The 56,323-nt window shown below is 72.9% G+C and carries 52 protein-coding genes and 2 pseudogenes (1 of these 54 cut by a window edge); 29 read left to right on the plus strand and 25 right to left on the minus strand.

What is annotated here, in order from left to right:
- Positions 1-392, minus strand: a 392-nt coding sequence (locus ACIQZO_RS34530; protein ID WP_403634162.1) for a transposase family protein, incomplete at its 3' end; no start/stop codon positions are given.
- A gap of 605 nt (positions 393-997) precedes the next feature.
- Here ACIQZO_RS34530 and panD point away from each other — a divergent pair.
- Genes panD through ACIQZO_RS34545 form a run of 3 tightly spaced genes read left to right on the plus strand, consistent with a single transcriptional unit; the run spans position 998 to position 2,430 of the window.
- Complete coding sequence (panD, locus tag ACIQZO_RS34535) at positions 998-1,417, plus strand: aspartate 1-decarboxylase (protein ID WP_403634165.1); 420 nt, start codon at positions 998-1,000, stop codon at positions 1,415-1,417.
- 15 nt (positions 1,418-1,432) lie between these two features.
- Positions 1,433-1,774, plus strand: coding sequence for a GNAT family N-acetyltransferase (locus ACIQZO_RS34540; protein ID WP_403634168.1), 342 nt, complete (start codon positions 1,433-1,435; stop codon positions 1,772-1,774).
- Entirely contained in the window at positions 1,768-2,430 is a 663-nt protein-coding gene (locus ACIQZO_RS34545; RefSeq protein WP_403634449.1) for an aspartate/glutamate racemase family protein, read from the plus strand. Before ACIQZO_RS34540 ends, ACIQZO_RS34545 begins: the two co-directional genes overlap by 7 nt.
- 255 nt (positions 2,431-2,685) lie before the next feature.
- On the opposite strand, the gene gndA is transcribed toward ACIQZO_RS34545, so the two are convergent.
- Complete coding sequence (gene gndA / locus ACIQZO_RS34550; RefSeq protein ID WP_403634170.1) at positions 2,686-4,128, minus strand: NADP-dependent phosphogluconate dehydrogenase; 1,443 nt, start codon at positions 4,126-4,128, stop codon at positions 2,686-2,688.
- A gap of 196 nt (positions 4,129-4,324) precedes the next feature.
- On the opposite strand from gndA, the gene ACIQZO_RS34555 reads away from it, so the two are divergent.
- A complete protein-coding gene (locus ACIQZO_RS34555) occupies positions 4,325-5,614 on the plus strand; it encodes a transglycosylase family protein (RefSeq protein WP_403634172.1) in 1,290 nt (429 codons plus the stop codon).
- A 99-nt stretch (positions 5,615-5,713) separates the two neighbouring features.
- Here the strand turns inward: ACIQZO_RS34555 and ACIQZO_RS34560 are convergent.
- A pseudogene (locus ACIQZO_RS34560) lies at positions 5,714-6,451 on the minus strand (DMT family transporter); the annotation flags it as partial.
- A 289-nt stretch (positions 6,452-6,740) separates the two neighbouring features.
- Here ACIQZO_RS34560 and ACIQZO_RS34565 point away from each other — a divergent pair.
- On the plus strand, positions 6,741-8,240 hold the full coding sequence (locus tag ACIQZO_RS34565; RefSeq protein ID WP_403634174.1) for an SDR family NAD(P)-dependent oxidoreductase: 1,500 nt from the start codon (positions 6,741-6,743) through the stop codon (positions 8,238-8,240).
- 18 nt (positions 8,241-8,258) lie between these two features.
- On the opposite strand, the gene ACIQZO_RS34570 is transcribed toward ACIQZO_RS34565, so the two are convergent.
- Positions 8,259-8,762, minus strand: a complete 504-nt coding sequence (locus ACIQZO_RS34570) for a metal-dependent phosphohydrolase (protein WP_403634176.1) — start codon at positions 8,760-8,762, stop codon at positions 8,259-8,261.
- Between the two features lie 328 nt (positions 8,763-9,090).
- On the opposite strand from ACIQZO_RS34570, the gene ACIQZO_RS34575 reads away from it, so the two are divergent.
- Positions 9,091-9,264, plus strand: coding sequence for a hypothetical protein (locus ACIQZO_RS34575; RefSeq protein ID WP_189969287.1), 174 nt, complete (start codon positions 9,091-9,093; stop codon positions 9,262-9,264).
- 180 nt (positions 9,265-9,444) lie between these two features.
- A complete protein-coding gene (locus tag ACIQZO_RS34580) occupies positions 9,445-10,428 on the plus strand; it encodes a reductase (protein WP_403634179.1) in 984 nt (327 codons plus the stop codon).
- Here ACIQZO_RS34580 and ACIQZO_RS34585 read toward each other — a convergent pair.
- From ACIQZO_RS34585 to ACIQZO_RS34595, 3 genes are read right to left on the minus strand one after another with little or no spacing between them, the layout of a single operon-like run.
- Complete coding sequence (locus ACIQZO_RS34585) at positions 10,414-11,853, minus strand: lipase maturation factor family protein (RefSeq protein ID WP_403634181.1); 1,440 nt, start codon at positions 11,851-11,853, stop codon at positions 10,414-10,416. The two genes, ACIQZO_RS34580 and ACIQZO_RS34585, sit on opposite strands and share 15 nt — an antisense overlap.
- A gap of 20 nt (positions 11,854-11,873) precedes the next feature.
- The gene (locus ACIQZO_RS34590) at positions 11,874-12,407 is read right to left on the minus strand and encodes a DUF1990 family protein (RefSeq protein WP_403634183.1); all 534 of its coding nucleotides are present in this window, start codon (positions 12,405-12,407) and stop codon (positions 11,874-11,876) included.
- Positions 12,404-13,312, minus strand: a complete 909-nt coding sequence (locus tag ACIQZO_RS34595) for a YndJ family protein (protein WP_403634186.1) — start codon at positions 13,310-13,312, stop codon at positions 12,404-12,406. The genes ACIQZO_RS34590 and ACIQZO_RS34595 overlap by 4 nt, the downstream gene beginning before the upstream one ends.
- A 163-nt stretch (positions 13,313-13,475) precedes the next feature.
- Between ACIQZO_RS34595 and ACIQZO_RS34600 the strand changes: the two genes are divergently transcribed.
- The 6 genes from ACIQZO_RS34600 (at position 13,476) to ACIQZO_RS34625 (ending at position 20,326) form a co-directional block, all read left to right on the plus strand.
- The gene (locus tag ACIQZO_RS34600) at positions 13,476-14,771 is read left to right on the plus strand and encodes a DUF6777 domain-containing protein (protein WP_403634187.1); all 1,296 of its coding nucleotides are present in this window, start codon (positions 13,476-13,478) and stop codon (positions 14,769-14,771) included.
- A 7-nt stretch (positions 14,772-14,778) separates the two neighbouring features.
- Positions 14,779-16,842, plus strand: a complete 2,064-nt coding sequence (locus ACIQZO_RS34605) for a SpoIIE family protein phosphatase (protein WP_403634190.1) — start codon at positions 14,779-14,781, stop codon at positions 16,840-16,842.
- A 127-nt stretch (positions 16,843-16,969) separates the two neighbouring features.
- Complete coding sequence (locus ACIQZO_RS34610; protein ID WP_403634192.1) at positions 16,970-17,629, plus strand: hypothetical protein; 660 nt, start codon at positions 16,970-16,972, stop codon at positions 17,627-17,629.
- A 122-nt stretch (positions 17,630-17,751) separates the two neighbouring features.
- Positions 17,752-19,032 carry a hypothetical protein gene (locus ACIQZO_RS34615; RefSeq protein WP_403634194.1) on the plus strand — a complete coding sequence of 427 codons (1,281 nt, stop codon included), beginning with the start codon at positions 17,752-17,754 and terminating at the stop codon, positions 19,030-19,032.
- Positions 19,033-19,052: 20 nt separating this feature from the next.
- Positions 19,053-19,913 (plus strand): Fpg/Nei family DNA glycosylase, encoded by an 861-nt coding sequence (locus ACIQZO_RS34620; RefSeq protein WP_403634196.1) that lies wholly within the window; start codon positions 19,053-19,055, stop codon positions 19,911-19,913.
- Positions 19,914-19,939: 26 nt separating this feature from the next.
- Positions 19,940-20,326, plus strand: coding sequence for a hypothetical protein (locus ACIQZO_RS34625; RefSeq protein ID WP_403634198.1), 387 nt, complete (start codon positions 19,940-19,942; stop codon positions 20,324-20,326).
- Positions 20,327-20,350: 24 nt separating this feature from the next.
- On the opposite strand, the gene ACIQZO_RS34630 is transcribed toward ACIQZO_RS34625, so the two are convergent.
- Positions 20,351-20,815 (minus strand): hypothetical protein, encoded by a 465-nt coding sequence (locus ACIQZO_RS34630; RefSeq protein ID WP_393847887.1) that lies wholly within the window; start codon positions 20,813-20,815, stop codon positions 20,351-20,353.
- 228 nt (positions 20,816-21,043) lie between these two features.
- A complete protein-coding gene (locus ACIQZO_RS34635; protein ID WP_403634201.1) occupies positions 21,044-21,583 on the minus strand; it encodes a sigma-70 family RNA polymerase sigma factor in 540 nt (179 codons plus the stop codon).
- A 320-nt stretch (positions 21,584-21,903) separates the two neighbouring features.
- Here ACIQZO_RS34635 and ACIQZO_RS34640 point away from each other — a divergent pair, with 320 nt between their 5' ends.
- Entirely contained in the window at positions 21,904-23,103 is a 1,200-nt protein-coding gene (locus ACIQZO_RS34640; protein WP_403634204.1) for a CapA family protein, read from the plus strand.
- Positions 23,104-23,127: 24 nt separating this feature from the next.
- Here ACIQZO_RS34640 and ACIQZO_RS34645 read toward each other — a convergent pair whose 3' ends face one another.
- Positions 23,128-23,589, minus strand: a complete 462-nt coding sequence (locus ACIQZO_RS34645) for a universal stress protein (protein ID WP_403634207.1) — start codon at positions 23,587-23,589, stop codon at positions 23,128-23,130.
- A gap of 60 nt (positions 23,590-23,649) precedes the next feature.
- On the opposite strand from ACIQZO_RS34645, the gene lysX reads away from it, so the two are divergent.
- Together lysX and ACIQZO_RS34655 are read left to right on the plus strand one after the other, a co-directional pair.
- Positions 23,650-26,961, plus strand: coding sequence for a bifunctional lysylphosphatidylglycerol synthetase/lysine--tRNA ligase LysX (gene lysX / locus ACIQZO_RS34650; protein WP_403634209.1), 3,312 nt, complete (start codon positions 23,650-23,652; stop codon positions 26,959-26,961).
- Between the two features lie 132 nt (positions 26,962-27,093).
- Positions 27,094-27,996: a polysaccharide deacetylase family protein gene (locus ACIQZO_RS34655; protein WP_403634212.1), complete on the plus strand. Its 903-nt coding sequence runs from the start codon at positions 27,094-27,096 to the stop codon at positions 27,994-27,996.
- Positions 27,997-28,026: 30 nt separating this feature from the next.
- Here ACIQZO_RS34655 and ACIQZO_RS34660 read toward each other — a convergent pair whose 3' ends face one another.
- Positions 28,027-28,689 carry a class F sortase gene (locus ACIQZO_RS34660; RefSeq protein WP_403634214.1) on the minus strand — a complete coding sequence of 221 codons (663 nt, stop codon included), beginning with the start codon at positions 28,687-28,689 and terminating at the stop codon, positions 28,027-28,029.
- Positions 28,690-29,054: 365 nt separating this feature from the next.
- Between ACIQZO_RS34660 and ACIQZO_RS34665 the strand changes: the two genes are divergently transcribed.
- A complete protein-coding gene (locus ACIQZO_RS34665; RefSeq protein WP_403634216.1) occupies positions 29,055-29,573 on the plus strand; it encodes a hypothetical protein in 519 nt (172 codons plus the stop codon).
- 236 nt (positions 29,574-29,809) lie between these two features.
- Here ACIQZO_RS34665 and ACIQZO_RS34670 read toward each other — a convergent pair whose 3' ends face one another.
- The 3 genes from ACIQZO_RS34670 to ACIQZO_RS34680 all read right to left on the minus strand — a co-directional run bounded on the left by ACIQZO_RS34670 (position 29,810) and on the right by ACIQZO_RS34680 (position 31,529).
- Positions 29,810-30,385, minus strand: coding sequence for a hypothetical protein (locus ACIQZO_RS34670; RefSeq protein ID WP_403634219.1), 576 nt, complete (start codon positions 30,383-30,385; stop codon positions 29,810-29,812).
- A 183-nt stretch (positions 30,386-30,568) separates the two neighbouring features.
- Entirely contained in the window at positions 30,569-31,339 is a 771-nt protein-coding gene (locus tag ACIQZO_RS34675) for a hypothetical protein (RefSeq protein ID WP_403634221.1), read from the minus strand.
- 40 nt (positions 31,340-31,379) lie between these two features.
- On the minus strand, positions 31,380-31,529 hold the full coding sequence (locus ACIQZO_RS34680; RefSeq protein WP_403634223.1) for a hypothetical protein: 150 nt from the start codon (positions 31,527-31,529) through the stop codon (positions 31,380-31,382).
- Between the two features lie 859 nt (positions 31,530-32,388).
- Here ACIQZO_RS34680 and ACIQZO_RS34685 point away from each other — a divergent pair.
- Positions 32,389-33,219 carry an SAM-dependent methyltransferase gene (locus tag ACIQZO_RS34685; RefSeq protein WP_403634225.1) on the plus strand — a complete coding sequence of 277 codons (831 nt, stop codon included), beginning with the start codon at positions 32,389-32,391 and terminating at the stop codon, positions 33,217-33,219.
- A complete protein-coding gene (locus ACIQZO_RS34690; RefSeq protein ID WP_403634227.1) occupies positions 33,216-35,453 on the plus strand; it encodes a putative bifunctional diguanylate cyclase/phosphodiesterase in 2,238 nt (745 codons plus the stop codon). Before ACIQZO_RS34685 ends, ACIQZO_RS34690 begins: the two co-directional genes overlap by 4 nt.
- A gap of 50 nt (positions 35,454-35,503) precedes the next feature.
- On the opposite strand, the gene ACIQZO_RS34695 is transcribed toward ACIQZO_RS34690, so the two are convergent.
- Positions 35,504-36,595 carry an FAD-dependent monooxygenase gene (locus ACIQZO_RS34695; RefSeq protein ID WP_403634229.1) on the minus strand — a complete coding sequence of 364 codons (1,092 nt, stop codon included), beginning with the start codon at positions 36,593-36,595 and terminating at the stop codon, positions 35,504-35,506.
- 107 nt (positions 36,596-36,702) lie between these two features.
- Between ACIQZO_RS34695 and ACIQZO_RS34700 the strand changes: the two genes are divergently transcribed.
- Positions 36,703-37,431: a TetR/AcrR family transcriptional regulator gene (locus tag ACIQZO_RS34700; RefSeq protein ID WP_403634232.1), complete on the plus strand. Its 729-nt coding sequence runs from the start codon at positions 36,703-36,705 to the stop codon at positions 37,429-37,431.
- A 43-nt stretch (positions 37,432-37,474) separates the two neighbouring features.
- On the opposite strand, the gene ACIQZO_RS34705 is transcribed toward ACIQZO_RS34700, so the two are convergent.
- Positions 37,475-38,353, minus strand: coding sequence for a LysR family transcriptional regulator (locus tag ACIQZO_RS34705; protein ID WP_403634234.1), 879 nt, complete (start codon positions 38,351-38,353; stop codon positions 37,475-37,477).
- Positions 38,354-38,448: 95 nt separating this feature from the next.
- On the opposite strand from ACIQZO_RS34705, the gene ACIQZO_RS34710 reads away from it, so the two are divergent.
- The 4 genes from ACIQZO_RS34710 to ACIQZO_RS34725 all read left to right on the plus strand — a co-directional run bounded on the left by ACIQZO_RS34710 (position 38,449) and on the right by ACIQZO_RS34725 (position 42,725).
- Positions 38,449-39,153, plus strand: a complete 705-nt coding sequence (locus tag ACIQZO_RS34710; RefSeq protein ID WP_403634236.1) for a succinate dehydrogenase — start codon at positions 38,449-38,451, stop codon at positions 39,151-39,153.
- Between the two features lie 2 nt (positions 39,154-39,155).
- Entirely contained in the window at positions 39,156-41,153 is a 1,998-nt protein-coding gene (locus ACIQZO_RS34715) for a fumarate reductase/succinate dehydrogenase flavoprotein subunit (RefSeq protein WP_403634238.1), read from the plus strand.
- The gene (locus ACIQZO_RS34720; protein WP_403634240.1) at positions 41,150-41,896 is read left to right on the plus strand and encodes a succinate dehydrogenase/fumarate reductase iron-sulfur subunit; all 747 of its coding nucleotides are present in this window, start codon (positions 41,150-41,152) and stop codon (positions 41,894-41,896) included. Before ACIQZO_RS34715 ends, ACIQZO_RS34720 begins: the two co-directional genes overlap by 4 nt.
- Positions 41,897-42,077: 181 nt before the next feature.
- On the plus strand, positions 42,078-42,725 hold the full coding sequence (locus ACIQZO_RS34725; RefSeq protein WP_403634243.1) for a hypothetical protein: 648 nt from the start codon (positions 42,078-42,080) through the stop codon (positions 42,723-42,725).
- A 14-nt stretch (positions 42,726-42,739) separates the two neighbouring features.
- Here the strand turns inward: ACIQZO_RS34725 and ACIQZO_RS34730 are convergent.
- Together ACIQZO_RS34730 and ACIQZO_RS34735 are read right to left on the minus strand one after the other, a co-directional pair.
- A pseudogene (locus ACIQZO_RS34730) lies at positions 42,740-44,592 on the minus strand (hypothetical protein).
- Positions 44,593-44,602: 10 nt separating this feature from the next.
- A complete protein-coding gene (locus ACIQZO_RS34735; RefSeq protein WP_403634246.1) occupies positions 44,603-45,628 on the minus strand; it encodes an MsnO8 family LLM class oxidoreductase in 1,026 nt (341 codons plus the stop codon).
- A gap of 60 nt (positions 45,629-45,688) precedes the next feature.
- Here ACIQZO_RS34735 and ACIQZO_RS34740 point away from each other — a divergent pair, with 60 nt between their 5' ends.
- Positions 45,689-46,180 carry a hypothetical protein gene (locus tag ACIQZO_RS34740; RefSeq protein WP_403634249.1) on the plus strand — a complete coding sequence of 164 codons (492 nt, stop codon included), beginning with the start codon at positions 45,689-45,691 and terminating at the stop codon, positions 46,178-46,180.
- Between the two features lie 84 nt (positions 46,181-46,264).
- Here the strand turns inward: ACIQZO_RS34740 and ACIQZO_RS34745 are convergent, their stop codons facing one another.
- The gene (locus ACIQZO_RS34745) at positions 46,265-46,480 is read right to left on the minus strand and encodes a dodecin (RefSeq protein ID WP_403634251.1); all 216 of its coding nucleotides are present in this window, start codon (positions 46,478-46,480) and stop codon (positions 46,265-46,267) included.
- A 164-nt stretch (positions 46,481-46,644) separates the two neighbouring features.
- Between ACIQZO_RS34745 and ACIQZO_RS34750 the strand changes: the two genes are divergently transcribed.
- From ACIQZO_RS34750 to ACIQZO_RS34760, 3 genes are all read left to right on the plus strand, one after another.
- A complete protein-coding gene (locus ACIQZO_RS34750) occupies positions 46,645-47,907 on the plus strand; it encodes an extracellular solute-binding protein (RefSeq protein ID WP_403634254.1) in 1,263 nt (420 codons plus the stop codon).
- A 142-nt stretch (positions 47,908-48,049) separates the two neighbouring features.
- Positions 48,050-48,901, plus strand: a complete 852-nt coding sequence (locus tag ACIQZO_RS34755; RefSeq protein ID WP_403634256.1) for a GNAT family N-acetyltransferase — start codon at positions 48,050-48,052, stop codon at positions 48,899-48,901.
- Complete coding sequence (locus tag ACIQZO_RS34760) at positions 48,898-49,842, plus strand: lysophospholipid acyltransferase family protein (RefSeq protein WP_403634259.1); 945 nt, start codon at positions 48,898-48,900, stop codon at positions 49,840-49,842. Before ACIQZO_RS34755 ends, ACIQZO_RS34760 begins: the two co-directional genes overlap by 4 nt.
- Here ACIQZO_RS34760 and egtD read toward each other — a convergent pair.
- From egtD to egtA, 4 genes are read right to left on the minus strand one after another with little or no spacing between them, the layout of a single operon-like run.
- Complete coding sequence (gene egtD / locus ACIQZO_RS34765; RefSeq protein WP_403634261.1) at positions 49,725-50,699, minus strand: L-histidine N(alpha)-methyltransferase; 975 nt, start codon at positions 50,697-50,699, stop codon at positions 49,725-49,727. The genes ACIQZO_RS34760 and egtD overlap by 118 nt on opposite strands.
- On the minus strand, positions 50,696-51,454 hold the full coding sequence (egtC, locus tag ACIQZO_RS34770; RefSeq protein ID WP_403634264.1) for an ergothioneine biosynthesis protein EgtC: 759 nt from the start codon (positions 51,452-51,454) through the stop codon (positions 50,696-50,698). The genes egtD and egtC overlap by 4 nt, the downstream gene beginning before the upstream one ends.
- Positions 51,454-52,782 (minus strand): ergothioneine biosynthesis protein EgtB, encoded by a 1,329-nt coding sequence (gene egtB / locus ACIQZO_RS34775; RefSeq protein WP_403634267.1) that lies wholly within the window; start codon positions 52,780-52,782, stop codon positions 51,454-51,456. Before egtB ends, egtC begins: the two co-directional genes overlap by 1 nt.
- A complete protein-coding gene (gene egtA / locus ACIQZO_RS34780) occupies positions 52,779-54,092 on the minus strand; it encodes an ergothioneine biosynthesis glutamate--cysteine ligase EgtA (RefSeq protein ID WP_403634269.1) in 1,314 nt (437 codons plus the stop codon). The genes egtB and egtA overlap by 4 nt, the downstream gene beginning before the upstream one ends.
- Positions 54,093-54,198: 106 nt before the next feature.
- On the opposite strand from egtA, the gene ACIQZO_RS34785 reads away from it, so the two are divergent.
- Entirely contained in the window at positions 54,199-55,032 is an 834-nt protein-coding gene (locus ACIQZO_RS34785; RefSeq protein ID WP_403634272.1) for a TIGR02452 family protein, read from the plus strand.
- Positions 55,033-55,174: 142 nt separating this feature from the next.
- Here the strand turns inward: ACIQZO_RS34785 and ACIQZO_RS34790 are convergent, their stop codons facing one another.
- On the minus strand, positions 55,175-55,639 hold the full coding sequence (locus ACIQZO_RS34790) for a type II toxin-antitoxin system PemK/MazF family toxin (RefSeq protein ID WP_403634274.1): 465 nt from the start codon (positions 55,637-55,639) through the stop codon (positions 55,175-55,177).
- Positions 55,640-55,703: 64 nt separating this feature from the next.
- Positions 55,704-56,323 carry the 3' portion of an O-methyltransferase gene (locus ACIQZO_RS34795; RefSeq protein ID WP_403634276.1) on the minus strand. 43 nt of this gene lie beyond the right edge of the window, so only the last 620 of its 663 coding nucleotides appear in the window; the start codon falls outside the window, past its right edge — the gene reads right to left on this strand; its stop codon occupies positions 55,704-55,706.

Below are 56,323 nucleotides of genomic sequence, written 5' to 3' on the forward strand. Positions count from 1 at the left end.
AGCAGAGCGGCGAAGCAGGTGATCTCGTTCGTTTTGTCCGGGACCCGCAGCTGGGTGACGGTCAGTCCGGTGCCGGTCATCGCGGCCAGCAAGTGTGCAGCCGTTTGGGTGGTGGTGCGTGAGCCGCGGGCGGTCTTGCCGTCGACGGCCAGGGTGTCGGCTCCGGCGGGGTCGGCGCCGAGCAGGTCCGCGAGCCCGCCCGGGCAGACGGCGTTCAGGACGCGGCGGATGGTCGCCGCGCTGGGCGCGAGGCGGACATTGAACACGGTCTCGGTGCGGGCACCGAGACGGGTCAGGGCATCTTGCGGTGCCGCCCTGGCCCACTGGCCGATCGCCGCGAACGAGCGTGCTCCGCACAGCACGGCCGAGCAGGCGATCAGCAGCACGCTCACGAACGGGTGACGCTTGCCCCGCCGACGGCGCGGGTCAGCCAGCGTGGCCGGCCGCTCCGGCAGACGCACGAGCCCGCGGTGCTGACGCGAAGGCGACTTGATCAGACAGATGCTGGCAGACTGACGGCACATCGAAGCTCCCGTTGGCGCAGGCGACTTGGCAAGGTCACCCGCATCAACGGGAGCTTCGTTGCGTTCGTAGCGCCTCCGCCGGACACCGTCACACGCCATGACCAGCGCACCTACGAGATCAAATCGACTTTGCAACAGCCCTGGCGCCGCAGCCCAGGCGGGCCGATCCCATGCGTAGGTGCTGGCATGTGACCGTCTACGCCGCCACCGTGGATCTGCTCACAGCGAGGGTGGTCCTGGACGACTGTCGACGGTCGTTGCGTAGGCTGGCGTCGTCGTCGCGGTGGGGGACCGAGGGAGCCAGCCAGCCCCTCCGAATCTGCCTGACGATGCGTCAGGAAGTCGGCGATTGGTCAGCACAGTCCTCAAAAACATGGGGAAAGCTGACCGAACACGCGACTCGTTGTAAGGTAGGGAAACCGCCCTTGACCTGCAAAAACGCGGGCAGGGAGCCTAGATCCAGGGGTGCCTCGATGATGCGTACAATGTTCAAGTCCAAGATCCACCGGGCCACTGTCACCCAGGCCGATCTGCACTACGTCGGCTCCGTGACCGTCGACGCCGATCTGCTGGACGCGGCGGATCTGCTGCCCGGGGAGCTCGTCCACATCGTGGACATCACCAACGGGGCGCGACTGGAGACCTACGTCATCGAGGGGGAGCGCGGGTCCGGGGTCATCGGGATCAACGGCGCCGCCGCGCACCTGGTGCACCCCGGGGACCTGGTCATCCTCATCAGCTACGCGCAGGTCGAGGACGCCGAGGCCCGGGCGCTCAAGCCCCGCGTCGTGCACGTGGACGGCGACAACCGGATCATCGAACTCGGTACGGACGCCTCCGCCCCCGTGCCGGGTACGGATCAGCGGCGCAGCCCGCACGCCGTGGCGCTCTGAGGGGAGTCGGGGATCATGCCGATCGAGTTCAAGGACGACCGCGGCGCCGGACGGCTGCTCGCCGTCGAGGACGGGGCGGTGGTCGGCCACATCGCGTACTTCGCCCTCACCGACGCGCCCCACGCCCTGGTCGCGGTGCACACCGTCGTCGAGCAGGGCCACGAGGGCCGCGGTATCGCGGGCGGGCTGGTGAAGACCTTCTACGGGCTCGCCGCTGCCGAAGGGGTGCCCGTGGTGCCGCTCTGCCCGTATGCGGCGAGCTGGGCCGCCAAACACCCCGACGAGGCGCCCGAGCCCGCCGCGGAGGTCGTCCTGGCGGCCAAGGCGCAGCTCGCCACGGATACCGACCTCTGGTGACCGACCTGCTCCTGCTGCACACCTCACCCGTGCACGTCCCGGTCTTCGACGCCCTGCGCGACCGGCACCACCCGGGGGCCGTACTGCGGCACCTGGTGGCGCCGGAGCTGCTGGACCGGGCCCGCACGGAAGGGCCGGAGTCGGTGGCTCCGGCCCTGCTGGGGCTGCTCGCCGAAGCGGGGGCCACGGCCGGGTCCGCGGTCGGATCCGGCCCCGGCCCCGTGCTGGTCACCTGCTCGACCATCGGGGCGACCGCGGAGTCCCTGGCCGCGGCGCTCGGCGTCCCGGTGCTGCGGGTGGACCGGCCGATGGCCGCCGCCGCGGTGCGCACGGGCGCGCGGATCGCCGTACTGGCCGCCCTGGAGTCGACGCTCGCCCCGACCGCGGAGCTGCTCGCCGAGGAAGCCGGCGAGCGGCCCGTGTCGATCCGTACGCACCTGGTCGCCGGGGCCTGGGACCGCTTCGAGGCGGGGGACACCGTCGGCTACCTCGCCCGCGTCGCGGAGGCCGCCGACTGCGTCACCGACGCGGACGTCATCGTGCTGGCCCAGGCCTCCATGGCCGGGGCCGCGGAGCTGGTCACCAGCCGGATCCCTGTGTTCTCCAGCCCCGCCCCCGGCCTGGCCGCGGGTCTCGCGATGCGTTCGGCCCCGTAGGGCAGGCATACGCGCCGCGAACGCGGGAAAGTGGGCCGTATGGTGCGAAAGCAAGACGCAGAAGAGACGCAGCCGCCCGCCCCGGAGCCGGACCCCGTCCCGGCGCCCGGCCCGTTCCCCGACCCGGAACCCATGCCGCGGCCCGTACCACCCGTACCCGGCCCGGTGCCCGAGCCGGACCCCATCCCGCCGCCGCCGGGACCCGCGCCGATTCCGCAGCCCGGGCCCCTCAGCTGACGCCGACCGTGCGGGTGCCTACGCGCGGACCTCGGAGCGGTCGCCGCTCCAGAGGGTGTGGAATGATCCCTCGCGGTCGGTCCGCCGGTAGGTGTGCGCCCCGAAGAAGTCCCGCTGCCCCTGGGTGAGGGCCGCGGGCAGCCGCTCGGCGCGCAGCGCGTCGTAGTAGGCCAGTGAGGCCGAGAACGCCGGCACCGGGATGCCCTGGCGCACCGCCTCCACCAGGACGGAGCGCCAGCCCTCCTGGTCCGCCGCGATCTCCTGGGAGAAGCGCGTGTCCGCCAGCAGGCTCGGCAGGCCGGGCTGCGCGTCGTACGCCGCCCGGATCCGGTCCAGGAACGCGGCCCGGATGATGCAGCCGCCGCGCCACAGCGAGGCCACCGCGCCCAGGTCCACGTTCCAGCCGTACTCCTCGCTGCCGGCCCGGATCTGGTGGAAGCCCTGGGTGTACGAGACGATCTTCGACGCGTACAGCGCCTGCTCCACCTGGGCGGCGAAGGCCTCCGCCGCCTCCGGCGCGAGCGCGGCGGCCGTCGGTCCCGCGAGCCCGCGCGCGGCCGTACGCAGGTCCGCGTGGCCGGAGACCGCGCGGGCGAAGACGGCCTCGGCGATCCCGGACACCGGTACCCCGAGGTCGAGCGCGATCTGCACGGTCCAGCGGCCGGTGCCCTTCTGCTCGGCGGCGTCGGCCACGATGTCGACGAACGGGCGCCCGGTCGCGGCGTCCGTGTGCGCGAGCACCTCGGCCGTGATCTCGATCAGGTACGAGTCCAGGCGCCCGCGGTTCCACTCCCGGAAGGTCTCCGCGATCTTCGCGGGGGAGTAGCCCGCGACCTCGCGCAGCAGGTGGTAGGCCTCGGCGATCAGCTGCATATCGGCGTACTCGATGCCGTTGTGCACCATCTTGACGAAGTGTCCGGCGCCGTCGGGGCCGATGTGCGAGGTGCACGGCGTGCCGTCGGCGGCCTTCGCGGCGATCTTCTCCAGCAGTGGGCCGAGGGAGGCGTACGACTCCGTCGAGCCGCCCGGCATGATGCTCGGGCCGAGCAGCGCGCCCTCCTCGCCGCCGGAGATGCCCACGCCCACGAAGTGGATGCCCTGCTCGCGCAGGTCCCGCTCGCGGCGCCGGGTGTCCTCGAAGTGCGCGTTGCCGCCGTCGATGATGACGTCGCCCTCCTCCAGGAGCGGGGCGAACTCGCCAATCACGGCATCGGTCGGCTCGCCGGCCTTCACCATGATGACGATGCGGCGGGGGCGCTCCAGCGCGTCGACGAACTCCTTCGCCGACTCGGCCGCCACGAAGGCGCCCTCGTGCCCGAATTCCTCCACCAGCGCCGTGGTCTTGGCGGCGGTGCGGTTGTGGACGGCGACGGTGAATCCGTTGCGGGCGAAGTTGCGGGCGAGGTTGCTGCCCATCACCGCGAGTCCGGTGACGCCGATCTGGGCTGTGCTGGTGCTCATCGTTGCGCTCCTGCGTGCTTCGGTGTGCCTTCGGTGGGCGGGGAGCACCGACGCTACCCCCACGCGTGCCCGAACGGATCTCCGTACCGTCGAGACACGGTCAAGTTCCGCTGGCATGCGCCCCGTTGCGCCTCTTGTCATGCCCTGATCGCGCCGTTAAGTTGTGCGGTTCCTGATGTCTTCGATGGGGGCTCCCATGGGTGTACGGGGCCGGCACCGCCGGTATCAGCCGAGCAGCATCAACCGGGCCTCACTGGCCGTCACCGCCGGCGGCGCCGGGATCGCGCTCCCGCTCATGGGTGCCGGAGTCGCCCAGGCGGCCTCCGTCGACACCTGGAACAAGGTCGCGACCTGCGAGTCGACGAACAACTGGCGCATCAACACCGGTAACGGCTACTACGGCGGCCTCCAGTTCAGCCAGAGCACCTGGCGGGCCTTCGGCGGCGCCGCCTACGCCCCGCGCGCCGACCTGGCCACGAAGGACCAGCAGATAGCGGTCGCGGAGACGGTGCTCAAGGGGCAGGGCCCGGGCGCCTGGCCCAACTGCGGCAAGCAGGCCGGACTCAGCCGCAGCGGACCGGCGCCCGCCGTCGCCCCGCAGGCCCCGTCACAGCCCAAGGTGCAGGCCCAGGCGCAGACCCGGCCACAGACCCAGGCGCAGTCACAGACCCAGGTGCCGGCGCAGGGCGGCGGGCACCGCCCCACGGGGACCTCGGTGCTGCCGAACCCGTACGTCGTCGCCCCCGGCGACTCGCTCTCCGAGATCGCCACCGACCAGCGCGTCGAGGGCGGCTGGCAGTCGCTGTACGAGACCAACCGGTCCACCGTCGGCGACAACCCGAACCTGATCTTCCCCGGCCAGCGGCTCACGCTGCGGGTCACCTCGGCGCCGGCCACACCCCTGCCTCCCCGGCAGGACCCCGAGAAGCCGCCGCGCACCGCCGACCCGGTCAAGCCCGTGGAGCCGGCCGCCGAGAAGCCGGTCGAGAAGCCCGCACCGAAACCGGTCGAGAAGCCCGTCGAAAGGCCGGCCGAGAAGCCGGCGACGCAGCCCGCCTCAGCGCAGGAGAAGCCGGCCTCGGGCGGATTCTCCGCCCCCGTCGACGCCGCCCTCGGCACCGCGTACCGCGTCTCGGGATCCTCCTGGTCCAGCGGCTACCACACGGGCGTCGACTTCCCGGTCGCGACCGGCACCACCGTCAAGTCGGTGGGACCCGGCCAGATCGTCTCCGCCGGCTGGGCCGGGGCGTACGGCTACCAGGTCGTCATCCGGCACACCGACGGCCGGTACTCCCAGTACGCGCACCTCTCCGCCCTCGGGGTCAAGGCCGGCCAGCAGGTCTCCGGCGGCCAGCGCATCGGCCGATCCGGTTCGACCGGCAACACCACCGGCCCGCACCTGCACTTCGAGATGCGCACGGGCCCCGGCTACGGCTCCGACATCGACCCGCTCAAGTACCTCCGCGGCCACGGGGTCCGCATCTGACCCGCGCACGTGCGAGGGCACGACGGTGAGCAGGACCAGGCCGGCCGCCGCGAGCGCGGCGCTGGCCACGGCCGCCGTCGCGCCCGCGGACCCGTACCGGAAGCCCTCGTCGAACAGCGTGATGCCGACCGTCGCCGCCACCACCGGGTTGACCACCGTCACGGTGGCCAGCGGCACGGTCAGTCCGGCGCCCCGGTAGGCAGCCTGCGACAGCAGCAGCCCGCCGGCCGCCAGGACCGTGATCGCCGCGAGGTCGGGCCACAGGCCGGGCAGCGCGCCCGGCCCGAAGCTCTCTGCCACCGACTTGGTGAACACCGAGGCCATGCCGAAGGCCGTACCGGCGGCCGCGGCCAGCAGCACGCTGTGCAGAACCGGGCGGTGCATCCGGTGCGCCGCCAGGAACAGCGCCAGCGCCACCCCCGCGGTCACCGCGAGCAGCACACCCCGCTCGTCCCCCGCCAGCGCCTGCTCCGCCCGCCCGCTCCCGCCGGTCAGCGCGAGCAGCCCGGCCAGGCCGACCGTGGCCAGTACCGCCCCGCGCCAGGCGGCGGCGCCCGCGTGGCGCCGTACGAAGAGGGCGGCCATCGGCAGGGCGAAAACGATGGTGAGCGCGCCGAGCGGCTGGACCAGGCTCAGCGGCCCGTACGCCAGCGCCACCACGTGCAGCAGCGCACCGAGGCCGTTCAGCCCCACCGCCACCCACCAACCACCCCGGCGCAGCGGGGCGTACCGGCGGTCCGGCGTGCTCGCCGCGACCCGTTCCTGGACGATCGCGCCACCCGCGTACGCCAAGGCGGACACGAGGCACAGCAGGACCGACAGCGCCAGTGCACTCATAAGGTCCACAATGCCCGACCCATCTGCGCTATTCCTCCGCCCACAGGTGGTGATCAGTCATACTCCCGACGTAGTACGGGAGTACGCAGCGTGGCCCTGGGGGCAGCGGAAAGCGACCCCTACGGTGCCCCAGAGTCACCGAATCGTCTCGTAGGGTCACGCTCCGCTCGCGGTGCGTGAGGGCCCGGAATCGGGTTTGGCTCCGGGCGGGCGGCATCCGTACAGTTGCCCTTTTGAGGACTTCCGCAGCAGGCGGATGCGGACGAGTGATCAAGGAACGGCAGCGGCAATGACGGTGACCGAAGACAGTCAGGACTACGGCCTCGAATCCGGGCACGCCTACGGGCCCGGTATCGACCCCGACCGGCTGGCCCTCTGCCTCAGCGTGCTCGACGAGCTGGACAAGCTCGACGTCGACCACCCCGACGCCGTCACCGTGCGCCGCGCCACCGCCGGCCTCTACCGCACGGTCAAGCAGCGCCGCCGCCAGGAGCGCCGCGCCGCCAAGACCGCCAACGACAAGGCCGTCACCGAGGCCACCGCCACCGGCTCCGCCGAGCGCATCGACGACGAGACCGAGGGCATCCTGCCCTCCTCGGTCACGGAGGCCGGCCGGATCGCCGGGATACTCCAGCGCCCGCGCTCCTGCTACGTCTGCAAGGCGCGGTACGTCGAGGTCGACTACTTCTACCACCAGCTCTGCCCGACGTGCGCCACCGAGAACCGGACCAGGCGGGAGGCCCGCGCCGACCTGACCGGCAAGCGTGCGCTGCTCACCGGCGGCCGGGCCAAGATCGGCATGTACATCGCTCTGCGGCTGCTGCGCGACGGTGCCCACACCACGATCACCACACGCTTCCCCAAGGACGCCATCCGCCGCTTCAAGGCGATGGAGGACTCCGCGGACTGGATGCACCGCCTGGAGGTCGTCGGCATCGACCTGCGCGACCCGGCCCAGTCCGTGGCGCTCGCCGACCAGGTGGCCGCGGCCGGCCCGCTCGACATCCTGATCAACAACGCGACGCAGACCGTCCGCCGGCTGCCCAGCGCCTACGCGGCGCTGGTCGACGGGGAGGCCGCCCCGCTGCCCGCCGGTGAGCTCCCTGCCCACCACGTCATCGGCGCCTTCAACTCCGGCGCGGTCGACGGCCTGGCGGCGCTGCCCGTCGGAGTGAGCGGGCTCGAGGCGCAGAAGGTCGCCGACCTCGCCCTGGTCGCGGGCAACGCCAGCTTGGAGCGGCACCTCGCCGGCACCGCCATCGACGCGGGCGGCCTACTGCCCGACGTCGTCGACAGCAACACCTGGGTGCAGACGATCGACCAGATCTCCCCGGTGGAGCTGCTCGAGACCCAGCTGTGCAACTACACGTCGCCGTTCATCCTGATCAGCGCGCTTCGGCCGGCCATGGCGGAGGCCGCCCGGAAGGCGGCCAACGGGCGGGCGTACGTCGTCAACGTCTCCGCGATGGAGGGCGTCTTCAGCCGCGGCTACAAGGGCGCGGGGCACCCGAACACCAATGCCGCCAAGGCCGCGATGAACATGGTGACGCGGACCAGCGGCCAGGAGATGTTCCAGGCCGACCGCATCCTGATGACCTCGGTCGACACCGGCTGGATCACCGACGAGCGCCCGCACTTCGACAAGCTGCGCCTCGCCGAGGAGGGCTTCCACGCCCCGCTCGACCTGGTCGACGGCGCGGCCCGGGTCTACGACCCGATCGTCCGCGGCGAGGCGGGCGAGGACCTGTTCGGCGTCTTCCTCAAGGACTACGCCCCGGCGAATTGGTAACCCCGGAGCCTCCCGCTCCTAAGGGAGGCCCCCGACCGGCCTTCGCGACCCCCTCGGCACACCGAGGGGGTCGCGTGCGTTCCCGGCCGGCCGGGAACGGCGGGCCCCGGCGGCGATCAGGTCCAGCAGCGGCCGCCAGTCCTCCAGTACACCCGCGTCCGGGCCCGCCGCGGCGGGCGATTCCAGGGCGTGGCGCAGGGTGTCCACCGCCTCGGCGTCAGCGCCGCAGTCGGCCCGGTAATCGGCCCCGTCGGCGGCCCCGCGATGGGCGCCGTCCCCGCCGGGAGCGCCCGACATCCGTACGAGCCGGGCCACCCGCTCGCCCAGCAGGGGGCGGATCGCCTCCGCCGCCACCTCGGCGGTAACCGTCCCGTCACTCAGACGGAGCAGCCGCCCGATGTTGTGGAGCAAGCCCGCGAGCTGCAGCTCCTTGTCGAAGGGGTGGGAGCGGCGGAGCAGGGCCGCGGTCCGCAGTCCCTGGTCGTCGGGGCTGCCGTGCAAGAGCTCCATCAGCTCCAGCACGCTTGTGACGTAAGGGACTTGAGCGTCGTGCACTCCGGATCTCGCCACCGCCGACCCCCTCCGTCGCACCCCGCTCGTCCGGGGTCGAGCAGATCACCCGTCACGTACCCGCAGCGCTACGACTTGCTGAACCAGGAGCGAAAGTAAGAGGGCGCAGCGGATTTTGCCTTCCTATCGAGCGGAGGTCCGCTCATATGTGTACTCTGGGGCATCAAGACGGCCCCCACCCGGGCCGCGCTCCACTAAGGCGCCACCGCGTCCGGAAACCCTTTATCCCTTGCCCGGCTCGCGGTCGCCTGCCGGGTTACGCGACACAAAGGAGTGCGCGGTGACTGAGAAGACCAAGCCCGAACCGACGGTCATGGAGCGGACGGCAACGAGGGCGAAGCCCCGTACCGACGAACTCGGTAGCCTCGAGGTCTGGGCCCGATCCGCCCCGATCCGACTGGCCGGCTACGAGGACGACCTGGCGGAAGCGCACATCCTGCCCGGTATCGACTAGCCCGCACAGCGGTGCCAAGCGCCCCCACGTGCCCACACGCACCGGGGGCGCTGCCGTGCCCGCCCGGGCGTTCCCGCGGCCCGGGTCCGGCCGGGTTCCCCGAACGGCTACGCCCTGAGCGTCATCGCCGAGGGCGATCACCGCTTCCCCCGCGCCACCCGCCCCGGCAGGCTGGCCCGTATGAAGCTGCTGATGCTGGGTGGGACCGAATTCGTCGGACGCGCGATCGCCGAGGACGCCCTGGCCCGGGGCTGGGAGGTGACCGTATTCCACCGCGGTAACCACACGCCCCCGCCGGGCACCTTCGCCCTGCACGGGGACCGCACCGCCCCCGGGGGCCTGGCCGCCCTCGCCGCGGGGGAGTGGGACCTCGTCGTCGACACCTGGGGCGGCGCCCCCACCGCGGTGCGCGACAGCGGCCGCCTGCTGCGCGACCGCGTCGGGCACTACGCGTACATCTCCAGCCGCTCGGTGTACGCCTACCCCGCCCCGGCCACTCTCACCGAGGACGGCCTCCTCGTCGGGGGCTCGCAGGACGCCGGGCAGGTCGCCTACGCCGAGGACAAGCGGGGCGCCGAACTCGCCGCTGTGGACGCCTTCGCGGACCGCGCCCTGCTGGTGCGCGCCGGGCTGATCCTGGGCCCGTACGAGAACGTCGGCCGACTGCCGTGGTGGCTGGGCCGCACCGCCCGCGGCGGCCCCGTACTCGCCCCCGGACCGCGCGAACTCCCGCTCCAGTACATCGACGCACGCGACCTCGCGGGCTGGACCCTGGACGCCGCAGCGGCCGGGCTCGGGGGTGCGTACAACCTGGTCTCCCCGGCCGGACACGCCACGATGGGCACCCTCCTCGACGCCTGCGCCGCCGCCACGGGGGGCGGCGCGGAACTGCGCTGGACCGACCCCGCACGGATCCTGGAGGCGGGCGTGGAACCCTGGACCGAGCTCCCGATCTGGGTGCCCGAGGGGGAGGCCTACGACCACATGCACGGCGGGGACGTCTCCAGGGCGCTGGCCGCCGGCCTGAAGTGCAGGCCGGTCGAGGAGACCGTGGCCGATACCTGGGCCTGGCTGCGCTCGCTCGGCGGGATCGCTCCGCAGCGGCCCGACCGGCCGGCCCCGGGCCTGTCCCCGGAGCGGGAGGCGGCGCTACTGGGGCTCTGAGCGCCGGGCGTCCGCGAGGCGGGTCGGCGGGAGGTACTCGCGCACCAGAGTGCGGTGCCACCAGGCCCCCGTCTCGCGCAGCTCCCTCCAGGTGGTGAACCGGTAGCGGTACAGCAGCGCCCGGACGTGGACGGGCGGGGCGTCCGGGAACGGGTTGTCGCGCAACAGCCGAAGGGTGTCCCGGTCGCCGGCCAGCAGCCGTTCCACGAACGGTCCGAACCAGTCCCGCGCGTAGTCGGGGGAGATCGCCGCGAACCACATCAGCCAGTCCAGCCGCAGGTGGTACGGGGCGAACTGGCGCGGGATCCGGTGCGGTTCGCCCGGCTTGCCCTTGAAACCGTAGGCGCGCCAGTCCCCGTCCGCGCGCGGCACCCGGTCCGCGGTGCCCTCCACCACCACCTCCATCCGGACCCGGCCGACCGAGCCGAAGGCCCCGTAGGTGTTGACCAGGTGCAGGGCGTCGAAGGAGCGGTTCATCGCCTGGCGGCGCGAGAGCATGTTGAGCACCGGGTGGCGGCTGAGGTACAGGACGAGGGCCGTCACCGCGCACACCAGGACGACGTACCAGACCGGAGCCGCGCGGGAGGCGGCCGCCGGGGGAGCGCCCGCGATGCCGGTGAAGTCCACGGCCGAGACGGCGAGCGTGATCGTCAGCCAGTTCAGCCAGGCGAAGTTGCCGGAGAGCACCAGCCACAGCTGGGTCGCGATGATGACCCCGGCGGCGTACGAGGCGACCGGCTGCGGGGTGAACAGCAGCACCGGGACGATCAGTTGGGTCACGTGGTTGGCCGCGCACTCCACCCGGTGCAGCGGCTTCGGCAGGTGGTGGAAGAACCAGCTCAGGGGACCGGCCATCGGCTGGGTCTCGTGGTGGAAGTACAGGCAGGTCAGCCTGCGCCAGCAGGAGTCCCCGCGCAGCTTGATCAGGCCGGCCCCGAACTCCACGCGGAAGAGCACCCAGCGCAGCAGCCACAGCACCAGCACGGGAGGTCCGGCCCGCGCGTTGCCGAGGAACACGGCGAGGAAGCCCACCTCCAGCAGCAGGGACTCCCAGCCGAAGGAGTACCAGGTCTGCCCCACATTCACGATCGAGAGGTAGAGCAGCCACAGCACGGCCCACATCGCCATGGCCGCGGCCAGCGGCACCTCGTCGCCGCCCCCGGCGGCCAGCGCCGCGGCCAGCGCCGCCCCGGCCCAGGCGCAGCCGGCGAAGAGCCGGTCGGAGTAGTGCAGCTGGAACAGGCTCGGGGCGTGGCGGAAGGGCACGTACCGTACGTAGCGCGGTACGGGCAGCATCCCGTGCGCCCCGATCAGGGCCCGGAACTGCAGGGCTGCCCCGATGAAGGCGACGAGGTAGATCCCGGCCAGGGCCCGCTGGAAGACCAGCCGGGCGAGCCAGTATCCGGGCGCCGTGAACCAGTCCATCGCCTCCAGTATCGGACCGGTCAGCGGGTGGCGGCCAGCCTGCGCAGGCGGCGGCCCAGCCGGCGCGCGTAGCGCAGCTGGAGGAAGGGGACCACCGGGCCGGCGAGGCGGGTGTACCAGGCGTTCGGGCGGCTGAAGGCGGTGACCGTGAACCACACCGTGCCGTCCGGGTCCATGTCCACCATGAAGGACTCCTCCCCGCATTCGGGGTGCCCGGCCAGCGTTCCGTAGGCGAAACCGATGCGGGCGGGCTCGTAGGCGGTCCAGATCACCTGGCACGGAGCGTCGATCCGCAGCGGCCCGAGGCCGATTCCGACCACGACCCGGCTGCCGGGGCGGACCGCGCCGACATCGGCCAGGACGCGCATGCCCGAGGCCCGGTGGGCGTGGAAGGTGGTGACCGCGGTCCCGGCGCTCTCGAAGACGGTCCGGCCGTGCCCGAGGCGGGTGCGGTGGCTCAAGTGGTGGTATCCGGCGGGCAGCGGCCGGTGGGCCGTCGCGCCCCGGTCGGGGTAGTTGACGGTGTCCCGGCCGGCGCTGATGAGGCGGGTCATGGCGAGGTCTCCAGTCGGTCGGAGGCGGTGCGACGGGTGGTGACGCGTTCGGTGGTGGTGCGGTCGGCGGCGGCGCGGGGATCGGCGGACAGCCGGCGCCAGGCGAGCAGCGAGCACAGGGCGAACCCGAGGGCGTTCCCGAGGCCGTGGGTGGCGGCCATCCAGGTCAGGGTGGGATGCGGGATCCCGGTGGCCTCGCCGACCGCCCACCACAGGGCCAGCGCCATGGTGGCCACGAGCACGGTGGCGGAGATGGCGAGCAGGATCCGCGTGCTGCGGTCCCCGGCCGAGGGCCGGATCTCCCGCCAGGTCAGCAGGGCCACCGCCCACATCCCGCCGGTCAGGACCACCGCGCCCAGCAGCTCGGCCCAGTCGTCGACGAAGTAGCCGAGGAGGACGAGCAGGGTGCCCGCCGGGACGCTGTACGCCGCCCACCGCGCGAGCCGGTCCGTCCCGGCGCGGCCGCCGAGGGCGCGGCACACCAGCCCGGCGATCAGGGCGGCGGTGAAGCCGGCGAAGTGGAAGTGGGGCACGGTCAGCGCCAGGATGTCGAGGTCGAAGCCGAAGAGCCGGTATCCGGCGCGCTCGGCGACCAGGGCGGTGGCGGCGACGGACGGCGAGACCAGGGCGGTGGCGACGGCGATGGCGGGTGGGGTGAGGGAGCGGGCCCGCAGCGGCCGGACGACGGCCCGGGCCGCGAGGGCCAGGCAGGCCGCCGCGTACAGGGCGGCGAGCGCGGTGGCGGCGATTCCGCGCGGCAGCCACAGACACAGGGCGCCGGGGGCGGCCACGAGCGGCCAGAGCCGGGCGGTCCGCAGGAGCCGGACGGGGTCGACGAGCCGCAGGCCGGCCGGGACGACGTGGAGCATGCCCAGGGTGACGATCACGTTCACCAGAACCGTCACCCCGGACTCCCCCGCTCCGCTGCGGCCAACGCCTTGAACGCGTTCAACTCACGGCGGTGAGCCTACGGCCTTCCTTGAACATGTTCAAGGCGCGCTCCGGTTGCGACTCCTGCTCGCATGCGGCACACAAGAGGGAGCAACCGGGGCGAAAAGGGAGATTCAAGTGAACGGACCGTCACTTCCGACACCTCGTCAGACGTCGCGTCGTCATGCACCCGCAGGCGCAGCCCTCTTCGCCCTCCTCGGCCTGCTCGCCGCGGGCTGCGGCAGCCCGGAGGAGCCGAAGGGCGCCGCGGGAGCCGAGAGTCAGGAGGTCTACCTCCAGCCCGTCGCCTCCGCCGGGCCCGACCCCTTCACCGCCTCCTCGGCCACCGCCGAGTCCGCCCCCGTACAGCCCCCGCTGCCCAACGCGACCGGACAGGGCATCCGCACCGTGAACGCGGCCACCCCCGGCCTGTACGGCGGCACCCAGCGGCTCGGCAGCTGCGACGTGGAACAGCAGGTCCGCGCCCTGACCGCCGACGACGCCAAGGCCCGCGCCTTCGCCGAGGCGTCCCACATCGAAGCGGAGAAGATCCCCGACTTCCTGCGGGGCCTCACTCCCGTCGTGCTGCGCGCCGACACCCGGGTCACCAACCACGCCTTCCGCGACGGCGGCGCCGACGGCTTCCAGTCCGTGCTCCAGGCCGGCACCGCGGTCCTCGTGGACGAGCACGGCCTGCCGCGGGTGCGCTGCGGCTGCGGGAACCCGCTGGCCGCCCCGCGCGCCGCCAAGGGGTCCCCGGTGCACAAGGGCGACCCGTGGAGCGGCTACCAGGCCAACCAGGTCATCGTCATCGAGCCCACCACCCACGTGATCAACAACCTGGTGATCGTCAACATCGCCGACAACACCTGGATCGAGCGCAAACGGGGTGACGACGGGGCCCAGGACCGGCCGCCGAAGGCCCTGCCCGCCTTCGACCCGGCCGCCGGCATCCCCGACGGGCCCCTCACCCCGCCCGGGACCACGACCGGTGACCCGTGCCGGAACCAGGCGGCCGCACCGGACTCGCCGAATGCTCCGGACTCGCCGAACGCTGCGGCGGCGCCGGTCCCCGGCGCGACGGACTGCCCGGCGGATCCGCAGGTCCCGCCGAACCCGTCCGGCCAGACCCGGCCGCAGAAGCCGGAACTGCCCTCGAACCCGGCCGCCCGGCCGCCGCAGCAGCAGGCGCCGTCCGACGGCTCACCCTCGGACATCCCCTCGGACCCCCAGTCCGGCATGCCGCCTCTGGACCCGGGCGAGCCGGGGTACCAGGAGCCCGGCGGACCGGCCCTCCCGAACGATTCCATCGATCCGTACAACCCGGACGCCCAGGCCGACCCCTACGCCCCTCACAACCCGTCCGACCCGTACATCGACCCGGACCTGCAGTCGCAGCCCGCGGCCGACGGGTACCCGCTGGAGAGCGCCTGACCGGCCCGTGTGTCATGGTGGATCGGTGCCGACCACCGTATCTCTGCCGGACGACTGGCCCGCACACCCGGACCGGTCGCTCTCGCTGAACCGCATGGGCAGTTTCGACTGGGACCTCGTCACCGGTCTCATGCACATGGACGAAGCCGCCCTCGACGTTTTCGACACGACCCCCGACGAGTACGACGGCCGGCCGTCGTCGCTCGACCCGCGCGTCCCCTCCTCCGAGGGGCACCGGCTCGACGCCCTCGTCTCCGCGGCCCTCAAGAGCGGCGAGGACAGCTACGGCGCCTACTTCCGTATCCGCTGCCACGACGGGCGGCTGCGCTGGACGCACACCCAGGGCCGGGTCATGCGCGACCGGGAAGGCCGCCCGTACCGGATCATCGGCATCGTCCGGGACGCGACCGACGAGCTCAGCCACTCGGCGGAGCGGCTCGGCCTGGACGAGGAACGGCGCCGGCAGACGTCGGTGGTGGAGTCCACCACCGCCGCCCTCGCGCACGCCCGCACCGTCCAGGACGTCATCGACGTCATAGGCGACGCCCACGGCCTGGAGCGCCTCGGCTCGATGGGCATGGTGATGGGCCTCGTCGAGGCCGGCCGGATCCACCTGGTCGCCGAGGGCCCCGAGGACAGCTTCGTCCCCGGCACCCGCTACACCCGCATCGACGAGCCGTACCCGATGAGCGAGGTCGTCCGCTCCCTGGAGCCGCGCTTCCTCGACTCGGCGCAGGAATTCGCCCGGGACTACCCCGGGCTCTGGGCGAAGATCTCGAACATGCGGATCTCGGCCGCCGCCTACCTGCCGCTGATCGCCCAGGCCCGCCCGATCGGCGCGATCGGACTGCTCTACCAGGACAAGGACGGCTTCACCCAGGAGGAACGCAACCTGCTCGTCGCCCTGGGCAGCAGCATCGCGCAGAGCCTCCAGCGGGCCATGCTGCTGGAGCAGGAGCACGACCTGGCCGAGGGCCTGCAGCAGGCCATGCTGCCGCGGCGGATCCCGTCGGTGCCGGGCGGGGAGATCGCCGTACGCTACCGCTCCGCCCGCATGGGCCGGGACATCGGCGGCGACTGGTACGACGTCATCCCGCTGCCGGGCGGCCGGGTCGGCGCCGTCATCGGCGACGTTCAGGGCCACGACACGCACGCGGCGGCGGTCATGGGCCAGCTGCGGATCGTGCTGCGCGCGTACGCCGCCGAGGGGCACTCGCCCGGCACGGTCATGGCCCGGGCCTCCGTCTTCCTGCACGAGCTGGACACCGACCGGTTCGCGACGTGCACCTACGTGGAGGCCGACCTTTCGACGGGCGTGCTCCAGGTGGTCCGGGCCGGCCATATCGATCCGCTGCTGCGCACGCGCGACGGGGACTGCTACCGGCTGCCGGTGGGCGGCGGGATGCCGCTCGGCCTCTCGGCGGAGTTCGGCCGCCTGGAGTACCCGGTGACCACGGTGGAACTCGACCCGGGAGAAACGCTCCTGCTGTGCACGGACGGCCTGGTGGAAGTGCCCGGAGCCGACCTCGACGACGGGATCCGGCTCCTGAGCTCCCACATCCGCGGCGGACCGGCGGACCTCCAGCTCCTGGCGGACCTGCTGTGCGAGATCGCCGACGAGCGGGGCGGGGACGACGACATGGCGCTGCTCCTGCTGCGCCGCCAGGTGGTGGCCGTCCCCGAGGGCGGCGGCCGCCTCCAGCAGCACGTGGCACCGGGGGACCCGGAGGCCCTGGTGGCCGCCCGGCACATGATCGGGGCGGCGGTGCGCGCGTGGGGCGCGCGCGAGCGGGCCGACGAGATCGAACTGGTCGCGGACGAACTGATCGTGAACGCCCTGATGCACACGGACGGCCCGGCGATCGTGACCCTGCGGGTCCTGGTGGGCCCCGAGCGCAGACTGCGGGTCGAGGTCGAGGACCGCTCCAGCGCCCTGCCGCGCCGTCGCGAGGCGGGCGAATCGGGCGTCTCGGGCCGCGGCCTGATGCTGGTGGACCGCTTGGCGGACGTCTGGGGTGTGGAACCGCGGGGCGGCGGCAAGTGCGTCTGGTGCGAATTCGTCATGGGCTGACCCCCCCGGCCCTGCGACGGCCCGGGCCTTGGCCTGCGCCCCCCGGGGACCGGCGTCCGGCTTCCGGTATCCGCCCCGCACATCGAACCGCGCGGCGGGGAACCTCGCTGCAGCACTGGCCGCCGCCATGACGGCCGCCGCGCCCGCTTCGGCCGGGCCCGACGTGCCCGCCGCGCCGGCCCCGGCGGCGGCAGCCGACGTCGGGCCCGTCATCGTCCACCTCACCGGCATGGGCGGCGGCCCCCAGAACATCGCCGCGGCCGCCGCCCGGGACCATCTCGCACGTCAGGCCGCCGAGCTCGGCTTCAGCGGCTCGCAGTGCCGGGTGACCGAGGGGCCGATCTACCAGTACGTGACCGCCAACTACTACAACGCCATGATCAAGGCCACCTGCACCGGTGATCCCGCGGTGAGCACCCCCACCCGCAGCCTCAACCGGCTGATCGGGCCGAACGGCGAGCACATCAGCACCGTTTGGAACGTGGCCCCGGGCTACCGCGTCGAGGGCAGCCTCGGCCAGCTCTACACGAGCCCGCGCGAGGGCACGGTGCCGCTCTACCACTGCGTCGTCCGCCGGGACAACTTCCTCTCCGGCGACGTGAACTGCGAGGGCCAGACCTACGTTTCCCGGCTCGGCTGGTTCTATCCCGGCCAGCCGGCCGACGTGGGCAGCGCGCCGCTGATGCGCTGCATGGTCGGCAAGCAGCGGGAGTTCTTCGAGTCCAACGCGACGAACTGCGAGGGCCAGACCTCCGGCGGCCAGCTCGGCTGGATCTTCACCGGCTGATCCGGCCCGCAAAGAGAGCCCGCGCGAGACCCCGCGAGGAGACCCGAGAAGAACCCCGCGGAGCCCCGCCGCCCCGGAAAGTCCGTTGCGGACGCGGCGGAGGTCCGTGAGGATCGGGGGCGATGACCAACGCCATGGATGAAGTACGCCGGTTCCTCAAGAAGGACGACCTTCCCGGAGCGGTACGGTCCCTGCGGCCGCACGCCGAGTCGGCGCCCGTCCCCGAACTCGCCGAGGCCGTAAGGGCCCTGGCCGACGCCGCCGGGTTCGAGGACCTGGCCGACGCCGCCGGGTTCGAGGACCTGGCCGACGCCGCCGGGGCCGCCGCCGAACGGCCCGGTGAGCCCCAGGCTCTCTACGACTTCGGCTACGCCTGCGTCGAACGCGGCATCGCCTTCCTCGCCGTCGCACCGCTGCGCGAGGCGCTCCGGCTGCTCCCCGACTCGCGCCCGCTCCTCGCCGAGCTGGTGTCCGCCCTGGAGGACGAGAACCGGCACGCCGAGGCCGCCGCGCTGCTCTCCGGCCGGGGCGGGGCGCTGCCCGCCTGGCCCGAGACGTACCTCCTCGCGCACCACACCCTGCTGGCCGGGGACCTGGACACCGCCGAGCGCATCGGCCGCGCCCTGCCCGCCCCCGAGGACCCGCAGTGGTCGGGCGCCCACGACCGCCAGCTCCGCCGGCTGGACCGCACCGGCCGGGCCCGCCGGGCCCAGCGCGCGGCCGGCCATACCGATCCGCTCGGCCGCGCCGACCTGCGCGGCTGGCACTACGGCCTCACCGGCGGCCTCCTGGGCACGCTCTCGCCGTACGGCTGGGACGCCGGGATGACCGGCCGGTTCGCCTATCTCGGGGACACCCACGCAACGTGCCGCCGCGGTCTGGGCCGCCTGGCGCTCGCCCTGGAGGCCGCCGGGCGCCGCCCCACCACGATCTCGCTGCTGCCCGGCCGGTCCGACCGGATCCTCGGGCTCGCCGCCGCCCGGCTGCTGGAGCTGCCCGCCGTACCGTACGCGCCCGCCCGCGGGGACACCGTGGTCGTCGCCTATGACCTGAACGCCGCCGATCCGGACCTCGTCCGCACCCTGCACGCGCGCACGGACGGCCAGATCCTGGCCGAGCACGCCACGTGCTGGACGGATCCGCCCGCGGTGAGCGCGGACTTCAGCGCGCTGCTGTGCCAGTTCGTGGCCCCGCCGTGGAAGGACGACCAGCGCTCCGAGGAGGAGATCGCCCGGGACGTCGCGCACGCCGCCGCGGACCCGGACGAGGGTGACGGCGCCACCCCGCCCGACCCGGACGAGGCCTTCCGGGCGTTCGTGGCCGCGGTCGGCGCCGACTGGCTGACGGCCCCGCGCGACCGCGTCGCCTCACCCGGCCCGGTGCCCGGCTCGCGCTTCGCCTGAGGCGGCGGCAGGCTGGGACCATGCCGGAACTGCCCGAGGTCGAGGCCCTGCGGGAGTACCTCGACGAGCACCTCACCGGGCGGGTGGTCGAGCGCGTCCTCCCGCTCGCCGTGAGCGTGCTCAAGACGTACGACCCGCCGCTCACCGCCCTGGAGGGGCAGCCGGCCGGATCCACCGCCCGGTACGGCAAGTTCCTCGCCCTGCCGGTCGGCGAGCTCCACCTGGTCACGCACCTGGCCCGGGCCGGCTGGCTGCGCTGGCAGGACACCCTGCCCGCGCAGCCGCCGCGCCCCGGCAAGGGGCCGCTCGCGCTGCGCGTCTCCCTCGTGGGCGGCGGAGGCTTCGACCTCACCGAGGCCGGGACCCAAAAGCGCCTCGCCGTCTACGTGGTCCACGACCCGCAGGAGGTGCCCGGCATCGCCCGCCTCGGCCCGGATCCCCTCGCCGAGGGCTTCGACCGGGACGCCTTCGCCGCGCTGCTGGCGGGGGAACGGCGCCAGATCAAGGGGGTCCTGCGGGACCAGAGCGTGATCGCGGGGATCGGCAACGCCTACAGCGACGAGATCCTGCACGCGGCCGAGGTCTCGCCGTTCAAGCTCGCCGCCTCCTTCACCGAGGAGCAGCTCACCCAGCTCTACGAGGCCGTGCGCGCCACCCTGCTCGAGGCCGTCGGCCGGGCCCACGGGCTGGCCGCCGGACAGCTGAAGGCGGAGAAGAAGAGCGGGCTGCGGGTGCACGGGCGGGCCGGGCAGCCGTGCCCGGTGTGCGGGGACACCGTCCGCTCGGTGTCCTTCGCCGACTCCTCGCTGGAGTACTGCCCCACCTGCCAGACCGGCGGCAAGCCGCTCGCCGACCGGAGGCTCTCGCGCCTCCTCAAATAGCCGGTCGCTGCGTAGACTCCGCCACCATGCCCGAGGAGCAGCAGTCGCCGCCCCGGCGCGAGGTCGTCACCGGGGTCCCCCGGGGCACCCGCCGCCGGGCGCCCGCGCACACCCCCGCCCGCTCGGAGATCTCCGAGCAGACCACCCTCGGGGCCACCTATGTACGGGCTCTGATGCGCAGCCAACTGCGGGCGGCGCTGGGCGCACTGGCCGCGCTCGCGTCGCTGGTGGGGATGCTGCCGCTGGTGTTCGCGCTGTCGGGCGGGGCGTCGGGGCCGCTTGCCTGGGTGGCGCTCGGCCTGTTGGTGTATCCGGTGATGTGGCTCATCGCCCGGTGGTACGTCACCCGTGCGGAGCGCAACGAGGCCGCTTTCACCGGCCTGGTGATGGATCCGGCCGACCGGGCTCCCTAGCGCGGGGAGGCGGCCTGCGGCGGGTCAGAACAGGTGCATCGCCAAATGGCCGAGCGGCAGGCCGAGTTGCCAGGCCGGGGTCCAGACGCGCGCGTTCTCGTCCAGTCCCGGCGGGAGGTCGGTGTGGTCGGGCCTGCCGGGGTCGAGGTTGGTGGCGAACAACTCGGTGCCGTCCAGCCAGCGCCAGGCGGCCCGGGCCAGTTCCAGGTCGGGGTCCTCGCCGTCGCCGCGCTCGCGGGCCTCCTCGCCGAGCGCGAGGAAGCGGGTGTGCACCCAGTCGCGCCAGGGATGCCCGTACGCCGTGAGCGAGAGCCACTCGTCGAGCTGGGAGACCACGCGGATCCCGGAGAGCTCGCCGGCCGCGTCCGAGAGGTAGATCGTCAGGGCGAGCGTGTCCCGTCCGGCCCGGAACTCCAGGGTGCTGACCGGGATGAGCCGGCCCGTGCGCAGCAGTTCGTCCGCGATGTACTCGGCGTACAGCCAGGCCATGGGCACCGCGAGCCCGCCGTCACTGGTGCCGTTACTACCCTCGGGCTGCACCGTTCCACCTTCTCCCGCGCGTCGAGCGTCCCGTCGTCAGCCCTGAGCCTTCACCGAGCGGCTCGCGGAGCGGGGGATGTTTACTCAACTTGCACGCTCTGATGCCGAAAACGACGCGTTTTATGTCCGATCCGCATCTCTTCACGCCGTTACCCGACTCTTCCCACGGTGGCGGGTTCAGGCGCCGAGATCGTACCCGTACCCGTGGAGGCCCTTCTTCAGGGCGCGGAGGGCGTAGTACGTACGGGACTTGACGGTGCCCGCCGGGATGCCGAGTTCGGCGGCGGCCTCGGCCACCGACCGGTCGCGGAAGTAGACCTGCATCAGCACCTCGCGGTGCTCGGGCCCCAGGGACCCCACGGCCCGCCGTACGTCGATCGCCGTGACCGAACCGGCCACTGCGTCCTGGGGCTCGGGCGCCTGGTCCAGCCCCTCCGGATCCACCTCCAGCGGCCTGGACAGCCGGGCCCGCCGGGCGTCGATCGCGAGCCGCCGGGCCACGGTGAACAGCCAGGGCCGCATGGAGTCGTGCCCGCTGGCCAGGGCCTCCGGGTGCTGCCAGACCCGTACGAGGGTCTCCTGTACGAGGTCCTCCGCGCGCTGGGCGTCCCCGGCCGTGAGGCCGACCAGAAATCCGAACAGGGCTCGCCCGTGGTCGCGCTGGAGTTCGGCCAGTGCCTCGGGATCCGTTCGCGGGAGGGTGGGGGAGAGCGGCACGAGGAGCTCCTTCCGGGGTGCGCGGGGGGCCGTGGGGGCGCCGACGCGTCCACCCTGACCTGCACGGAGCCGACCCGGAACCGTCCGGTCCCGGCGTTGCGCCCAAGCACCCGGGTCGTCCGCCGGGCGGCCGTGCGGGTCGGTGAACGGTCGAACGGCGCGGCGAACGGCAGCCGACCCAACCTCCGCCCGGGGTCCCCGTCCGCCGTTCGGGTGAGTTCGTGCCGGTGCGCCGGATCCGTTCCTTGACTTACGGCGTGTAGTTATATGGATTGCATGTGATCACACGTCAGATAATCGTATTAATGGGAGTCGGGCACATGACCACGCGAACCCACCCGCAGGTGCTCGCCCTCCTCTCGGCCCTGCTGCTGTCCGCCGCCGCCGGATGCTCGGCCGGCGGGAGCTCCGCACCGGCCCGCCTCGGGGACTCCGGCGCGCCGGCCACTCCCTCCAGCGCCGCCGGATCGCCCGCCGCCAAGGGCTTCACCCTGGTCGCGAGCGGCGACGTCCTGCCGCACACCTCCGTCATCCAGCGCGCCGCGAACGACGCCGAGGGCGACGGGTACGACTTCCGGCCGATGTTCTCCGGCGTCAAGGCCGTGGTCTCCGGAGCGGACCTCGCCCTCTGTCACATGGAGACCATCTACGGAGAGGAGGGCGGGCCCTTCTCCGGCTACCCGGCCTTCAAATCCCCGCCGGAGGTCGCCGACGGGCTGAAGGACGCCGGGTACGACGGCTGCTCCACGGCCTCCAACCACACCCTCGACGACGGGGGCGCGGGGCTGCGCCGCACGCTCGACCGCTTCGACAAGGTCGGCCTGAAACACGCCGGCTCGGCCCGTACGGCCGCCGAGGCGGCCACAGTGACCACGTACACGGCGGGCTCCGCCAAGGTGGCGCACCTCGCGTACACCTACGACACCAACGGCTATCCGCTGCCCGAGGGCCAGCCCTGGGCGGTCAACCTGATGAAACAGGACAAGATCATCGCGGATGCGCGGGAGGCCCGGAAGGCGGGCGCGGACGTGGTCCTGGTGAGCGTGCACTGGGGCACGGAGTGGGAGACCGAACCGGACGGGACCCAGCTCGCGCTGGGCAAGGCGCTGACCGCCTCGCAGACCGGCGGCCGCCCCGACATCGACATGATCCTCGGCACGCACGCGCACATCCCGCAGCCCTACGAGAAGGTCAACGGGACCTGGATCGTCTACGGCATGGGTGACCAGGTCGCCGGCGAGATGTTCAACTACACCGGCGCGCGCGACATGCGGGGCAACTACGGGTCGATCGGCCGGTTCACCTTCGCCCCGCCAGCCGCCGCCGGGCAGCGCTGGCAGGTCACCAAGGCCGAGTTCGTGCCGCAGATGATGGACCTGTCCGCGGGCCGGGTCGTGCACCTGCCCGACGTCCTCGCCAAGGACCCCGGCCGCGAGGACTACGAGCGCGCCCGGGACGCCATCGGCGAGGCCGTGCTCAGCCGCGGCGCCGCCAAGGACGGCCTGACCATGGGCCGGTAGTCCCGGTGACCCGGGCCGGGGAGGCTACGGAACCACGGTGACGGGCCAGCGGCCCGCCTTGACCAGGCGGATCGCCACCGACCCCACGATGCGGTGGCCCGCCTGCTCGGAGGCGCCGACCACCACCGCGTCCGCCATCAGCTCGTCCGCCGCGCTCACCAGCCCGGCGTACGGGTCGCCGCGGAAGGTGTGGAACTGCCAGCGCACCTCGTAGACGCCCTTGAGCCGCTCGGCCGACTCGCGGATCTCGGCCACCAGGCCCTCCGCGATCTCGCCGGTGGTGTCCGCGACCGGCGCGCCCAGCGCCGCCCCGGCCGGGATCACCGGCTGGACGTACACCAGCGCCAGCAGGGCGTTCTGCCGCCGGGCCAGCCCCGCCGCGTAGGCCGCGGCCCGCAGGGAGGACTCCGATCCGTCCACCCCCGCCAGGATCACCTTCGGGCCGTCGGTACCGCGTTCGAATGCCGTGTTCACGTGCTCCGTCACCCTGCCGAGGATAGGCGGCTCGCCGCGCGCGCCGGCGCCGCCCTCCCTACAGTGCGAACCATGAGCGCCACCAGTGCCACCGTGGAGGAGAAGCACGGAACCCGGAACCGGTTCCTGAACCGGGTGCCCGACGGATTCGGCGCGTTCTTCGCAGCGCTGGGCCTGCTGTGCGCCCTGCTCGCCCTCTCGCCCACACTGCGGCGGCTGCTGCGGCCCATCGTGCGCTTCCTCGACCTGATCGTCGTCCCGGTCAGCGCGAACCTCGCCTACGCCGTCTTCCTCTTCCTCCTCGCGGCCGCCCTCGGCACCCGCAAGAAGGTCGCCTGGTGGATCGTCATCACCTATTTGGCCCTGCTGGTCGTCGACGACGTGCTGGAGATGGCCGTCGGCGAGTACTGGATCGGCGTCCCCTCCATGGTCATCGCGGTCGCGGCGCTGGCCGTGCTGATCGCCGCCCGCGACGAGTTCTACGCCGCCTCCCGCCCCGGGGCCCTGTGGCACGCCCTGTTCGTCCTCGGCCTCGGCCTGCTCGCCGCCGTGCTCGCGGGCTGGGCGCTCGTCGCCCTCTTCCCCGGAACCCTGCCCAAGGGCCAGTGGCTGGACTGGGCGGCCAAGGAGGTCTTCGGCGGTCTCTTCTCGGCCCGGGAGTTCGACGGCCACCCGCCCCGCCCGCTGTCCTTCCTGCTCGGCCTCTTCGGCGCCGCCGCCCTGCTGAACGCGGCCATGACCCTCTTCCGCTCCCAGCGCCTGACCGCCGCCCTGCACGGGGACGAGGAACCCCGCATCCGCGCCCTCCTCGGCGCCTACGGACGGGCCGACTCCCTCGGCTACTTCGCCACCCGCCGCGACAAGGCCGTCGTCTTCGCCCCCAACGGCAAGGCCGGCGTCACCTACCGCGTCGAGGCCGGCGTCTGCCTCGCCAGCGGGGACCCGGTCGGCGACCCCACCGCCTGGACCGCCGCCATCGACGCCTGGCTGGCCGTGGCCCGCCGCTACGGCTGGCAGCCCGCCGTCATGGGCGCCTCCGAGAACGGCGCCACCGCCTACGCCCGCTCCGGGCTCGGCGCCCTGCAGCTCGGCGACGAGGCCATCCTGCACGTGGCCCACTTCGACCTCGACGGCCGCGACATGCGCGTCATCCGCCAGGCCGTCAACCGGGTCCGGCGCACCGGGGCCACCACCGTCATCCGCCGCCACTCCGCCCTCTCCGAGGACGAGATGCAGATGATCGTGGAAAGCGCCGACAAATGGCGCGACACCGAGACCGAACGCGGCTTCTCCATGGCCCTGGACCGGCTCGGCGACCGCGAGGACGGGGACTGCCTGCTCGTCGAGGCCTTCGACGACAAGGGTGAGCTGATCGCCCTGCTCTCCTTCGTCCCCTGGGGCAGGGACGGCATCTCCCTCGACCTGATGCGCCGCGACCGCACCGCGCCCAACGGGGTCATGGAGTTCATGGTCGCCCAGCTCTGCGCCGCCGCCCCCGGCCTCGGCGTGCACCGGATCTCCCTCAACTTCGCCGTCTTCCGCTCCGCCTTCGAGGAGGGCGGCCGGATCGGCGCCGGCCCCGTCCTGAAGCTGTGGCGCAAGCTGCTGCTGTTCTCCTCCCGCTGGTGGCAGCTGGAGGCGCTGTACCGCTCGAACGTCAAGTACAACCCCGAGTGGTACCCGAGGTACCTCTGCTACCAGGACGCCGGCTCGCTCGCCCGGGTCAGCCTCGCCTCCGGCATCGCCGAGGGCTTCGTCTCCGTACCCAGCCTGCGCACCCTGTGGGGCAACGGCCACCCCAAGGGCCTCACCGCCCCCGTCAACACCGAGGGCCTGCCCTCCATCGACTCACTCGGGCTCGACGCGGTGGACCAGGAGGCCGCCGTGGCCCCGGCCGAGCGGCTGCCCGAACAGGTCCGCGTGCGCCACGCCAAACTGGACCGCATCCGGGCGGCGGGCACCGACCCCTACCCGGTGGGCATCCGCCCGCGCACGCACACCGTGGCGGAGCTGAAGGCGGCCCACCCCGGCCACCCGCCCGGCGCCCGGACCGGAGCGGAAGCCACCCTCGCCGGGCGGGTGATGGTCGTACGCGACCTCGGCGGCGTGGTCTTCGCCGTCCTGCGCGACTGGTCCGGCGACATCCAGCTGATACTGACCCGCGACGAGGCCGGGGCCGGGGTGCTGGACTCCTTCACCTCCCAGGTCGACTTCGGCGACCACGTGCTCGTCAGCGGCGAGGTCGGCGCCAGCAAGGCCGGTGAGCTGTCCCTCGTGGTCCGCTCCTGGCAGCTCACCGGCAAGTGCCTGCGTCCGCTGCCCGACAAGCGCAAGGGCCTCGCCGACCCGGAGGCCCGGGTCCGGCGCCGCTACCTCGACCTCGTCGCCAGCCCCGAGGCACGGGAGGTCGTACGAGCCCGCTCCAGCGCGGTCCAGGCCCTGCGCCAGGGACTCCTCGACCGCGGCTACCTGGAGGTCGAGACCCCGATGCTCCAGCAGATCCACGGCGGCGCCAATGCCCGTCCCTTCCGCACCCACATCAACGCCTACGACCTCGACCTGTACCTGCGCATCGCACCCGAGCTGTACCTCAAGCGGCTCTGCGTCGGCGGTATGGAGAAGGTCTTCGAGATGGGCCGCACCTTCCGCAACGAGGGCGTCTCCTACAAGCACAACCCCGAGTTCACGATGCTGGAGGCCTACCAGGCCTTCGCCGACTACGACGTGATGCTCGACCTCACGCGCGAACTGATCCAGGGGGCCGCGACCGCCGCCTTCGGCTCGCCCGTCGCGCACAAGGCGGGCCCGGACGGGAAGCTCGTCGTCCACGACATCTCCGGAACCTGGCCGGTCAAGACCATGTACGGGGCCATCGGCGAGGCCCTCGGCGAGGAGGTGGACGCCGACACCGAGGAACACGTCCTGCGCAGGCTGTGCGACCGCGCGTCCGTCCCGCACGCCCCGGAGGACACCCGCGGAGACGTGGTGCTGGAGATGTACGAGCGGCTCGTCGAGGAGCGCACCAAGCTGCCCACCTTCTACAAGGACTTCCCGACCGACGTCTCCCCGCTCACCCGCCAGCACCGCCGGGACCCCCGGCTCGCCGAGCGCTGGGACCTGGTGGCCTTCGGGACTGAACTGGGCACCGCCTACTCGGAGCTGACCGACCCGGTGGAGCAGCGCCGCCGCCTCACCGCCCAGTCCCTGCTCGCGGCGGGCGGCGACCCGGAGGCGATGGAACTCGACAACGACTTCCTGGACGCCCTGGAGTACGCGATGCCGCCCACGGGCGGCCTGGGCATCGGGGTGGACCGCCTGGTCATGTTCCTCACGGGCCTGACGATCCGCGAGACGCTGCCCTTCCCCCTGGTCCGCCGCGGCTGAGGGGACCGCGCCGCCCGCGCGGCGGTCGCGTTCCCCGCGGGCCCCTGGCACCCGTGGGCCGACCGGGTGAGGGGGAGGGGGTGCGTCCGCGCCTCTCGACAACTTCGGCGATGTCGTTGATACGTAGTAATAATGAAAAATGACGAGCCGACAGTAGGGCGGCGCGCGGTCCTGCGTACCGCCGTCTTCCTCGGAGTCGCAGCCGCCTCCGGACTCCTCAGCGTGAGTGGTGAGGAGGGGGCACCCGGGCCCGGACCGGGCAGTGGCACAGGGCCGCAAGCCGGGCCGCAGGCCGGGCCGGGAGCGCAGCCCGCGGCCGGTGCGCCGGGCCTGCGGGCGCAGGCGCTGCCCGAGAAGTCGTACCGGCTGCGCCCCATGACCGCCGAGCAGCCGATGCGGCCGGCCGCCGTGAAGCCGGCCGTACGGACCCGGCCCATCCTGGAACTGCCCGCCGACGCGGCCGCGTCGGGCGCCATGGTGCTCACCTTCGACGACGGCCCGGACCCCCGTTACACCCCCGCCATCCTCGACACCCTCGCCCGGTACGGCGTACGCGCCATGTTCTTCGTCTGCGGGGAGATGGCAGACGAGAACCGGGACCTGCTGCGCCGGATGGCCGCCGAGGGGCACATCATCGGCAACCACACCTGGACGCACCCGCTCATCCCCCAGCTCAGCCGGCCCGCGCTCGCCTCCGAGATCGGCCGCACGAGCGAGGTCGTGCACCAGGCCGTCGGCGAGGCGCCGCTGTGGTTCCGGGCGCCCTACGGGGCCTGGAACCGGGCCGCCTTCGAGATCGGGGCCGAGCTGGGCATGGAGCCGCTCGCCTGGACCGTGGACACCCTGGACTGGAAGGAGCCGGGGACCACGACGATCATCTCCCGGGTCCTCGGCGGCGCCGCGCCCGGGGTGATCGTCCTCTCGCACGACGCGGGCGGCAACCGGTCGCAGAGCGTCCAGGCCATCTCCTCGTACCTGCCCCAACTGCTCGCGCGGGGCTACCGGATGACCCTCCCGACGCTGCCGCCCCGCTGAACCGGAGCCGCCCGGCGGATACTCACCGGCTCAGCGCGTCGCCACCATGCGGGCGAAGACCACGACGTTCCCGTCGTAGCCGCGGGCCTTCGAGTATCCGCCGCCGCAGGTGATCACCCGGAGTTCGGGGTGCCCGGTGTCCCCGTACACCCGGGCTCCGGGGAAGGCCTCCTTGGAGAACACCTCCACGCCGTAGACCTCGAACACCGCCGTGCGGCCGTCGTAGCGCTCCACCTCGATGTGGTTGCCCTGCTTGACCGAGCCCAGGCCGTAGAAGACCGCGGGGCCCTGCGCGTTGTCCACGTGCCCCACGATCACCGCCGAGCCCCGCTGGCCCGGTGAGATGCCGTTGAGGTACCAGCCGGCGAGATTGCGGTCCTGCGGCGGCGGGGCGTCGATCCAGCCCTGCGCGTCCAGCCCGACCGTCATCACCGGCGCGTCCACGTTGATCGTGGGAATCCGGACGCGCTGCACCGACGAGTGCTCCAGCACCTCCATGTCCGCCGGCGGCGTCGGCGGATTCGCCGGCAACTGGTCCGCCGTCACCGCGACGGCCGAGGCCGCGGTGGGCTGGGGCGGCCCGCCACCGACGTCCACACCGTTTCGCACCATGGCGAGGCCGGTGAGCATGACCAGGGCCAGTGCGCCCCACGGTGAGCGTTTGCGTGACTGCCCGGTCTCGTCCTCGCCCATCGTTCTCCCTTCCCGACGCGGGGGTCCCGACCCGCGTTCCTGTTCCCGCCCCCGTACGCCCTACTTCACGCACGCTAAGGCCGAGTCGGCGGGACGGCGAGAGGGGAAGGGCGAACGGGTGGCCGCCACCCGGAGGGGGCCGGAAGAGGTGCGCCCATCCAGGTAATCGTCACATAAATGCCTGACGGGTCGTGACCTGCGGATCCGTCAGTTCCGTCGTCCGCGCTTCGGCGTGTCGCTCAACCGGGCGGCCCAAAGTTGGAAATGCGCAGATTGCGGGACGACCTGAGGGTTCGACGTGGGAGGCGTTCTCGTCGATCATCCGGGGCCGACGCTCCGGGGCGCTTCCCGCTGGAGGTTCCACCATGCGTGTCTTGCGCGCTCTTACCGTGACGGCGGCAGCTTGCGCCGCGATCGGACTCAGTGCCCCGTTCGCCGCCGCGAACCAGGACCCCGGGGGACGGGGTGGGAACGGGGGCGGGAACGGCCCCAGCAACATTTCCGTCAACCCGTACTCCGTGCACCAGGGATCCACGATGCAGGTGAGCGCGGCGGGCTGCGGTCACGGCGGTACGGTCACCTCGCACGGAAACTTTCCGCCGGCCAACCTGTCCGCGGGGTCGATCGGTTTCGCGACCGTCCGGGTCTTCAACCACGCCTCCCCGGGTCACCAGACGCTGTCGGTCAAGTGCAACGACAGCAACCTGGTCGCCACCCACCGCTTCACGATCCTGGAGGGCAACCCCTCACAGGGCGGTCTCGGCGGGTCCATCGGCCCGTCCGCCGCCGAGACCGCCATCGGTGCGGGTCTCGTCGGCGCCGCGGCCCTCGGCGCGGGTGCCCACGTGGTGCGCCGTCGCCGTCCGCTCCGCAGCCGGGCCTGACAGGTCTCCCGGACGCAGGTCCCCCGCCGGGGGGGGGGCGGCGGGGGGGGGGGGGGGGGGGGGGGGGGGGGGGGGGGGGGGGGGGGGGGGGGGGGGCCGGGGGGGCCCCCGGTGGGGCGCGGGCGCCGCCGGCGCCCCCGCGGGGCGTCCCGGGGCGCCGGGCGCGCGCCCCCCGGGGGGCCCCCCCTCGGCCGGCGGGCGGGGGGGCCCCCGGCGGTAGCGGGGGACGTCCGGTTTCAATGGCCGCGGTCCGACCTCCTGCGGCGCAGGGCGAACACGGCGCCGCCCGCGGCGGCGAGGAACAGGCCGGCGCCGGCGCCGAACTCCACGGGGTCCATGCCCGCCACGCTGCCGCCCAGCCCGCCGCGGACACCGAGGGCGGAGGACGGGGTCGGCAGGGCGGCTCCGGTGGCGGTCCGTGTGGAGCTCGTGGTGGGTGTCGTGGTGCCGCCGGCGATGGTCAGGTCGGCCGAGCCGGTCTCGCCGTTGCAGGTGAAGGAGACGGAGTAGACGGCTCCGCGCCGTGCGTCGCGGTCCACGGTGACCCGTACGGTCTGGCCGCGCGCGATGCTCACGGTGTCGAAGACGCCGGAGGAGGCGGTGGCGTAGGCGGCGTTGCAGCGACTGACCGCGAGGACCGTCTGCCCCCCCGGGGCGACGGTCGAAGGCGTGAGGGTGAAACCGAACGAGGTGATCGTGGGCCGGGCCTCGGCCGCGGTCGCGGCGGGCACGGCGAAGGCGCCGAGCGCGAGTACGGCGCCCGTGGCGCCGGCGCTCAGCAGGGCGGTGGCGGAGGAACGTATCGCACCCATGGTTGATTCTCCGGATCCCCGAGGAGCAGCCGCGGAACGGTTTCCGCACGTGGGGGGTCGTGCGCCTCGATGTCCGACACGCTAGGTCCGGGTGCGGTGACCCGCGATCAGGAACGGGCGAATGGGGCATGACCCTAGGCCGAACCGGGGACGGGAGCCCCGTCCCCGGTTTGCGGGCGGCCCTCAGCCGCCGAGGCCGAGGTGGGGGAACTGGGTGAGGAATGGTTCGGCGGTGGCGGAGATGCCCCGTCCGAACGGCGCGTCGAAGTCCCAGATCAGGAACAGCAGGAAGGCGATGAGGGCGCTGAACAGGCCCGCCAGGAGCATCTCCCGGAACGAGCGCCTGATCTGCAGGGTGAAGATCAGTCCGACCGTCACGAGCGCGCCGGCGATCAGGCCGAACCACACCACTCCCGGCATGGTGGCCCCGGCACTGGAGCCGCGGGCGCTGCGGGCGTCGTCGACCACCGCGACCTGGTCGACCAGCGGCTGGTAGGCCTGCCCCTCGTGGTCGGTCTGCGGCTCGTAGTCGGTGACGTCCCGGCGGATACGTTCCAGCAGTTCCCCGCCGTGCTCGGTGAGCTCGCCGTGGTCGGCCATCCGCCTCCACTCGGTGTCCACGACGTGGGTCACGTACGCGTCGACATCGGCGCGGATCCTCTTGCGCACCTCGGCCGGGTAGACCTCGGAGCGGACACTGATCTCGTGCAGGGCCTGGGCCTCCTGGCGTACATATTCCTGGGCGGCTCCGCGGCCCTCCCAGACGCCCGCGATCGCCAGGCCCAGCACGATCGCGTAGATCACCCCGATCATCATCGTCATGTACTCGATGACGTCCGGGGTCTCGTTCGGATCGTCGTCGTCGCCGATCCTGCGGTGGTTGAAGAAGGCGATGGACAGCACCACGGCGCACGCCGCGGCCATCGCGATGGACAGGACGAGCCATTCCGACAAGATGACTCCCATATCGGTTACCGGTGGGGCGCAAGAAGCGCTAGCGGGGACGCAGGGCGACGATCGCGAGCACCGCGGGAGCGGCGGTCATCAGCGTGAATGTCACCGGCGAGATGTGGTGCTCGGCGGGTTTGCGGGCCGTGGCGCGATAGGCGGGGCGGGCCACCGGTTTCGACGGGGCGGGTTTCACCTCTGGGGCGGGTGGTGGCGGTGGGGCGGGTGGTGCGGGTGGTGGCGGCGCGGGAGCCCTGACCGCGCGGGGCGGCGGGGGTGCCGGCTTCGGCGGGGGCGGGGCGGGCAGGACCGGCTTCGGCGCGGGCACGGGCTTGGGCGGTGGTGGCGGAGGTGCGGGCTTCGGGGGCGGTGTGGGCTTCGGCGGGGGAGTCGGCGGTGGCGGTGGCGTGGGCTTCGGTGGCGGCTTCGGCGGGCAGGGCGGAGGGGGTGGCGGTGGTGGGCAGTGGGGGTGGCCGTGATGGCCGCCGGCGTGTCCGCCCCCACGGCGTTTCCCGTGGTCGGAGCCCTGGTCGTCACCGTGATGTCCGCCACGCGGGCCGCGTCCTCTGTCGCCGCCGCCGGCCACCGCGGCCACCACGGCGGCGGCGGGGCCGTCCCCGGAGTCGGTCGTCGCGTAGGCGCGGCTATCAGCCACGGCCGGCGTGACGGACAAGGCCGCCCACAGCAGGACCGGGACTGCCAGCAGGCGCCTGGCACAGGCTCTGTTCACCCCGGGAGCATGGGCCCGCGCGCGCCCGGGCGCGCGCGGCTCAGCCCCGGTTCGCCTGAACGGGTGGACTGGCGACCAGTGAGGTTTGAGCCAGTCCCGGATCGGTAGTGTGGTCGCCCCGATCGTCCACCGGCCAATTCCCATAAGGTACTTGTCGGTATCGGTCATTCCCTCACCCGGCGCACCGGCGCCTTTGGTGTGTGACGAAGAACGGATCGCCAATTTCCGCTTTTGCTCGCCCTGTTGAGAAATGATCAGTACATTCGGCTCGGACAGGAGTCCGACCCCGCACGGACGACCGCAGGACCAACGCTTGGAGACCCCGATGGAGCGCCCCGCCTGGGCCCCGCCAGGCATCGACATATCGGTGCCGAGTGTGTCCCGCATCTATGATTACTACCTGGGCGGGTCCCATAATTTCGAGGTCGACCGCCAGACGGCTCGACGGGCCATGGAATTCATGCCGGGACTGCCCAAGATCATGCAGGCCAACCGGGCATTCATGCGCCGCGCCGTCCGGCACGCCGTCGCCGAGGGCGTCACACAGTTCCTCGACATCGGCTCCGGCATCCCCACCTTCGGCAATGTCCACGAGATCGCCCGGGCCGCGACGCCGCAGGCGCGCGTGGTCTACGTCGACCACGACCCCGTGGCCGTCGCGCACAGCCGCGCCGTCCTCACGGGGGACGAGCAGACCGACATCGTCGCCGCCGACCTGCGCAGGCCCAAGGAGATCCTGGCCGCCCCCGAGGTCGGCCGGCTGCTCGACCTCGGCCGCCCCGTCGCCCTGCTGCTCGTCGCGGTCCTGCACTTCCTGGAGGACACGGACGACCCGTACGCCGCCGTCGCCGAGCTGCGCGACGCGCTGGCCCCCGGCAGCCTGCTGATCCTCACGCACGCCTCTTTCGAGGGGATCCCGCTTTCCGAGGAGGTCGCGGGCGGCACGGTGAGCGTCTACAAGGACATCCGCAACCCCCTCGTCATGCGCACCGGGGAGCAGATCCGCCGATTCTTCGACGGGTTCGAGCTGCTGGAGCCGGGTCTCGTGTCCATGCCGGACTGGCGGCCGGACCGGGCGGAGGACGGACAGGAAGCCGAGTCGCCGGAAGACCCCTACGCCTTCTCGGGCTTCGGCGGCGTGGGACGCAAGGCGTGAGACTTCCGGCACAGACGGCGGGCGCGCCGAAAGCCCCCGCGGTACCCGCCGCGGCACCGGTCACCGAGGCGTCGGCGACCCCGCGCGGCGGTATCGAGGACCGGATCGCCCGCTTCGCGACGATCTGGGGGCGGGCGATCTTCCCGGTCACCGCGACCTCGCTGACCCGCACCGAATTCGAACGGCACCTGCTGCCGCTCACGCGCACGCTCACCGACGCCCTGCACGCCCGGCCCTTCGACGCCTCGGTCGCCCAGCAGGTGGGGGCGGAACTCGTCGCCGTGCACTGCACCGACCCCGAGGCCCTGGCCGGCACCCTCGGGGTGATCGAGTCGTACCTGGTGCTCTACTGCGGCCCGAACGGGTCCGAGGGCTCCGGAGTGGAGGGCACCGAGGAGTACCGCTCCCGCTGCGCCCGGCTCCAGCACGGCATCGCGGCGGGATACGCCCGGGCCCTGCGCGAGCGCACCCTCAGGGAGCAGGAGGCCATCGCGCGCTCCGCGCTGACCGCCCGCACCGACGCGCAGCAGGCCCTGCACGCGAGCGAGGAGCGCTTCCGGGCGGTCTTCGAGGGCGCGGCCGTGGGCATCGGCATCGCCGACCTCGACGGGAACGTCCTGGAGGTCAACGACACCCTGCTCCAGATGTTCGGCGGCCTGGAAGGGCACGTCCGCAGCCGCAACGTCAGCGAGTGGGGCCACCCCGACGACACCCCGCACGTGTGGCGGATGTACGGCGAGCTGGTGCGCGGCGAGCGCGAGAGCTACCGCGTGGAGAAGCCGTACTACCGGCACGACGGGACCGTGCTCTGGACCAACCTGACGGTGTCGCTGCTGCGCGACGCCGACGGCAAGGCGCAATACCAGCTGGCGCTGATGGAGGACACCACCGAACGCCGGCTGCTGAACCTGCGCCTGCGCTACGAGGCCACCCACGACGCCCTCACCGGCCTGCCCAACAGGACGCTGTTCTTCGAACGGCTGGAGAAGGCCCTCAGCGGCGCCGGCGGCGACCGCTACGGCTTGTGCTACCTGGACCTCGACGGTTTCAAGGCGGTCAACGACAGCCTCGGGCACTCGGCGGGGGACCGGCTGCTGGTGGAAGTCGCCGACCGGCTGCAGAGCTGCGCCACCGGCCCGGGCGAGGTGGTCGCCCGGCTCGGCGGTGACGAGTTCGTCGCCCTGACCACCGGCGCCGATACCGAGCAGAAGGTCACCGACCTCGCGGTCCGCATCCTGACCGCCCTGTCCACGCCGATCCGGCTGGAGGGCCGGGAACTGACGGTCCGCGGCAGTATCGGCATCGTCGAGGGCCGGGCCAAGGAGCGCACCCCGGCGGAGGTGCTGCGCAGCGCCGACATCACGATGTACCGGGCCAAGGCGGCCGGCGGCAACCGCTTCGAATTCGCCGACGCCGAGGCCGACGCCCGCGCGATCACCCGCCACGGGCTGACCAACGCCCTGCCGGCGGCGCTGGAACGCGGCGAGTTCTTCATCGAGTACCAGCCGTTGGTACACATGCGCGACGGCAGCGTGCACGGAGCAGAGGCGCTGGTGCGCTGGTCGCACCCGCAGTACGGGGTCCTCGGCCCGGACCGCTTCATCCCGCTCGCCGAACGGACCGGGCTGATCGTGCCGCTCGGCCGCTGGGTCCTGGAGGAGGCCGTCCGCCAGGCCCGCATCTGGCAGTGCGAGCACGGCGGCGCTGCCCTGCGGATCAACGTCAACCTCTCGCCGACCCAGCTGCACCACCCGGGCCTGGTCGCCGACACCGTGGCCGTGCTGGAGAAGTCCGGCCTCGCCCCGGGCGCGCTGTGCCTGGAGGTCACCGAGTCCGCGCTGATAGGGGCCGACGACGAACTCCTGGAACCGCTGCGCCGGCTCGCCGCCCTCGGTGTGGACATCGCGCTCGACGACTTCGGCACCGGCTACTCGAACCTGGCCAACCTCCGGCGACTGCCGGTCAGTGTCCTGAAGCTCGACCGCTCCTTCACCCAGGGGATGCAGCAGCAGCCCGCCAACCCGGTCGACGTCAAGATCGTGGAGGGGATCGTCGCCCTGGCCCACAGCCTGGAACTCGCGGTCACCGTCGAGGGCGTGGAGACCGGGGTCCAGGCCGCCCAGCTGCGCGCCCTCGGCTGCGACACCGCGCAGGGCTGGTACTACGCCCGGCCCGGCGCCCCGGACCGCATCCACACCCTCTCCCTCTCGGACGCGGTGCCCACACCCTCCTGACCCCGGCCCCGCCGGGGCCGGCAGCCCGGGCCGGCGGCGCCCGGGCCGCTTCAGGCTCCGGTGGGCGGCTGCGACCGGTTCATGCCGACCTCCGTCCCCCGGCCGGGGGTCCGGACGGCCTCCATGACCCGCTCGTACCGCTCCGCCGCGTCGGCCAGGACATCGGCGACCGCCGGCAGCCGCTCCGCCTCGTACGTGCCGAGCACCTCCTCGCCGCCGGGCCCGGTGAGCGCGGCGGCCAGCGTCCGGCCGAGGGCGGCCGCGTCCTGTATGCCGGTGTTCATGCCCAGCCCGCCGGCTATGGGCTGCACGTGCGCGGCGTCCCCGGCGAGGAAGACCCGGCCCTTCCGCATCCGCGTGGCCATCCGGACGTTGACCCGCCAGGCCGAGAGCCAGGTGGCATCGGTGAGCCGGATCCCGGGCACCCGGGCATCGCGCTCGAAGATCCGCTGGAAGCTCTCCAGGGAGGGCGGCAGCGGCTCGCCCCGCTCGTCCCTCTCGGGGGAGGCCTGCAGCTGGAAGCTGTCGGTTCCCGGCATCGGGCAGAGCAGTATTCCGGTGCCCTCCGAGGTGAACCACTGGTGCCAGACGTCCCGGCCGAGCCCGGGTGCCCGCACGTCCCCGATGACCATGGCGGGCTCCTCCTGCCCGCTCCCCTCGAAGGGGATGCCGAGCAGCTCGCGGGTGGTGCTGCGCCCGCCGTCGCACCCGGCGAGATAGCGGGCCGAGATCACGGTGCCGTCCGCCAGCTCTGCGCGCACCCCGGACTCGTCCTGGCTGATTCCGGCGAGCTCCGATCCGTACTCGACCGCCACTCCCAGCCCGGCGAGCCGGTCGCGCAGGGCCGCCTCGATCTGCCACTGCCCGATCAGCAGGCCGGCGGAAGTGGGGGTGTCGTTGATGTGCTCCCCGTCGAAGTACTTGCGCAGGACGACGCTGCTGCTGCCGGTGGCAGCCAGGCGCTCGAGCACGCCGAGCCGCTGGCAGACATCGAGGCTGCCCGGCAGCAGCCCCTTGCCGCGGGATTCGTGGTGCGGTTCGGTGCGCCGGTCGATGACACGCACGGCGAATCCGCGCAGGGCCAGGTCGCAGGCGAGCGTCAGTCCGGTGGGGCCGGAACCGGTGATCAGTACGTCAGCCATGGGATTGCCTCTCCTCGTTCGATGTCTCAAGGGAAGCGGCTCCCGACAGAAAAAGCAACCCAGTTACAAAAATAACCCGGTCACTATTTCGTGCTACGCTGTGCGGCATGGAGAACACGACGGGTCTGCGCGAGAACAAGAAGCTCCGTACGCGTCACCGGCTGGCGGCCACGGCGCTGGAGCTCTTCCTGGAACGGGGCTTCGATGCCGTGTCGGTGGCGGACGTCGCCGCGGCGGCCGAGGTCTCCAAGCCCACCCTCTTCCGGTACTTCCCGAGCAAGGAGGACCTGCTGCTCGACCGGTTCGCCGACCATCAGGACGAGGCGGCGCGCATCGTGCGGGACCGGCCCGCCGGCCGCACACCGGTGGGTGCGGTGCACGCGCACTTCCTGACGGCCCTGGCCGAGCGGGACCCCATCACCGGGCTGTGCGACCACCCGAACGTGATGGCCTTCCAGCAGCTGATCAACAGCACCGCCAGCCTGCAGACCCGGCTGAGGCGCTACACCGACCGCGAGGTGGAGCTGCTCGCCCTCGTGCTGGAGGCGGAGAGCGTCCCCCCGCTCGCCGCCCGCCTGGCGGCGATACACCTGGTGGCGGTCCGCCATGAATTGGGCGGGGAGAACTGGCGGCGGATCGAATCGGGGCGGAGCGCCGACGAGGCTCACGCGGCCGCAGTGGCCGATGCCGATCAGGCGTTCGCAATGCTGGCCGACGGCCTCGACACAACCCTGCCGACAGCCCCCGCCCCGGCACCGGCCTCTGCTCCGGCTCCGGCCTCGGCTTCCGCCCCGACTTCCGCCCCGGCGTCTTGCCCGGCTTCCACCCCGGAGTGACCGCCGGGCCGCCCGGGGTGCCGGCGGCACCGCCGCGGCGGAATCAGCCGGTCAGTATGCGCTGCAGCTCGCGGGCCGCGCGCGGCGGAGCCACGTCGGTGCGGTGGGCCAGGGCGATCGTGCGGCGCAGCGGGGAGCCGGCCAGCGGGGTCACCCGCAGGCCCGGCCCGGCGCGATCCACCACCATCGCCGGGACCACCGCGATGCCGAGCCCCGCCCGGGCGAAGCCCAGGACCGCGTCCATCTCACCGCCCTCCACGGTGAAGACCGGCTCGAAACCCTCCGCGCGGCAGGCTGCCACCGTGAGCTCCCGCAGGTCGTAGCCGTGCCGGAACATCACCATCGGCTCGTCCCGCAGCCCCCGGATGGTCAGCTCGCCGCCCCCGCCGGGCGCCGGTCGGTCCGCCGACGAGACCACCACGAGGTCCTCCGTCAGCAACTCCACCGTGGTCAGGGCCGGGGCCGACGGGGGGAGGGGCAGTGCGATCAGGGCCAGGTCCAGGGCCCCGCGCGCGAGCTCCCGTACGAGATCGAGCGAACCGCTCTCCTCGATCAGTAGCTCGATCCCCGGATGCGCGTCATGGAAGGCCCGCAGTACGTCCGGCAGCAGACCCGTGCAGATGCTGGGAGTGGAGCCCAGCCGGACGCGACCCCGGCGCAGCTGCGCCAGTTCCTGCACCTCCAGCCGTGCGGTGTCCGCGTCCGCCAGGATCCGCCGCGCCAGCGGCAGCAGGGTCTCGCCCGCGTCGGTGAGCGTGATGTTGCCCCGCGCCCGGCTGAACAGGTCGGCCCCGAGTTCCCGTTCGAGCGCCTTGATCTGCTGGGAGAGCGAGGGCTGGGCGACGTGCACCCGCTCCGCGGCCCGGGTGAAATGCCGGGTCTCGGCGACCGCCACGAAGTACAGGAGCTGTTGGAACTGCATCGGCACAGGCTAGCGCCTTCAATAGCTGCTCTCTATTGATATCAGCTCCATCATGTCTTGGACCTTTCGGGACCTTCGTCCTTACCGTCGAGGACATGGCTCTGGCAACACGGACGGATCGACGGCCGTCCACCACGCGAATGATCTGGGACTCCTCCGTCGGCAAGAAGTCCGTGATGGCCGTCTCCGGCCTGATCATGCTCGGCTACCTCGTCGTGCACATGCTCGGCAACCTCAAGATCTTCTTCGGAGCGGACGAGTTCAACGGCTACGCACACTGGCTGCGCACCCTCGGCTCGCCTTTCCTGCACCACGAGTGGGCTCTGTGGATCGTCCGCGTGGGGCTGCTCGCCGCGGTCGTCGCCCACGCCGTGTCCGCCTACCAGCTCAGCCGCCGCGACATCAAGGCGCGCCCCGTGAAGTATGCCCACACGCGCCGCCGCGCGAGCTACGCCACCCGCACCATGCGCTGGGGCGGGATCATCCTCGGCCTGTTCATCGTCTGGCACCTGCTCGACCTGACCACGCTCACGGTCAATGAGCGCGCCTGGGCCGGCCACCCGTACGAGAACGTCCTGTCCACCTTCTCCACCTGGTACGGGAACACCGTCTACATCGTGGCGATGGCCGCCCTCGGCCTGCACGTCCGGCACGGCTTCTGGAGCGCGGCGCAGACCCTCGGCGCGGGCACCGCCCGACGCGAGCGGACGCTGAAGTTCCTGGCCAACGGACTGGCCCTCGTCCTCTTCGCCGGCTTCGTGTCCGTCCCCGTAGCCGTCATGACCGGAGTGGTGAACTGACCATGAGCGACCCGCAGCACGACCACGAGCACGGCCACGACCGCACACCGCACCCCCACTTCGCCGGCTACACCACCGGTGAGCCCGTCGCCGACACCAAGGCCCCCGAGGGCCCGATCGCCGACCGCTGGGACCGCCGCCGCTTCGAGGCCAAGCTCGTCAACCCGGCCAACCGCCGCAAGCACACCATCATCGTCGTCGGCACCGGTCTGGCGGGCGGTGCGGCCGGCGCGACACTGGCCGAACAGGGCTACCACGTGGTCCAGTTCTGCTTCTCCGATTCCCCGCGCCGGGCCCACTCCATCGCCGCCCAGGGCGGCATCAACGCCGCCAAGAACTACCGCAACGACGGCGACTCGGTGCACCGCCTCTTCTACGACACGGTCAAGGGCGGCGACTTCCGCGCCCGCGAGTCCAACGTCCACCGCCTCGCCCAGATCTCCGTCGAGATCATCGACCAGTGCGTGGCCCAGGGCGTTCCCTTCGCCCGCGAGTACGGCGGCCTCCTCGACACCCGCTCCTTCGGCGGCGTCCAGGTGTCCCGCACCTTCTACGCCCGCGGCCAGACCGGCCAGCAGCTCCTCCTCGGCGCCTACCAGGCACTCTCCCGGCAGATCGCCGCGGGCAACGTCGAGATGCACGCCCGCACCGAGATGCTCGACCTGATCGTCGTCGACGGAGTGGCCCGCGGCATCGTCGCACGCGACCTGATCACCGGTGAGATCTCCACCTACTACGCCGACGCCGTGGTACTGGCCAGTGGCGGCTACGGCAACGTCTTCTACCTCTCCACCAACGCCATGAACTCCAACGCGACCGCCGTCTGGCGGGCGCACCGGCGCGGCGCGTACTTCGCCAACCCCTGCTTCACCCAGATCCACCCCACCTGCATCCCGCGCACCGGCGACCACCAGTCCAAGCTCACCCTGATGAGCGAGTCCCTGCGCAACGACGGCCGCATCTGGGTCCCCAGGGCCAAGGGCGACACCCGCGCCGCGGCCGACATCCCCGAGGCGGAGCGCGACTACTACCTGGAGCGGATCTACCCCTCCTTCGGCAACCTCGTGCCCCGCGACATCGCCTCCCGCGCCGCGAAGAACGTCTGCGACGAGGGCCGCGGCGTCGGCCCCGGCGGGCAGGGCGTCTACCTCGACTTCGCGGACGCCATCCGCCGCATGGGCCGGGACAAGGTCGCCGAGAAGTACGGGAACCTCTTCGACATGTACGAGCGGATCACCGCGGAGAACCCGTACGAGGTCCCGATGCGGATCTACCCCGCCGTCCACTACACCATGGGCGGCCTGTGGGTCGACTACGACCTCCAGACCACCGTGCCCGGTCTCTTCGCCATCGGCGAGGCCAACTTCTCCGACCACGGCGCCAACCGCCTCGGCGCCTCCGCGCTGATGCAGGGCCTCGCCGACGGCTACTTCGTGCTCCCCTCCACGATCAACGACTACCTGGCCCGCCACCCGCACCAGGACACCGTGGACGACAGCCACCCCGAGGCCGCGGCGGCGATCCGCGAGACCCGCGACTGTCTGGCGAAACTCCTTGCCGTCGACGGCGACCGCACCCCCGACTCCTTCCACCGCGAGATCGGCGAACTGATGTGGGAGTACTGCGGCATGGCCCGCAGCCAGGAGGGCCTGCGCAAGGCGCTCGACCGCATCCCCGAGATCCGCGAGGAGTTCTGGCGCCGCATCAAGGTCCCCGGCCGCGGCGAGGAGTTCAACCAGTCACTGGAGAAGGCCAACCGCATCGTCGACTATCTCGAACTCGCCGAGCTGATGTGCCTCGACGCGCTCCACCGCGCCGAATCCTGCGGCGGCCACTTCCGCGAGGAGTCCCAGACCCCCGACGGCGAAGCAGCCCGCCGCGACGAGGAGTTCGGATACGCGGCCGCCTGGGAGTACCAGGGCACCGGCGCCGCCCCCGTCCTGCACAAGGAAGACCTCGTCTTCGAGTACGTCCACCCCACCCAGCGGAGCTACGCATGAAGCTCACCCTCCGCGTCTGGCGCCAGCGCGGCGCCGACGCCCCCGGCCACATGGCCTCCTACGAGGTCGACGGCATCTCGCAGGACATGTCCTTCCTGGAGATGCTCGACACCCTCAACGAGGACCTCATCCTGCGCGGCGAGGACCCGGTCGCCTTCGACCACGACTGCCGCGAGGGCATCTGCGGCGCGTGCAGCCTCGTCATCAACGGTGACGCCCACGGCCCGGAACGCACCACCACCTGCCAGCTCCACATGCGGTCCTTCGCCGACGGCGACACCATCGACGTCGAGCCGTGGCGGGCGGCCGCCTTCCCGGTCGTCAAGGACCTCGTCGTCGACCGCGGCTCCTTCGACCGGATCATCCAGGCCGGCGGCTACATCACCGCGCCCACCGGAGCCGCCCCCGAGGCGCACGCCACCGCCGTGCCCAAGGCCGACGCCGACTTCGCCTTCGAGCACGCCGAGTGCATCGGCTGCGGAGCGTGCGTGGCAGCCTGCCCCAACGGCTCCGCCATGCTCTTCACCTCCGCCAAGGTGAACCACCTGAACGTGCTCCCGCAGGGCTCGCCGGAGCGCGAGACCCGCGTCCTGGACATGGTGGCCCGGATGGACGAGGAGGGCTTCGGCGGCTGCACCCTGACCGGCGAGTGCGCCACGGCCTGCCCGAAGGGCATTCCGCTGCCGTCGATCGCCGCGATGAACAAGGAGTGGCTGCGGGCCGTGCGCAAGGGACCCCGCTGACCCGGGGACCTGGGCCCCCGCCGGCCCGGGGGCCGGGCCGGGGGCCGGACCGGGCCCCGGACCGCGCCCCGGCCCACGTCGCCGCCCCCGCCCCTCCCGCACATGCGCCGATCGGCTGACCTGCGCGGTCCACCCCGCGCCGCACCCCGCCGGCGCGGTGGCCATGGGGGACAGTGACCCCATGCCAGAAGCCCCCGCCGGGTCCGGACCGCGCCGCCGAGCCGTACTGGCCGCCGCCCTCGCCCCGCTGGCCGTGTCCGGGTGCTCCGGCGGGGAAGCCCCCCGCACTCCGGCGCCCGGTGCGCAGGCCGGGCCCAAGGACGCCCTGATCATGGTGATCCGGCACGCGGAGAAGCCGTACGCCGGTGACGTCGGCTCGGACGCGGAGGGCGAGGACGATCCCGGCTCGCTGGCCGGCCGCGGCTGGCGCCGCGCCGAGGAGCTCCCGCGTCTCTTCCTGCCGGCCCGCGGCTCCTCGCTGCCCCGCCCCGCGGCGGTCTTCGCGGCCGGCGGGAAGGGCGCCCCCGCGCGGTGCGGGCAGACCGTGACGGCGCTGGCCGCCGCGCTGCGCACCCGAGTCCGTACCGACTTCGCCGTCGGCGCCGAAGCCGCCCTCGCACAGGCCGTCTCGGCCGCGTCCATGCCCGTACTCATCTGCTGGGAGCACAGCGGGATCCCGCGGCTGGTTCGCGCCCTCGGCGCCCACGAGGTCCACGGCGCCCCGGCCATCTGGCCCGACCGTCACGACCTCGTCTGGGTGTTCACCCGCCGCCAGGGGCAGTGGAGCTTCCGCGAACTGCCGCAGCACCTACTCCCCGGCGACGCCTGAGCCTCACCAGCGGATCAGTTCGTTCCCCGAGGTGTCCTCGACGATCGTCCCTCCCGGGACGCCGTCTCCCGGTCGGCCCCCAGGGCCCGCGCCAGGTACGGAGCGGTACGGCTGCCCGCCGCCCGGGCCACCTCCGACGGAGTACCGGCGGCGACCACCCGGCCGCCCGCCGTGCCGCCGCCCGGGCCCAGGTCGATCACCCGGTCCGCGCCCGCCACCACCTCCATGTCGTGCTCCACGACCACCACCGAGTGCCCGGCGTCGACCAGCCCGTGCAACTGCCGCAGCAGCACCCGTACATCGGCCGGATGCAGCCCGGTCGTCGGTTCGTCCAGCAGGTAGAGCGTGTGGTCCCGGCGCAGCCGCTGCAGCTCCGTCGCCAGCTTGATCCGCTGCGCCTCGCCGCCCGACAGCTCGGTGGCCGGCTGCCCCAGCCGCAGGTAGCCGAGCCCGATCTCCTCCAGCGCCCGCAGGCTGCGCGCCGCCGCCGGAACCTCCGCGAAGAAGACGGCCGCCGCCTCCACGGTCAGTCCCAGCACCTCCGCGATGTTCAGCCCCGCGTACCGGACCTCCAGCGTCTCGGTGTTGTACCGGGCTCCCGCGCACTCGGGGCACGGGGCGTACGTGCTCGGCAGGAACAGCAGTTCCACCGAGACGAAGCCCTCGCCCTGGCAGGTCTCGCACCGCCCGCCCGGCACGTTGAAGGAGAACCGGCCCGCCTTCCAGCCGCGCGCCCGTGCCTCCGGGGCCGCCGTGAACAGCTTGCGCACCACGTCGAACAGCCCGGTGTACGTGGCCAGATTGGACCGCGGGGTCCGGCCGATCGGCTTCTGGTCCACCTCCACCAGGCGCCGCACCGGGAAGTCCGCCTGCGTGAGCCGCTCGCCGACCTCCCGGGCCAGCGCCTGCCCCACCAGCGTGGACTTTCCCGACCCCGACACCCCGGTGACGGCCGTGAACACGCCGAGCGGGAACTCCGCCTCCAGGCCCCGCAGGTTGTGCCGGTCGACCCCGGTCAGCCGCACGGTCCCGGTCGGTGGGCGCACCGCCCGCGGCGTACCCGCCGCCTCCCGGGCCGCGAACAGGTGCCGGGCCGTCGCCGACTGCGCCACACCGGCCAGGTCCTGCGGCGGCCCGCTGTACAGCACCTGCCCGCCGTGCTCCCCGGCCAGCGGCCCCACGTCCACCAGCCAGTCCGCGTGCCGCACCACGTCGAGGTCGTGTTCCACGACGAAGACGGTGTTCCCGGCCTCCTTCAGCCGGTCCAGTACGCCGAGCAGCGCCTCGGTGTCGGCCGGGTGCAGTCCCGCCGACGGCTCGTCCAGTACGTACACGACGCCGAACAGCCCCGACCGCAGCTGCGTGGCCAGCCGCAGCCTCTGGAGCTCGCCCGCCGGCCGAGGCCGTGGCACGAAGGGCAGGCCCCGGCAGCGGTGTTGGGGGAGAAGGCGTCGGAGTCGAGCCGAGCGGCCCCCGGCGGATAGGTCCCGGCCCGGGAGAAGAGCATCCGCAGGGAGTTGGACAGCAGGGTCACCGTCCCGACCGAGGAGCGCGAGCCGGGGGAGGAGCGCCGCTGCTCCAGTGAGACGGCCGGCGGCAGCCCGGTGACGGAATCCACCTTCGGCGCGCCGATCTGGTGGATGAGCCGGCGGGCGTACGGGGCCACGGACTCGAAGTACCGGCGCTGGGCCTCGGCGTACAGCGTGCCGAAGGCGAGCGAGCTCTTCCCGGACCCGGAGACCCCGGTGAACACGGTCAGCGCGTCGCGCGGGATGTCCACGTCGACCCCGCGCAGATTGTGCTCCCGGGCGCCCCGCACCCGTACGTAGGGGTCGCCGTGGGTCTGAGGTGCAGTGGGCTGGTGCATTCGTCCCAGTTTAGGGCCCTGCTCGCGGACCTCGGTCCGCAGGGCCCCGGAGTTCGGCGATCCGGGACAGGCGGTCTAAGGAGTCCAGGAGGGCTGTGCGGTCGAACGTGGAGGTGGTGACCAGGAGTTCGTCCGCGCCCGTCAGGGCGGCGACCTCGGAGAGCTGCGCCGCCACCTGGTCCTCCGTGCCGTGGACATGGCCGGCGAGGGCGCCCTCGTAGAGCTCGCGCTCCTTCGGGCTCATCTTCAGGGCCTCGATCTCCTCGGCCGGGCGCAGCGGCGGGAAGCTGCCGCGGGTGCGGGAGTGTGCGACCGACCAGGCTTCCGGGACCAGGATGCGGAGGGCCTCCTCCTCGGTGGCCGAGACCGCCACCGTTCCCGAGACCACGACGTACGGCTCCGCGACCCGGGCGGAGGGGCGGAACGCCTTGCGGTACGCCTCGACGATCCCGCTCACCCGTTCGCGGGACCGCAGGTCGCCCACGACCAGCGGCAGCCCGGCCCGGGCGGCGATCCCGGCCCCCTCGCCGGTGGCCAGGACGTAGGCGGGGATGTGCAGCCCTTCGGCGGGGTGGGCGTGCACGTCGGGGTGGGCCTGCTGGGTGCCGTCGAGCCAGCCCAGCAGCTCCGTCAGCTGCTCCTCGAAGTGGTCCGCGTCGCCGGTGTCGCGGCCCAGTGCGCGCCGGATGCCGCCCGTGAAGCCGACCGAACGGCCGAGGCCCATGTCGATCCGGCCGGGGAACAGCGATTCCAGGACCCCGAACTGCTCCGCGACCACCAGCGGCTGGTGGTTGGGCAGCATGACCCCGCCCGTGCCGACGCGGATCCGGTGCGTCGCCGCGGCGACGGCGGCGGCCAGTACGGTCGGCGCCGAGCCCGCGACGCCGGGCACGCTGTGGTGTTCCGACACCCAGAAGCGGTGGTAGCCGAGCCGCTCGGCCGTCCGGGCCAGCTCCACGGTGTCGCGCAGGGCCTGCGGGGCCGGCTGGCCCTGCCGGGTGCGCGACCGGTCGAGTATCGAGAGTTTTCGGATCACACAGGATTCAACGCAGGGCGGCCGTGAGGATTCCCCGGACGGCCCTCCTACGCTGGCGGGATGAGTGAGCACACCACCCGGCCGCTGGCCGTCTTCGACCTCGACAACACCCTGGCGGACACCGGCCATCGCCAGCACTTCCTGGAGCGCCGGCCGCGCGACTGGTCGGGCTTCTTCGGTGCGGCCCCGGCCGATCCGCCGCTGGGGTGCGGGGTCGCGCTGGCCGTGGAGAGCGCCGCCGACTGCGAGGTGGTGTACCTGACCGGGCGCCCTGAGCGGTGCCGCGCGGACACGCTCGACTGGCTGGCCCGGCACGATCTGCCCGAGGGGCGGCTGTTCATGCGCGGCAATCAGGACCGGCGGCCGGCCCGTACGACCAAGGTGGAGGTGCTGCGGCGGATCTCCCGCGGCCGCGAGGTGCGGATGCTGGTCGACGACGACGAGCTCGTCTGCCGGGCCGCGCGCGCCGCCGGGTTCCGGGTGGTCCTGGCCGACTGGGCGGCGGACGCACCCGAGCTGGAGAGCGCCCAGGAGGTCGACGGCCGGACGTGATCCGGGGGACCGGGGGATCGAGGCCCAGGGGGATGGGGGCCAGGGGCTCCGCCGGCGCGGGCCCCCGCCTCCCGCGGTCCGCCCTCAGTCCTCGCCGTCGAGGCGGAAGCCGACCTTGAGCCCCACCTGGTAGTGGGCGATCTCCCCGTTCTCGATGTGGCCGCGTACCTGAATCACCTCGAACCAGTCCAGATTCCGCACGGTCTGGCCCGCCCGCGTGATCCCGTTGCGGATGGCCTGATCGATGCCTTCCTGGGAAGTGCCGACGATCTCGGTCACCCGGTACGTGTGATTGGACATGGAAGTCTCCCGACAGTGGGTGGCTTTTGCCTGGTTCTACGGTGCCCCAGTAAGTCCGACTGCGCGAACTTTGGGCGAACAATCCCGAGCGAAAGGCCCTTGACCGACTCATTGGTCTATGCCAATTTCGAGCCATCCGAGATCGAACCCGGAAGGTGACCCTCTTGAAGATGCGCTTCCTCGCCGTGTGCACCGCCCTCGCGGCCGCTGCCGCCCTCTCGGGCTGCAGTCAGTCGGCCGACTCGGCCGAAGGGGCGCAGCAGGTCACCCTCTGGCTGATGAAGGGCAGCGCTTCGGACGACTTCATAGCCGAGTTCACCGCGGAGTTCGAGCAGGATCACCCCGGGACCGACCTGGACGTCAAGATCCAGGAGTGGACGGGCATCGGCGACAAGGTCAACGCCGTCCTCGACGGCACGAGCGCGGAGAGCGCCGACGTCATCGAGGTCGGCAACACCCAGGTCGCCAAGTACATCGAGACCGGCGGCCTCGAAGAGCTCACCCTCGAGGGCCTGCGCGAGTGGGGCAGCAAGGACTGGCTCAAGGGCCTCGCCGACCCGGGAACCATCAACGGCGCGCAGTACGGAGTCCCCTGGTACGCCGCCAACCGCGTGGTCATCTACAACAAGGACCTCTTCGCGGGCGCCGGGATCAAGACCCCGCCCAAGAACCGGCAGGAGTGGATCCAGGCCACCCAGAAGCTCGACAAGGGCGCCCAGCAGGGCATCTACCTCGCGGGCCAGAACTGGTACGTCCTCGCCGGCTTCATCTGGGACGAGGGCGGCGAACTCGCCGTCGAGACCAGCGGCAAGTGGGTCGGCGCCCTCGACGACGACAAGGCCCTGGCCGGCATGGACTTCTACAAGCAGCTCCAGGCCCTCGGCGACGGCCCCAAGGACGCCGACGAGGAGACGCCCCCGCAGTCGCGGGTCTTCGCCCGCGGTGAGGTCGCCCAGATCATCGCCCCGCCCGGCCAGGCCGCCGAGATCGAGGCGGCCAACCCCGCCCTGAAGGGCAAGCTCGGCTTCTTCCCGATCCCCGGCAAGACCTCCGACAAGGTGGGCGCCGTCTTCACCGGCGGCTCCGACCTGATCATCCCGGAGCGGACCGGGCAGCGGAAGGGCGCCGTGGACGTGATCACGGCCCTCGTCAGCGAGAAATGGCAGACCGAACTCGCCCGCACGATGAGCTACGTGCCCAACAAGACCACCCTCGCGCACGTCGTCGAGGGCAACGAGGGCGCCGCCAACATGGCTCCCGGCGCAGCTCAGGGCCGCGCCACCCCCACCTCCGCCCGCTGGGCCGAGGTCGAGGCGAAGAACCCGATCAAGCCCTTCATGACGGCCGTGCTCACCGGTCGTGACCCCAAGCAGGCCGCCCGGGCCGCCTCCGAGGAGATCGGCAAGGTGCTCAGCTCCGACCGCTGAGAGGGGGTACCGCCGAGTTCAGCGTCCGCACATCCGAGGGCCGCTGAGCGGTCATGTCGAATCCAGCCGGTCACGGAAGAAGTAAAGGAGCCAGGCCACGCACCTGCGGGCCCGGCCCTCCGTGCCCGGATCAGGAGCCGCCATGACCATCGCACCCCTGTCCCCGTCCCCCCTCACCGTCCCGCAGCCGCCCCCCTCGGCCGCACCCTCCATCCGCCTCGCGCCCGCCAGGACCCTGAGCCCGGCGGCCGGCGCGCCCTCCGAAGGACCGCGCTACGCCGTACGCCTCGCCCGCGACGAGGACGAGGTCCGCGCCGCGCAGCGGCTGCGCCACCAGGTCTTCGCCGGTGAGCTCGGAGCCCGCCTGGACGGGCCCGAGCCGGGCCTCGACGCCGACGCGTTCGACGCGTACTGCGACCACCTCCTCGTCATCGACGAAGAGGCCGAGCAGGTCGTCGGCACCTACCGGCTGCTGCCGCCCGAGCGCGCCGCCGTCGCGGGCCGCCTCTACTCCGAGGGCGAATTCGACCTCTCGGCCCTCGCCCCGATCCGCCCGGACCTCGTCGAAGTGGGCCGCTCCTGCGTCCACCCCGACCACCGCAACGGCGCCGTCATCGCCCTGATCTGGGCCGGCCTCGCGCACTACATGGACCGCACCGGGCACAACTGGCTCGCCGGCTGCTGCTCGGTACCGCTCGCCGACGGCGGGATCCTGGCCGCGGCCACCCGGGAGACCGCCCTGACCCGCAGCCTCGCCCCCGAGGAGTACCGGGTCACCCCCCACCTCCCCTGGAGCCCCGAGGGCATCGCCTTCCCCGACCGCATGGAGCTGCCCCCGCTGCTGCGCGGCTACCTCCGCCTCGGCGCCTGGGTGTGCGGCGAGCCCGCCTCCGACGTCGAGTTCGGCTGCGCCGACCTGTACGTGCTGCTCTCCCTGCGCCGGACCAACCCGCGGTACCTGAAGCACTTCCGCTCGCTCGTCCCGGGCGCATGAGCGTCTGGCTGCCCACCTCGCCCTGCACCCCCGAGGCCTGCGCCGGCCACGAGGGGGACCGTGCGAGCGTCCCGCACGCGGTGCTCAGACTCGCCGCCGCCGTCGCCCTGATCCTGCTGGGGATCCTGGGCGCCCCGCCGGTCCGGCTGCTGCCGGCCGGCCCCCGGCACCGGGTGGTACGGGCCTGGTCGGCCGCGCTCCTCCGGGCCTTCGGCATACGGATCACCGTGTACGGCAGCCCGGGCCCCGACGGCGGCCGGCTCCTGGTCGCCAACCACATCTCCTGGCTGGACATCCCGCTCGTCGCCGCCGCCCTGCCCTGCCGGATGGTGGCCAAGAGCGACATCCGGGCCTGGCCGGCCCTCGGCCGCCTCGCGCGACAGGCCGGCACCCTGTTCATCGAGCGCGACCGGATCCGCGCCCTGCCCGCCACCGTCGAGGCCATCACCGGCGCACTGCTGGCCGGCGACCGGGTCACCGTCTTCCCCGAGGGCTCCACCTGGTGCGGGCGCGCCCAGGGCACCTTCCGCAGGGCCGCCTTCCAGTCGGCCCTCGACGCGCGGGTCCCCGTACAGCCCCTTCGGCTCACCTACCTGCTGTACGACGGGAGCCCGGCCGGGGCGCCCGCCTTCGTCGGGGACGACCCGCTGACCGCCTCGCTGTGGCGGATCGCCCGGGCCCGCGGGGTGCGGGCCGAGGTCAGGCTGCTGCCGCGGATCCCGCCGGGCCGGTACGCGCACCGGCGGGACCTCGCGGCAGCGGCTCAGCGGGCGGTCGTCGGGGTCACCACCGCCACCCCGGACCCGCTACCGGGCATTCCCGCTCAGCCGACCGGTCCGTCGGCGACCGACAGGGACAGCGCGAACCGGCCCGCCGCGTCCGTCCACCACTGGGTCAACTCCAGCCCGGCCGCCGCCAGCTCCTTGCGCACGCCCTCCTGACGGAACTTCGCGGAGACCTCCGTCAGGATCTCCTCACCCGCCGTGAACGGCACCACGAGGTCCAGCGCCCGGACCTTCACCGTCAGCTCGGACCGGGCCCGCAGCCGCATCTCGATCCATTCCCGCTCCCTGTTCCACACCGCCACGTGCTCGAAGTCGGCGGTGTGGAAGTCGGCGTCCAGCTCCCGGTTGATGACCGCCAGCACGTTCTTGTTGAACTCGGCCGTCACCCCCCGCGCGTCGTCGTAGGCCGCCACCAGCACGGCCTCCTCCTTCACCAGGTCCGTCCCCATCAGCAGCGCGTCCCCGGGCGACAGCATCGCCCGTACGGACGCCAGGAACACCGCCCGCTCCGGCGGCAGCAGGTTCCCGATCGTCCCGCCCAGGAAGACCACCAGCCGGGGCCCGGGGGAGTCCGGCAGCTGCAGTGCGCGGGTGAAGTCGGCCAGCAGGGCGTGCACCCGCAGCCCCGGGTGATCCGCGATCAGCGCCTCGGCCGCGCCCCGCAGGGCGCTCTCGCTCACGTCCACCGGGACGTAGGTGTCCAGCGCGGGCATCGCCTCGATGAGGTGCCGGGTCTTCTCCGAGGACCCGGAGCCCAGCTCCACCAGGGTGCGGGCGCCGCTCTCGGTGGCGATCTCCCGCGCCCGCTCCAGCAGGATCTCCCGTTCCGCGCGCGTCGGGTAGTACTCGGACAAGCGGGTGATCTCCTCGAAGAGCTCGCTGCCCCGCGCGTCGTAGAACCACTTGGGCGGCAGCGCCTTCGGGGTGTGGGTCAGCCCGTGCAGCACGTCCGTACGCAGCGCCGTCTCCGCGGCGTGCTCGTCGAGTGTCCGGGTCAACTGAAAGTCGTTCACGGGGAGTTCTCCTTGAGCGGGGTCAGTTCGATCCGTGTACGGGTGGCGGTGAGCAGGGTGCGGTCGGGCACTTCGCGCCACCGGGTGTCGTCGTCGTACGGCTCGGAGGCCACCACGGTGCGCCGCCGCTCCGTGTCGGCCAGGTACCAGAGCGAGTCGCCCCAGGCCGTCGCGGCGATCGTGGCGCCGTCCGTGAGGAGCAGGTTCAGCCGGGAGCCGGGCGCGGCCGTGGCCAGCTCCCGGACCGGTTCGGCGAGCGCGGTGCCCAGGTCGTCCCCGGCCCGCAGCCGGCGTCGGACCAGCGCCCAGATCAGCGCGGAGTCGGTGCGCGCGGCCAGCCGCAGCAGTTCCACGGGCGCCAGCGCGGCAGCGAGCGGGGCCGCGGAGTCCGGCCAGTTCCGCACCGAGCCGTTGTGGCTGAACAGCCACGGCCCGTCCGCGAACGGCGCCGCGGCCGCCTCCCCGTCGGCTCCCGGGTCCGTGGCGTCCCGTACGGCGGACAGTGCGGCCCCGGTCCGGACCACCCGGGCGAGATCGGTGAGGGTCAGGTCGCCCCAGATCGGCCCGGACCGCCGGTAGCGGGCGGGCACCGGGTCGTCCTGCGCGTACCAGCCGATGCCGAAGCCGTCGGCGTTGACCGTCCCGGAGCGCTGGCGGCGCGGCTCCCAGGACTGGCGCACCAATGAGTGCTCCGGCTCGATCAAGAGCTCCCCGAGCGCCACGACCGGTCCCAGATAGGCCAGATGACGGCACATCAGACATCCCTCGCAGTCCGGAATCCGGAGAAGATCTGCCGCCGCACGGGAAGGTCCCAGTTGCGGAAGGTGCCCCGGCAGGCCACCGGATCCACCGCGAAGGAGCCACCGCGCAGCACCTTGTGCTCCGGGCCGAAGAACACCTGCGAGTACTCCTTGTAGGGGAAGGCGCGGAACCCCGGGTACGGCAGGAAATCGGACGAGGTCCATTCCCACACGTCGCCGATGAGCTGGCGCACCCCGAGCGGGGAGGCGCCGGCCGGGTAGCTGCCGGCGCGCGCCGGACGCAGGTGCCGCTGGCCGAGGTTGGCGTGTGCGGGGGTCGGGTCGGCGTCGCCCCACGGGTAGCGGGTGGAGCGACCGGTCGCCGGGTCGTGCCGGGCGGCCTTCTCCCACTCCGTCTCCGTGGGCAGCCGCCGGCCCGCCCAGCGGGCGTAGGCGTCCGCCTCGTACCAGCTGACGTGCAGCACGGGCTCCTCGTCCGGCACCGGTTCGACCACCCCGAAGCGCCGGCGCAGCCACTGGCCGGCCTCCCGGTGCCAGAACAGCGGGGCCTCGATGGAGTGCTCGCGGATCTGCTCCCAGCCCGGCGCCGCCCACCAGCGGGGGTCGAGGTAGCCGCCGTCCGTGATGAACGCCAGGTACGCGGCGTTCGTCACCGGCGCCGTGTCGATCCAGAAGGGTGCGGTCTCCCGGACGTGTGCGGGCCGTTCGTTGTCCAGGGACCACGGCTCGGCGGAGGTGCCCATGGTGAACGGGCCGCCGGGCACCAGGACTTCGGCGGCCTGCGGCGGATCGAAGGGGGCGTCCGGCTCCGGGGCGGTCAGCACGGGCAGCCCGCGCCGGAGCTGATGGGTGATCAGCATGGTCTCGTCGTGCTGCTGTTCGTGCTGGGCGATCATCCCGAAGGCGAAGCCGTCGTCGAGGAGGGTGCTGCCCTCCAGCGGGGTCTTCTCCAGCAGGTCGAAGACCCGGCCGCGCACCTCGGCCGCGTACCCCCGGGCCTCGGCGGGCCCGAGCAGCGGCAGCTTGGGCCGCTCGGCGCGCGGGTGCTCGAAGGCGTCGTAGAGCGGGTTGATATCGGGCCGCATCGACTCGCGTCCGGCGACGCGGCGGAGCAGCCAGAGCTCCTCCTGGTTCCCGATGTGCGCCAGGTCCCAGACCAGCGGGGACATCAGGGGGGAGTGCTGGGCGGTGAGGTCCTCGTCGGTCACGGCGTCGGTGAGGCCGGCCGTCCGGACACGCGCGGCGGTGAGGGCGGCGGCCGCCCGCTCGCGCACGTCGGAGTCGGAGGGGGACCCGGTGGGTTCGGTGGGCGCGGTGGTCATCGGCGGACCCCCTTCCCGGTGAGCACCTGTGTGGATTCGTCGTCGGCCGGACATCGGCCGCGCAGTACGTAGCGTTCGGTGAAGGTGCCGACCGCGTCCTTGACGTGCGTGCTCGCGCCGAGCCGGGGCAGGGCCTCGGCGGCGGCCCGGAAGCAGGCCTTGGTGGAAGCCCGCAGCTCGGGATCGGCCAGACCGTGCCGGGCCGCCGACCGCCAGAGCGGATTGCGGGGCGCCGGCCGTGTGCCGTAGGAGTCGGCCAGCCCCTTGGCCACCCGGTAGGCGGTCTCGGCGGCCTCCGGATCGTCGAACAGCGCGTGCACGACGGCCACCGGCACCAGCCAGCCGTCGTCACCGGGCTGCGCGTCGATCATCCGCAGCTCCAGGTGGCCGCGCGGCCGGACGGGCGGGAAGAGCGTGCTCAGGTGGTAGTCCAGGTCCTGCGCGGTGGGCGCCCGCAGCGCGGGGTGTCCGCCCGTGCGCAGCCAGTCGCGGAAGGTCGTGCCGCGCGGGGTCTCCCACGGGCCGTCGTCCCCGTAGGACCGGACGCACATCACCTCGGTGTCCAGGGCCTGGCGCGTCCACCCGGCCCGGGGATCCGCGTCCAGCGGCGGGGCGAGTGCCCGCCGGGTGTCCAGGTCGCTCCAGATGCCCTGGCGGGCGCACCGCCAGCCGGCGTACGGGCCCTCGTGCGCGGGGGAGTTGGCGAACGCGGCCACCATCACCGCGCCCAGCAGGTGTGCGAGGCGCCAGCGCCGGCCGTGGCCGAGCACGCCCGGTTCCTCGTACCCGGCGTCCACGCAGACCTGCACGGAGGCGGAGGCGCGCATCATGGCCCGCCCGGCGGGGCCGGTGCGGTCGAAGTAGGCCTCCATCGCGTCGTAGCGCGGGCTGTGCAGCAGCCGGCGGTACGGGACGCGGGGATCGCGGCCGAGGCCGCGCAGGACCAGACCCCGGTCCAGCAGGGCCGCGCGTACGGCGGTGAGGTCGGCCTGCAGGTCGTCCACGCAGCCGGTGAGGGAGGTGGCGGGGGCCGAGCTGAGTTCGAGCTGGCCGCCCGGTTCGACGGTCAGGCGGGAGTGCAGGGGCAGTGCGCGGGCCGCGGCGTGGGCGGCGCGCAATCGTTCGGGGGGCAGTGGCTGCTCGGGTCGCTCGGCGTCCAGGACCAGCCATTCGAGCTCGGCGCCTATCAGGCGTGGCGGGCCGGTCTTGAAGCAGATGCCGTGGAGCAGTTCCTCGGCCTGTGTCTCGCTGATCGAGGGTGGTGGGGTCGGGTCGGGCGCGGGCGGTGGAGCGGATGAGTCCTGGGACATGACCGGGTCCTCGTCTTCTGTCGTCAGCCGTGCATCACCCGTGCCTACCCCTCCGCGAGGCACTAATTCCTTTGCCGTCGGGAAGAGAACGATGGAGCATGACGGCGTGAGCAGCAGATTGCGCGAGATCGCGCGGGAGAACACGCAGGTCCTGGCGGCCGGGGGGTACCGGACGCGGTCGGGGCGGCAGGTTCCGCTTGCCGCCGCCCTGGCGGAAGCCAAGGCCGGAACCAGGATATATGGACCAAACAGCGCGATTCCAGGCGGGCAGCCCACTTCTGGAGGCAGCGCGACGGTCGTCGAGGTCACGGGAGAAAGCAGCACGGTCGCCGCCCGCAGGCTCGCGACCGCCGCCCCGGCCGACCCGGATCCGGCTCCGGTGGCCGTCCTGAACTTCGCCTCGGCCCGTAATCCCGGGGGCGGTTACGTCCGCGGAGCAAAGGCCCAGGAGGAAGCGCTGTGCCGCGCCTCGGCGCTGTACGAGACGCTGCTCGAGGCCCCGGAGTACTACGAGGTCCACCGCGCGGAGCGCAGCACCTTCTACACCGACCGGGTGATTCACTCTCCCGGGGTTCCCGTTTTCCGCGACGATCGGGGCGAGCTGCTGGAGACCCCGTTCCGGGTCGGCTTCCTGACCTCGCCGGCGCCGAACGCGGGCACGATCCGGCGGCAGGAACCGGAGCGCGTCGCCGAGATCCCGGGGGCGCTGGCACGCCGCGCGGAGCTGGTCCTGGAGGTCGCGGCCCTGCACGGGTACCGGCAGCTGGTACTGGGCGCCTGGGGCTGCGGGGTGTTCCGGAACGACCCGGCCCAGGTGGCCGAGGCCTTCCGGGCACTGCTGGCGGCCCGCTTCGCCGGAGTCTTCGACCGGGTCGTGTTCGGCATCCTCGACCGCGACCCCACCACCCGCGAAGCCTTCGAACGAGCGTTCCCGACCTAGAGCGCACCGGGACCGGGGCGGGGCCCGGGTGGAGGCCGAGGGCGAGCCGGACCGGCCGAGCCCTCGCCTCGCCGTGATCGGCTCGGCATAGACCGCGCCCGGCGCCGAGATGGCGGCCGTGGACGCCGCCGAGAGGTGCGGGCTACTGCCAGCCGTACCGTTCGCGCAGGCGGGTCACGACCAGGTCGAAGCTGCCGCGGTCGAGTGCGCAGGCCTCGCGACGCATCCCCGATTCGTGCACCCGCAGTACCCGGTCCACGTCCACCCAGGACTCGCGACCGGTGCTGTCCCACGGACCCGTGCCGATCGGCACCCATTCCCGGTCGTGGTCGTGCCGCTTGCTCGACAGCTGTACGGCGAGCAGGGTCCGGCCGCCGGCCTCCCGGGCCACGACCAGTACGGGACGGTCCTTGCCGCGCCCGTCGTTCTCCTCGAAGGGGACCCAGGTCCACACGATCTCGCCGGGGTCGGGATCGCCGTCGGGATCCGGCGCGTACTCCGTCCGCACGGGGCCGATGGCGTGCGGATCGGCCTCCGTGGTCGCGGTGTCGCCGCCCCGCCCGGGCTGCTCGGTGTGGCCGTTGCTGTGGTGGGAAAGTGCCGTCATCCGGGTGAGGCTACTGGGTGCGGCGCCCCCGGCGGAGGAGGCGGGCGCGCGCCCGCGCCGCGGGTCAGTCGGTGACCAGGGCCAGGACGAGGCCGTCGTACCCCTTGCCGCCGACCGTCTGCAGGGCGGTGGCCGTCAACCGGGGGTGCTCGGAGATGAGTTCCGTGAAGCGGCGTACGCCCTGGACGCGCGGGTCGGGACTGTCCGCCTCGACCACGGCCCCGTCGCGCACGACGTTGTCGCCGATGATGAGGCTGCCGGGCCGGGTCAGCTCGAGCGCCCACCGCAGGTACGCGGGGTTGGACGGCTTGTCGGCGTCGATGAAGACCAGGTCGAACGGCGCCTCGTCGGCGAGCTGGGGCAGCAGGTCGACGGCGCGGCCGCGCCGGATCTCGACGACGGCGTCCAGCCCGGCCCGGGCGATGTTGGCGGCCGCGACCTCGGCACATCGCTCGTCGACCTCCAGCGTCACCAGCCGGCCGTCGGCCGGGAGCGCGCGAGCCGGCCAGATGGTGCTGTAGCCGCCCAGGGTGCCGATCTCCAGGATGCGGCGGGCGCCGCGGATGCGGGCGAGGAGGTGCAGCAGCTTGCCCTGGTTGGGGGCCACTTGGTGGCAGGGCAGGCCGGCGGCCTCGGAAGCGGCGGCCGCGGCGACCAGGACCTCGTCCTCCTCGACCAGCAGAT

This window comes from Streptomyces sp. NPDC097617, assembly GCF_044761485.1.
In the GTDB taxonomy this organism is placed as follows: Bacteria; Actinomycetota; Actinomycetes; order Streptomycetales; family Streptomycetaceae; genus Streptomyces.

Coding starts and splice junctions, on each gene's coding strand:
- egtA (WP_403634269.1), bottom strand. CDS start 54,092: ATGTCCCAGGACTCATCCGCTCCACCGCCCGCGCCCGACCCGACCCCA.
- ACIQZO_RS34555 (WP_403634172.1), top strand. CDS start 4,325: ATGGGTGTACGGGGCCGGCACCGCCGGTATCAGCCGAGCAGCATCAAC.
- lysX (WP_403634209.1), top strand. CDS start 23,650: ATGAGCGCCACCAGTGCCACCGTGGAGGAGAAGCACGGAACCCGGAAC.
- ACIQZO_RS34695 (WP_403634229.1), bottom strand. CDS start 36,595: ATGGCTGACGTACTGATCACCGGTTCCGGCCCCACCGGACTGACGCTC.
- ACIQZO_RS34740 (WP_403634249.1), top strand. CDS start 45,689: ATGAGTGAGCACACCACCCGGCCGCTGGCCGTCTTCGACCTCGACAAC.
- ACIQZO_RS34610 (WP_403634192.1), top strand. CDS start 16,970: ATGACGGCCGCCGCGCCCGCTTCGGCCGGGCCCGACGTGCCCGCCGCG.
- ACIQZO_RS34640 (WP_403634204.1), top strand. CDS start 21,904: ATGACCACGCGAACCCACCCGCAGGTGCTCGCCCTCCTCTCGGCCCTG.
- egtC (WP_403634264.1), bottom strand. CDS start 51,454: ATGTGCCGTCATCTGGCCTATCTGGGACCGGTCGTGGCGCTCGGGGAG.
- egtB (WP_403634267.1), bottom strand. CDS start 52,782: ATGACCACCGCGCCCACCGAACCCACCGGGTCCCCCTCCGACTCCGAC.
- ACIQZO_RS34540 (WP_403634168.1), top strand. CDS start 1,433: ATGCCGATCGAGTTCAAGGACGACCGCGGCGCCGGACGGCTGCTCGCC.
- ACIQZO_RS34665 (WP_403634216.1), top strand. CDS start 29,055: ATGCGTGTCTTGCGCGCTCTTACCGTGACGGCGGCAGCTTGCGCCGCG.
- ACIQZO_RS34760 (WP_403634259.1), top strand. CDS start 48,898: ATGAGCGTCTGGCTGCCCACCTCGCCCTGCACCCCCGAGGCCTGCGCC.
- ACIQZO_RS34755 (WP_403634256.1), top strand. CDS start 48,050: ATGACCATCGCACCCCTGTCCCCGTCCCCCCTCACCGTCCCGCAGCCG.
- ACIQZO_RS34710 (WP_403634236.1), top strand. CDS start 38,449: ATGGCTCTGGCAACACGGACGGATCGACGGCCGTCCACCACGCGAATG.
- ACIQZO_RS34745 (WP_403634251.1), bottom strand. CDS start 46,480: ATGTCCAATCACACGTACCGGGTGACCGAGATCGTCGGCACTTCCCAG.
- gndA (WP_403634170.1), bottom strand. CDS start 4,128: ATGAGCACCAGCACAGCCCAGATCGGCGTCACCGGACTCGCGGTGATG.
- ACIQZO_RS34670 (WP_403634219.1), bottom strand. CDS start 30,385: ATGGGTGCGATACGTTCCTCCGCCACCGCCCTGCTGAGCGCCGGCGCC.
- ACIQZO_RS34705 (WP_403634234.1), bottom strand. CDS start 38,353: ATGCAGTTCCAACAGCTCCTGTACTTCGTGGCGGTCGCCGAGACCCGG.
- ACIQZO_RS34580 (WP_403634179.1), top strand. CDS start 9,445: ATGAAGCTGCTGATGCTGGGTGGGACCGAATTCGTCGGACGCGCGATC.
- ACIQZO_RS34615 (WP_403634194.1), top strand. CDS start 17,752: ATGACCAACGCCATGGATGAAGTACGCCGGTTCCTCAAGAAGGACGAC.
- ACIQZO_RS34655 (WP_403634212.1), top strand. CDS start 27,094: ATGAAAAATGACGAGCCGACAGTAGGGCGGCGCGCGGTCCTGCGTACC.
- ACIQZO_RS34715 (WP_403634238.1), top strand. CDS start 39,156: ATGAGCGACCCGCAGCACGACCACGAGCACGGCCACGACCGCACACCG.
- ACIQZO_RS34585 (WP_403634181.1), bottom strand. CDS start 11,853: ATGGACTGGTTCACGGCGCCCGGATACTGGCTCGCCCGGCTGGTCTTC.
- ACIQZO_RS34725 (WP_403634243.1), top strand. CDS start 42,078: ATGCCAGAAGCCCCCGCCGGGTCCGGACCGCGCCGCCGAGCCGTACTG.
- ACIQZO_RS34700 (WP_403634232.1), top strand. CDS start 36,703: ATGGAGAACACGACGGGTCTGCGCGAGAACAAGAAGCTCCGTACGCGT.
- ACIQZO_RS34620 (WP_403634196.1), top strand. CDS start 19,053: ATGCCGGAACTGCCCGAGGTCGAGGCCCTGCGGGAGTACCTCGACGAG.
- ACIQZO_RS34590 (WP_403634183.1), bottom strand. CDS start 12,407: ATGACCCGCCTCATCAGCGCCGGCCGGGACACCGTCAACTACCCCGAC.
- ACIQZO_RS34565 (WP_403634174.1), top strand. CDS start 6,741: ATGACGGTGACCGAAGACAGTCAGGACTACGGCCTCGAATCCGGGCAC.
- ACIQZO_RS34720 (WP_403634240.1), top strand. CDS start 41,150: ATGAAGCTCACCCTCCGCGTCTGGCGCCAGCGCGGCGCCGACGCCCCC.
- ACIQZO_RS34660 (WP_403634214.1), bottom strand. CDS start 28,689: ATGGGCGAGGACGAGACCGGGCAGTCACGCAAACGCTCACCGTGGGGC.
- ACIQZO_RS34790 (WP_403634274.1), bottom strand. CDS start 55,639: ATGACGGCACTTTCCCACCACAGCAACGGCCACACCGAGCAGCCCGGG.
- ACIQZO_RS34630 (WP_393847887.1), bottom strand. CDS start 20,815: ATGGCCTGGCTGTACGCCGAGTACATCGCGGACGAACTGCTGCGCACG.
- panD (WP_403634165.1), top strand. CDS start 998: ATGATGCGTACAATGTTCAAGTCCAAGATCCACCGGGCCACTGTCACC.
- ACIQZO_RS34625 (WP_403634198.1), top strand. CDS start 19,940: ATGCCCGAGGAGCAGCAGTCGCCGCCCCGGCGCGAGGTCGTCACCGGG.
- ACIQZO_RS34685 (WP_403634225.1), top strand. CDS start 32,389: ATGGAGCGCCCCGCCTGGGCCCCGCCAGGCATCGACATATCGGTGCCG.